This is a genomic window from Bartonella sp. AA1HLJMS (genome assembly GCF_042197445.1).
Lineage (GTDB): Bacteria > Pseudomonadota > Alphaproteobacteria > Rhizobiales > Rhizobiaceae > Bartonella.
The window spans coordinates 52396-110066 of record NZ_JBHIRW010000003.1 but is presented as its reverse complement, the minus strand read 5'-3'; the positions used below and the strand labels follow the sequence as shown (position 1 = coordinate 110066).

At 35.8% G+C, this 57671-nt stretch carries 43 protein-coding genes and 2 pseudogenes; 36 read left to right on the top strand and 9 right to left on the bottom strand.

Going from position 1 to position 57671, the window contains the following annotated elements:
* Positions 1-76 precede the first annotated feature (76 nt).
* From ACFIQE_RS02165 to ACFIQE_RS02065, 21 genes and pseudogenes are all read left to right on the top strand, one after another.
* Positions 77-1267, top strand: coding sequence for an NADH-quinone oxidoreductase subunit D (locus tag ACFIQE_RS02165; RefSeq protein ID WP_375613457.1), 1191 nt, complete (start codon positions 77-79; stop codon positions 1265-1267).
* Positions 1267-1957: pseudogene (gene nuoE / locus ACFIQE_RS02160) on the top strand (NADH-quinone oxidoreductase subunit NuoE). The gene ACFIQE_RS02165 and the pseudogene nuoE overlap by 1 nt, the downstream one beginning before the upstream one ends.
* Positions 1958-2086: 129 nt before the next feature.
* On the top strand, positions 2087-3391 hold the full coding sequence (gene nuoF, locus ACFIQE_RS02155; RefSeq protein WP_375629774.1) for an NADH-quinone oxidoreductase subunit NuoF: 1305 nt from the start codon (positions 2087-2089) through the stop codon (positions 3389-3391).
* 68 nt (positions 3392-3459) lie between these two features.
* The gene (gene nuoG, locus ACFIQE_RS02150) at positions 3460-5529 is read left to right on the top strand and encodes an NADH-quinone oxidoreductase subunit NuoG (RefSeq protein WP_375629777.1); all 2070 of its coding nucleotides are present in this window, start codon (positions 3460-3462) and stop codon (positions 5527-5529) included.
* A gap of 22 nt (positions 5530-5551) precedes the next feature.
* Entirely contained in the window at positions 5552-6598 is a 1047-nt protein-coding gene (gene nuoH, locus ACFIQE_RS02145; protein WP_375629900.1) for an NADH-quinone oxidoreductase subunit NuoH, read from the top strand.
* A 14-nt stretch (positions 6599-6612) separates the two neighbouring features.
* Positions 6613-7104: an NADH-quinone oxidoreductase subunit NuoI gene (nuoI, locus tag ACFIQE_RS02140; RefSeq protein WP_273723184.1), complete on the top strand. Its 492-nt coding sequence runs from the start codon at positions 6613-6615 to the stop codon at positions 7102-7104.
* A 94-nt stretch (positions 7105-7198) separates the two neighbouring features.
* Positions 7199-7819 carry an NADH-quinone oxidoreductase subunit J gene (locus ACFIQE_RS02135; protein WP_375621225.1) on the top strand — a complete coding sequence of 207 codons (621 nt, stop codon included), beginning with the start codon at positions 7199-7201 and terminating at the stop codon, positions 7817-7819.
* A 14-nt stretch (positions 7820-7833) separates the two neighbouring features.
* On the top strand, positions 7834-8142 hold the full coding sequence (nuoK, locus tag ACFIQE_RS02130; protein WP_273791275.1) for an NADH-quinone oxidoreductase subunit NuoK: 309 nt from the start codon (positions 7834-7836) through the stop codon (positions 8140-8142).
* Between the two features lie 6 nt (positions 8143-8148).
* On the top strand, positions 8149-10113 hold the full coding sequence (gene nuoL, locus ACFIQE_RS02125) for an NADH-quinone oxidoreductase subunit L (RefSeq protein ID WP_375707232.1): 1965 nt from the start codon (positions 8149-8151) through the stop codon (positions 10111-10113).
* A complete protein-coding gene (locus ACFIQE_RS02120) occupies positions 10113-11582 on the top strand; it encodes an NADH-quinone oxidoreductase subunit M (RefSeq protein WP_273791287.1) in 1470 nt (489 codons plus the stop codon). The genes nuoL and ACFIQE_RS02120 overlap by 1 nt, the downstream gene beginning before the upstream one ends.
* 17 nt (positions 11583-11599) lie before the next feature.
* On the top strand, positions 11600-13054 hold the full coding sequence (nuoN, locus tag ACFIQE_RS02115) for an NADH-quinone oxidoreductase subunit NuoN (protein WP_375706733.1): 1455 nt from the start codon (positions 11600-11602) through the stop codon (positions 13052-13054).
* Positions 13054-13864: pseudogene (locus tag ACFIQE_RS02110) on the top strand (biotin--[acetyl-CoA-carboxylase] ligase). Before nuoN ends, ACFIQE_RS02110 begins: the two are co-directional and overlap by 1 nt.
* A 45-nt stretch (positions 13865-13909) precedes the next feature.
* Positions 13910-15586: a ribonuclease J gene (locus ACFIQE_RS02105; protein WP_375621228.1), complete on the top strand. Its 1677-nt coding sequence runs from the start codon at positions 13910-13912 to the stop codon at positions 15584-15586.
* A gap of 203 nt (positions 15587-15789) precedes the next feature.
* Positions 15790-17115, top strand: coding sequence for a proline--tRNA ligase (gene proS, locus ACFIQE_RS02100; RefSeq protein ID WP_375707231.1), 1326 nt, complete (start codon positions 15790-15792; stop codon positions 17113-17115).
* A gap of 11 nt (positions 17116-17126) precedes the next feature.
* On the top strand, positions 17127-18395 hold the full coding sequence (locus ACFIQE_RS02095; RefSeq protein ID WP_375640720.1) for a lipoprotein-releasing ABC transporter permease subunit: 1269 nt from the start codon (positions 17127-17129) through the stop codon (positions 18393-18395).
* Positions 18395-19075, top strand: a complete 681-nt coding sequence (locus ACFIQE_RS02090; RefSeq protein WP_375640725.1) for an ABC transporter ATP-binding protein — start codon at positions 18395-18397, stop codon at positions 19073-19075. The genes ACFIQE_RS02095 and ACFIQE_RS02090 overlap by 1 nt, the downstream gene beginning before the upstream one ends.
* Positions 19076-19140: 65 nt before the next feature.
* Positions 19141-19428: a succinate dehydrogenase assembly factor 2 gene (locus ACFIQE_RS02085; RefSeq protein WP_375707230.1), complete on the top strand. Its 288-nt coding sequence runs from the start codon at positions 19141-19143 to the stop codon at positions 19426-19428.
* A 5-nt stretch (positions 19429-19433) separates the two neighbouring features.
* Complete coding sequence (gene mfd, locus ACFIQE_RS02080; protein WP_375707229.1) at positions 19434-22922, top strand: transcription-repair coupling factor; 3489 nt, start codon at positions 19434-19436, stop codon at positions 22920-22922.
* A gap of 242 nt (positions 22923-23164) precedes the next feature.
* Positions 23165-23569 carry a hypothetical protein gene (locus ACFIQE_RS02075; RefSeq protein WP_375707228.1) on the top strand — a complete coding sequence of 135 codons (405 nt, stop codon included), beginning with the start codon at positions 23165-23167 and terminating at the stop codon, positions 23567-23569.
* Positions 23570-23599: 30 nt separating this feature from the next.
* Complete coding sequence (locus ACFIQE_RS02070) at positions 23600-24004, top strand: hypothetical protein (RefSeq protein WP_375685200.1); 405 nt, start codon at positions 23600-23602, stop codon at positions 24002-24004.
* A gap of 1648 nt (positions 24005-25652) precedes the next feature.
* Complete coding sequence (locus tag ACFIQE_RS02065; RefSeq protein ID WP_273791265.1) at positions 25653-26264, top strand: invasion associated locus B family protein; 612 nt, start codon at positions 25653-25655, stop codon at positions 26262-26264.
* 89 nt (positions 26265-26353) lie between these two features.
* Here the strand turns inward: ACFIQE_RS02065 and ACFIQE_RS02060 are convergent, their stop codons facing one another.
* The gene (locus ACFIQE_RS02060; RefSeq protein ID WP_375707227.1) at positions 26354-28975 is read right to left on the bottom strand and encodes a ribonuclease E/G; all 2622 of its coding nucleotides are present in this window, start codon (positions 28973-28975) and stop codon (positions 26354-26356) included.
* A 587-nt stretch (positions 28976-29562) separates the two neighbouring features.
* On the opposite strand from ACFIQE_RS02060, the gene ACFIQE_RS02055 reads away from it, so the two are divergent.
* The 3 genes from ACFIQE_RS02055 (at position 29563) to prfB (ending at position 34724) form a co-directional block, all read left to right on the top strand.
* Positions 29563-30792, top strand: coding sequence for an N-acetylmuramoyl-L-alanine amidase (locus tag ACFIQE_RS02055; protein ID WP_375707226.1), 1230 nt, complete (start codon positions 29563-29565; stop codon positions 30790-30792).
* 168 nt (positions 30793-30960) lie between these two features.
* On the top strand, positions 30961-33426 hold the full coding sequence (locus ACFIQE_RS02050) for a penicillin-binding protein 1A (protein WP_375621237.1): 2466 nt from the start codon (positions 30961-30963) through the stop codon (positions 33424-33426).
* A 169-nt stretch (positions 33427-33595) separates the two neighbouring features.
* Positions 33596-34724 (top strand): peptide chain release factor 2 gene (gene prfB / locus ACFIQE_RS02045; protein WP_375706738.1). Its coding sequence is split into 2 segments (ribosomal slippage): positions 33596-33664 and positions 33666-34724, totalling 1128 coding nucleotides; the frame shifts between segments, so codons are not numbered across the junction.
* Between the two features lie 338 nt (positions 34725-35062).
* Here prfB and ACFIQE_RS02040 read toward each other — a convergent pair.
* The 3 genes from ACFIQE_RS02040 to ACFIQE_RS02030 all read right to left on the bottom strand — a co-directional run bounded on the left by ACFIQE_RS02040 (position 35063) and on the right by ACFIQE_RS02030 (position 37996).
* The gene (locus tag ACFIQE_RS02040; protein ID WP_375621239.1) at positions 35063-35548 is read right to left on the bottom strand and encodes a peroxiredoxin; all 486 of its coding nucleotides are present in this window, start codon (positions 35546-35548) and stop codon (positions 35063-35065) included.
* Between the two features lie 190 nt (positions 35549-35738).
* Complete coding sequence (tyrS, locus tag ACFIQE_RS02035; RefSeq protein WP_375621240.1) at positions 35739-36992, bottom strand: tyrosine--tRNA ligase; 1254 nt, start codon at positions 36990-36992, stop codon at positions 35739-35741.
* Positions 36993-37315: 323 nt separating this feature from the next.
* Positions 37316-37996, bottom strand: coding sequence for an alpha/beta hydrolase (locus ACFIQE_RS02030; RefSeq protein ID WP_375621241.1), 681 nt, complete (start codon positions 37994-37996; stop codon positions 37316-37318).
* A gap of 160 nt (positions 37997-38156) precedes the next feature.
* Here ACFIQE_RS02030 and ACFIQE_RS02025 point away from each other — a divergent pair, with 160 nt between their 5' ends.
* The 9 genes from ACFIQE_RS02025 (at position 38157) to ACFIQE_RS01985 (ending at position 50633) form a co-directional block, all read left to right on the top strand.
* Positions 38157-39332, top strand: a complete 1176-nt coding sequence (locus ACFIQE_RS02025) for a cysteine desulfurase family protein (RefSeq protein WP_375706739.1) — start codon at positions 38157-38159, stop codon at positions 39330-39332.
* 139 nt (positions 39333-39471) lie between these two features.
* Entirely contained in the window at positions 39472-40983 is a 1512-nt protein-coding gene (sufB, locus tag ACFIQE_RS02020) for a Fe-S cluster assembly protein SufB (RefSeq protein ID WP_375613439.1), read from the top strand.
* Positions 40984-41142: 159 nt separating this feature from the next.
* Positions 41143-41898: a Fe-S cluster assembly ATPase SufC gene (sufC, locus tag ACFIQE_RS02015; RefSeq protein WP_375621243.1), complete on the top strand. Its 756-nt coding sequence runs from the start codon at positions 41143-41145 to the stop codon at positions 41896-41898.
* 11 nt (positions 41899-41909) lie between these two features.
* Positions 41910-43172: a Fe-S cluster assembly protein SufD gene (gene sufD / locus ACFIQE_RS02010; protein ID WP_375621244.1), complete on the top strand. Its 1263-nt coding sequence runs from the start codon at positions 41910-41912 to the stop codon at positions 43170-43172.
* Positions 43173-43182: 10 nt separating this feature from the next.
* Entirely contained in the window at positions 43183-44427 is a 1245-nt protein-coding gene (locus ACFIQE_RS02005; RefSeq protein WP_375621245.1) for a cysteine desulfurase, read from the top strand.
* A complete protein-coding gene (locus tag ACFIQE_RS02000; RefSeq protein ID WP_273787976.1) occupies positions 44420-44821 on the top strand; it encodes an SUF system Fe-S cluster assembly protein in 402 nt (133 codons plus the stop codon). The genes ACFIQE_RS02005 and ACFIQE_RS02000 overlap by 8 nt, the downstream gene beginning before the upstream one ends.
* Positions 44822-44904: 83 nt before the next feature.
* Entirely contained in the window at positions 44905-46548 is a 1644-nt protein-coding gene (locus ACFIQE_RS01995; RefSeq protein WP_375640772.1) for a site-specific DNA-methyltransferase, read from the top strand.
* 22 nt (positions 46549-46570) lie between these two features.
* Positions 46571-49324 carry a DEAD/DEAH box helicase gene (locus ACFIQE_RS01990; protein ID WP_375707225.1) on the top strand — a complete coding sequence of 918 codons (2754 nt, stop codon included), beginning with the start codon at positions 46571-46573 and terminating at the stop codon, positions 49322-49324.
* A gap of 370 nt (positions 49325-49694) precedes the next feature.
* Positions 49695-50633 (top strand): COG2958 family protein, encoded by a 939-nt coding sequence (locus ACFIQE_RS01985; RefSeq protein WP_375611904.1) that lies wholly within the window; start codon positions 49695-49697, stop codon positions 50631-50633.
* 546 nt (positions 50634-51179) lie between these two features.
* On the opposite strand, the gene sodC is transcribed toward ACFIQE_RS01985, so the two are convergent.
* From sodC to ACFIQE_RS01965, 4 genes are all read right to left on the bottom strand, one after another.
* Positions 51180-51707: a superoxide dismutase [Cu-Zn] SodC gene (sodC, locus tag ACFIQE_RS01980; RefSeq protein WP_375621248.1), complete on the bottom strand. Its 528-nt coding sequence runs from the start codon at positions 51705-51707 to the stop codon at positions 51180-51182.
* 452 nt (positions 51708-52159) lie between these two features.
* Entirely contained in the window at positions 52160-52483 is a 324-nt protein-coding gene (locus ACFIQE_RS01975; RefSeq protein WP_375707224.1) for a hypothetical protein, read from the bottom strand.
* A complete protein-coding gene (locus ACFIQE_RS01970; protein ID WP_375621250.1) occupies positions 52461-52805 on the bottom strand; it encodes a hypothetical protein in 345 nt (114 codons plus the stop codon). Before ACFIQE_RS01970 ends, ACFIQE_RS01975 begins: the two co-directional genes overlap by 23 nt.
* Positions 52806-53314: 509 nt before the next feature.
* Positions 53315-54541, bottom strand: a complete 1227-nt coding sequence (locus ACFIQE_RS01965) for a UbiH/UbiF family hydroxylase (RefSeq protein ID WP_375707223.1) — start codon at positions 54539-54541, stop codon at positions 53315-53317.
* Between the two features lie 185 nt (positions 54542-54726).
* Between ACFIQE_RS01965 and pcsA the strand changes: the two genes are divergently transcribed.
* From pcsA to ACFIQE_RS01950, 3 genes are read left to right on the top strand one after another with little or no spacing between them, the layout of a single operon-like run.
* Complete coding sequence (pcsA, locus tag ACFIQE_RS01960) at positions 54727-55539, top strand: phosphatidylcholine synthase (RefSeq protein ID WP_375621252.1); 813 nt, start codon at positions 54727-54729, stop codon at positions 55537-55539.
* A 26-nt stretch (positions 55540-55565) separates the two neighbouring features.
* Positions 55566-56612: an enoyl-CoA hydratase/isomerase family protein gene (locus ACFIQE_RS01955; RefSeq protein WP_375640787.1), complete on the top strand. Its 1047-nt coding sequence runs from the start codon at positions 55566-55568 to the stop codon at positions 56610-56612.
* Positions 56609-57022 (top strand): DUF6163 family protein, encoded by a 414-nt coding sequence (locus ACFIQE_RS01950; RefSeq protein ID WP_375613429.1) that lies wholly within the window; start codon positions 56609-56611, stop codon positions 57020-57022. Before ACFIQE_RS01955 ends, ACFIQE_RS01950 begins: the two co-directional genes overlap by 4 nt.
* A gap of 274 nt (positions 57023-57296) precedes the next feature.
* Here the strand turns inward: ACFIQE_RS01950 and ACFIQE_RS01945 are convergent, their stop codons facing one another.
* On the bottom strand, positions 57297-57656 hold the full coding sequence (locus ACFIQE_RS01945; RefSeq protein WP_273791051.1) for a hypothetical protein: 360 nt from the start codon (positions 57654-57656) through the stop codon (positions 57297-57299).
* Positions 57657-57671: the final 15 nt, after the last annotated feature.

Below are 57671 nucleotides of genomic sequence, written 5' to 3'. Positions count from 1 at the left end.
AATAATTAAATATTTTTTAGCGTGATAGATTTTTTGATATTTGATATGAAGTTTTTTAAAAAGCAAGGGGTTGATTGTGGCTGAGGTCAATGTTCGAAACTTTAATATCAATTTTGGTCCGCAGCATCCTGCCGCGCATGGGGTTTTGCGCATGGTTCTGGAGCTGGACGGTGAAGTTGTTGAGCGTGTAGATCCACATATTGGGTTGTTGCATCGCGGTACTGAAAAATTAATGGAAACAAAGACTTATCTCCAAGCTGGTCCTTATCTAGATCGTTTGGATTATGTTGCTCCTATGAATCAGGAACATGCTTTTGTTCTTGCTATTGAAAAGTTATTAGATATAAAAGTTCCTAAAAGAGGGCAATTAATACGTGTTTTGTTTTCTGAAATTGGGCGTATTCTTAATCATTTGCTTAATGTAACGACACAGGCAATGGATGTTGGTGCTTTAACACCACCGCTTTGGGGATTTGAGCAACGTGAAAGATTGATGATTTTTTATGAGCGTGCCTGTGGTGCTCGTCTTCATGCAAATTATTTTCGTCCTGGTGGCGTGCATCAAGATTTACCAGAATCTTTAGTTGAGGATATTGGTGATTTTATTGATCCATTTCTTGTTTCTCTCGGAAAACTTGATGCGCTTGTGACCCCAAATCGGATTTTTAAGCAGCGTAATGTGGATATTGGCGTTGTAAGTATTGATGAAGCTTGGGCACGCGGTTTTTCTGGGGTTATGATTCGTGGAGCTGGTGTTCCATGGGATTTGCGTAAAAGTCAGCCTTATGAATGTTACGATGAAATGGAATTCGATATTCCTATAGGTAAAAATAGCGATTGTTATGATCGCTATCTTATTCGTATGGAAGAAATGCGTCAATCAGCGAAAATTATGCGCCAATGTGTGGAACGTTTACTGAGTACTGAAAAAAATGGACCGGTTTCGAGCTTGGATCGCAAAATTGTACCACCGACGCGGAGTGAAATGAAAAGCTCGATGGAAGCACTGATTCATCACTTTAAACTCTATACGGAAGGTTTTCATACACCTCCTGGAGAAGTATATGTTGCTGTGGAAGCTCCGAAGGGTGAGTTTGGTGTTTATCTTGTTTCTGATGGAACCAATAAGCCTTATCGTGTCAAGTTGCGTGCTCCTGGGTTTGCTCATCTCCAAGCTATGGATTTTTTAACCAGAGGTCATATGTTAGCAGATGCTACAGCTATTTTGGGTTCGATTGATATTGTTTTTGGGGAGGTTGATCGCTAATGTCCGTACGCCGTCTTGCAGATGATGTTTATCAGCCCGCTGAGTTTTCTTTTACAAAAGAAAATCAGATATGGGTAAAAAATACCATAAAAAAATATCCTGCAGGGCGTGAGCAGTCTGCTGTAATTCCATTATTAATGCGTGCTCAAGAGCAAGATGGTTGGGTGACACGTGCAGCGATTGAGCATATTGCTCAGATTCTTTCCATGGCTTATATCCGTGTCTTAGAAGTTGCTACTTTTTATACTCAGTTTCAGCTTAAGCCTGTTGGAACAAAAGCGCATATTCAAGTTTGTGGTACAACGCCTTGTATGTTACGTGGTTCTGACGAATTGATTAAAGTTTGTCAGAAAAAAATTCATCATGAACCTTTTGCGACCAATCAGGATGGAACCTTATCATGGGAAGAGGTGGAGTGTCTTGGTGCTTGTGTGAATGCTCCGATGGTTATGATTTTTAAAGATACTTATGAAGATCTTACAGCTGAACGCCTTGAAGAAATTATTGATGCATTTGAAGCAGGTAAGGGTTCTGAGATAGCGGTTGGTCCGCAAAATAGTCGTAAATCGTCGGAACCGATTAGTGGTTTAACTTCTCTTATTGATGATGAGAAAGAAAAAAAGATCTCTCAAGTCTTCACCAAAAAAGGATAAGGAAAGAATGGGGAACATAATTAAGTATTTTTCTTGAGAAAATATTTTATTATTCTACCCATGACGGCAACATTTAACGAAAAGTAAGAAGTCTTGAAAAGATATTTAAAAACTGCATTTGAGGAAAAGCGGAAAATGCTATGGGTAATAGAAAAAAAGGTGGGGTATGCTAGCTGATAAAGATCGTATCTTCACCAATATTTATGGTTTAAAAGACAAATCATTAAAGGCTGCGATGTTGCGTGGGCATTGGAATGGTCTGAAAGAAATGATTGACAAAGGTCGTGATTGGGTCATTGATGAAGTGAAGGCATCGGGTTTACGCGGTCGTGGTGGTGCTGGTTTTCCTACTGGAATGAAGTGGTCCTTTATGCCAAAGCAGAATGATGGGCGTCCTCATTATTTGGTTGTCAATGCCGATGAATCTGAACCTGGAACTTGTAAAGACCGTGATATTTTACGTCATGACCCCCACACTTTGATTGAAGGATGTGCAATCGCTACTTTTGCTATGGGAGCCAATGTTGCTTTTATTTATATTCGTGGTGAATATATTCGTGAACGTGAAGCGCTTCAAGCTGCCGTTGATGAATGCTATGATGCGGGTTTACTTGGTAAAAAAACGAAATATGGGCATGCTTGTGATATTGTTATTCATCATGGAGCTGGTGCTTATATTTGTGGTGAAGAAACGGCTCTTCTTGAAAGTCTTGAGGGAAAAAAGGGACAACCTCGGCTTAAACCACCATTTCCTGCCAATATGGGGATTTATGGCTGTCCAACAACAGTAAATAATGTAGAGTCTATTGCCGTTGTTCCAACGATTTTGCGGCGAGGTGCTTCGTGGTTTTCATCAATCGGACGAGCAAATAATGTTGGAACGAAATTATTTATGGTTTCAGGGCATGTTAATGCACCTTGTACATTTGAAGACGCTCTTGGTGTTTCATTCCGTGAATTAATTGAAAAACATACGGGTGGTGTTCGTGGTGGATGGAATAATCTTTTAGCAGTTATTCCAGGGGGGGCTTCTTGTCCAGTCGTTCGTGGTGAGGATATGATCGATGCGATCATGGATTTTGATGGGATGCGAGATGTCGGGTCTTCTTTTGGCACAGGGGGAATGATTGTTATGGATAAATCAACCGATATTATCAAGGCAATTTGGCGTATAGCTGCTTTTTTCAAGCACGAGAGTTGTGGTCAGTGTACACCGTGTCGTGAGGGGACGGGATGGATGATGCGTCTTTTAGGGCGTATGGTTGAGGGAAGAGCGCAAAAACGCGAGATTGATCTTTTGTTTGAAGTGTCTAAACAGGTTGAAGGACACACTATTTGTGCGCTTGGTGATGCTGCCGCATGGCCTGTACAGGGGTTGATACGTAATTTTCGTCCGGAAATCGAGCGTAGAATTGATGAATACACGCGAAATGTAGTCCAAAGCAAAAATATTGCTTTAGAAGCGGTTTAATAAAGGATTTTGTTTTAAGAGCAACCGAATGCAAATTTTAAGTGGGTTATCCGCAGGTTGGATGGGTGATGATAAATATCAAAGTTGATGGCAAAGAGATTGAAGTTCCTGATTACTACACTTTGCTTCAGGCTGCTGAGGCGGCTGGGGTAGAAATTCCACGTTTTTGTTTTCATGAATCTTTGTCAATTGCTGGAAATTGTCGTATGTGTTTAGTTGAGGTTAAGGGTGGTCCATCAAAACCTCAGGCTTCTTGTGCTATGGGGGTTCGTGATTTACGATTGGGGCCTAACGGTGAGGCACCTGAGATTTTTACCAATACACCGATGGTAAAAAAAGCACGTGAAGGTGTTATGGAATTTCTTCTCATTAATCATCCTTTGGATTGTCCAGTGTGTGATCAAGGGGGAGAGTGTGATCTTCAAGATCAAGCAATGCTTTATGGACGAGATTGTTCTCGTTATACAGAAAATAAACGTGCTGTAGAAGATAAATATATTGGACCTCTCGTCAAAACTGTTATGACACGGTGTATTCATTGTACACGGTGTGTTCGTTTTACAACGGAAGTTGCAGGTATTTCTGAACTTGGTTTGATCGGTCGTGGTGAAGATGCTGAAATTACGACGTATCTTGAAAAAGCTATGACATCTGAATTACAGGGAAATGTTATTGATCTTTGTCCAGTGGGAGCTCTAACTTCAAAACCTTATGCGTTTCATGCCCGTCCGTGGGAATTGGTAAAAACGGAATCGATTGATGTGATGGATGCGCTTGGTAGTGCTATCCGTATTGATAGCCGCGGCCGTGAAGTTATGCGGATTATGCCGCGTACGAATGAAGATGTAAATGAGGAATGGATCTCTGATAAAACGCGTTTTATTTGGGATGGATTACGGACTCAGCGGCTTGATAAGCCATATGTACGCAAAGATGGAAAGCTTCAACCTGTCAGTTGGACAGAAGCTTTTGCAAAAATTAAAATGGTAATCTCTAAAATTTTTCCAGAAAAAATTGGAGCCATTGCGGGGGATCTTGCTTCTGTTGAAGAAATGTATGCCCTTAAAGCATTATTGAGTTCTTTGGGCTCAACGCTTTTTGATTGTCGTCAAAGAGGGGGAGCTTTATCGCCAGAGTTTGGGCGCTCGAGTTATATTTTTAATCCTACAATTGTAGGTATTGAACAGGCTGATGCACTGCTTATTGTGGGATCTAATCCACGTCATGAAGCAGCTGTTTTAAATGCGCGTATTTTAAAGCGCCAACGGATGGGCAATTTTCCTATTGCATTAATTGGAGAGAAAGTCGATTTACGTTATCCTTATTCTTACCTTGGATCTGGGAGTGATACATTAACGACACTTATTCGTGGAGAGGATGTTTTTTTTAATGTCTTAAAAGAAGCGAAGAGGCCCCTTATTCTTATCGGAGAGGGAGCGGTTTCAGGAAGTGAAGGTTTATCTGTTTTAAAAAGTCTTGCTAAATTAGCTGATAATATAGGTGCTCTTAGTGAGACATGGAATGGGTTTGGGGTTCTTCATAATGCAGCATCGATTGTTGGAGGGTTGGACATAGGCTTTACTTCTAAGCTTGGGGTTGCAAATATACTTAAAACCTGTGAAGTTCTATTTTTGCTTGGTGCTGATGAAGTAGAATTAGCCAATACAAAAGCTTTTACAGTTTATATTGGGAGCCATGGTGATAATGGTGCACATGCTGCTGACGTTATTTTGCCTGCATCTGCTTACACTGAAAAATCAGGGCTTTATGTGAATACAGAAGGACGTGTTCAAATGACAAATCGGGCTGGTTTTGCTCCAGGTGAAGCAAAAGAAGATTGGGCTATTTTGCGTGCTTTATCGGATATTTTAGGACAAAAGCTCCCTTTTGATTCTCTTTCTCAATTAAGGCAATGCTTGTTTAATGATTATCCACACCTTTGTGCTGTTGATGATATAGTGCCTTCTGATATAAGTGGTCTTAAGGCGCTTGGTTCAAAAATGGTTTCTCTCGAGAGTCAAGCATTTACTTCTATGGTTAAAGATTTTTATTTAACAAATCCGATAGCACGTGCTTCTGCTGTTATGGCTGAATGTTCATCTCTTGCAAAAAAACGTGCTACACAAACAGTAAAGTAAGGGCAAAGGAAAAGGAATAATGATGTATGATTTCTTTATGACTTGGCTGTTGCCATTACTCATTATAATCGGAAAAACACTTCTTCTTTTGGTCGTTCTTTTGGTCTTAGTTGCTTATCTTCTTTATGCCGATAGAAAAATTTGGGCAGCGGTACAATTGCGTCGTGGACCAAACGTTGTTGGACCATGGGGTTTGTTACAGTCTTTTGCAGATTTAATTAAATTTGTTGTGAAAGAACCTATTATCCCAGCAGGTGCAAATAAGGGGGTTTTTCTTTTGGCTCCTTTTGTTTCAGCGACACTTGCTTTATCAACTTGGGCTGTTATTCCTGTCAATGAGGGCTGGGAGGTTGCAAAGATTAATGTTGGCTTGCTTTATATTTTAGCCATTTCATCTCTTGAAGTTTATGGTGTTATTATGGGGGGATGGGCATCAAATTCAAAATATCCTTTCTTAGGAGCTCTTCGTTCGGCGGCACAAATGGTTTCTTATGAAGTTTCCATTGGTTTTGTGCTTGTGACTGTCATTTTAATAAGTGGTTCGTTAGATCTCACAACAATTGTTTTTAAACAAACGCACGGGCTTGGTACAACTCTTGGTCTTCCTTTTAACAGTTTTCTCGATTGGAATTGGTTGGTCCTTTTTCCAATGTTTATTATATTTTTTATTTCTGCGCTTGCAGAGACAAACCGTCCTCCATTCGATTTGGTGGAAGCAGAATCTGAACTTGTTGCTGGTCATATGGTAGAATATTCTTCAACGCCTTACATGCTCTTCTTTCTAGGTGAATATGTTGCGATTGTTTTAATGTGCGCATTAACAACCATTCTATTTTTAGGCGGTTGGCTGCCTCCCTTAGATGTTTGGTGGCTTAATTGGGTTCCTGGTATCATTTGGTTTGTTTTAAAAGTCTGTTTTGTATTTTTTTGGTTTGCTATGGTCAAAGCATTTGTTCCACGTTATCGCTATGATCAGCTCATGCGGCTTGGTTGGAAGGTTTTTCTTCCTCTCTCACTAACAATGGTTGTGATAACTGCTGCTTTTTTAAAGTTTACGGATTTCGTTTAAGAGGAGATTTTACGATGTCAGGTTTTATTCAGGCGGCAAAGTCACTTCTTCTATTGGAATTTGTGAGTGCTTTTTTCTTAGCTATGCGTCAATTTTTTTCACCAAAACCCACGATTAATTATCCTTATGAAAAAGGTTTTGTATCTCAGCGTTTTCGTGGTGAGCATGCATTGCGTCGCTATCCAAATGGTGAAGAACGGTGTATTGCTTGTAAATTATGTGAAGCGATTTGTCCTGCTCAAGCGATTACAATTGAAGCTGGGCCACGGCGCAATGATGGTACACGTAGAACTGTCCGTTATGATATAGACATGGTTAAATGTATCTACTGTGGTTTTTGTCAAGAAGCCTGTCCGGTTGAAGCTATTGTCGAAGGTCCAAATTTTGAGTTTGCGACGGAAACACGTGAAGAACTTTATTATGATAAAGAAAAGCTTTTATTGAATGGAGATCGCTGGGAGCGAGAAATTGCTCGAAATATATTGATGGATGCGCCTTATCGTTAAGTGTATCGTTAAATGAGGTGTCGGATATTTTTCCGATAAATTGTAATCTGGTATGAAGTTTATACCAATTGTTTGAATAATTAAGGAGAAGCCTATGCTAACAGATCTAGCGGCGGCATTTTTCTATTTGTTTGCTTTTATTATGCTAACAAGTGCAGTTATTGTTATTACAGCACGCAATCCAGTGCATTCTGTTTTGTTTTTAATCCTCGCATTTTTTAATGCAGCAGCTTTGTTTTTACTTGCAGGAGCAGAGTTTTTGGGGCTTATTCTGCTTGTTGTTTATGTTGGAGCTGTCGCTGTTTTATTTTTATTTGTCGTTATGATGCTTGATGTTGATTTTGCTGAGTTAAAGAGTGGAACTCTTCGGTATGCTCCGATTGGGGCTCTTATTGGCATTATTATCGCTGTAGAATTGATTGTTGTTTTTATGAGTAGCTATTTTTCTCCAGTCTTGAGAACGCATGTTACGCAACCAATGCCAGATTTAGCGCAGCGAACAAATACACAAGCATTAGGTGATATTCTCTATACGGATTATGTTTTCTATTTTCAAATTGCTGGAATGATTTTATTGGTTGCAATGATTGGAGCTATTGTTTTAACACTTCGTCATAAATTAGGAGTAAAGCGGCAATCTATTGCGGAGCAAGTTTCTAGAACGGTAGAAAGTGCCATTGAAATCAAACAAGTTGAATCAGGCAAAGGTATGTAAGGGGGGCTATGTAGATGTATATTGATATTACACATTATCTCACTGTTTCTGCTTTGATGTTTACAATTGGTATTGCTGGAATTTTTCTCAACAGAAAAAATGTGATTATTATCTTGATGTCCATTGAGCTTATATTGCTTTCAGTTAATCTCAATTTTGTTGCATTTTCAGCATTTCTTCATGATCTCGTTGGTCAGGTATTCGCTTTATTTGTCTTAACCGTAGCAGCTGCTGAAGCTGCCATTGGTTTAGCAATTCTGGTCGTTTTTTTCCGTAATCGTGGTTCCATTGCGGTTGAAGATGTTAATGTAATGAAAGGCTAACCAGTGATGTATTATACGATTGTCTTTCTTCCGCTTTTGGGTTTTTTAATTGCTGCACTAGGTGGAAAAACGATAGGAGATCGTGCGAGTGAATTGATAACATGTAGCTTTATGGTTGTTGTTGCCATATTATCGTGGATAGCATTTTTCAGTATTGCACTTGGTCATATTCCAGCGATTGATGTATTGGTATTACATTGGATGACTGTTGGTGACTTAAGCTTTAATTGGGCTTTACATGTTGATACATTAACAACTGTCATGCTTATTGTTGTAAACAGTGTTTCGGCATTGGTGCATATTTATTCAATTGGTTATATGCACCATGACCCTTCAAGGTCTCGTTTTTTTTCTTATCTTTCTTTGTTTACATTTATGATGCTTATGTTGGTCACATCCAATAATTTGATTCAGATGTTTTTTGGATGGGAAGGTGTCGGACTTGCTTCTTATTTACTCATTGGTTTTTGGTTTCAGCGCGATTCTGCTAATAAGGCCGCAATGAAAGCTTTTGTAGTTAACCGTGTTGGAGACTTTGGTTTTCTCTTAGGAATCTTTAGTATTTTTGTTTTGTTTCAATCGGTTGATTTTGCCTCTATTTTTGCAAAAGCTGCCGACAAGAGCTTTATACAAAATATGACATTTTTAGATTGGCAATTTGATGGGCAGACGGCAATTACCATTACATGTCTTTTATTATTTATTGGTGCGATGGGAAAATCCGCACAATTTCTTTTACATACTTGGCTGCCTGATGCAATGGAAGGACCAACCCCTGTATCAGCGCTTATTCATGCCGCTACAATGGTAACGGCTGGTGTTTTTATGGTTGCGCGTATGTCGCCAATTTTTGAACTTTCTTCAACTGCTTTGACCGTGATTATTATTGTTGGTGCAACAACAGCGTTTTTTGCAGCAACTGTGGGGTTGGTGCAGAACGATATTAAGCGTGTTATTGCTTATTCTACATGCTCTCAACTTGGTTATATGTTTGTGGCATTAGGTGTTGGAGCTTATGGCGCTGCTGTCTTTCATCTTTTTACGCATGCTTTTTTTAAAGCCTTATTGTTTCTTGGTGCAGGTTCTGTGATTCATGCTGTATCTGATGAACAAGATATGCGAAAAATGGGTGGGTTACGCAAACATATAAAGGTCACCTATTGGATGATGATGGTCGGGACCATTGCCTTGACCGGTGTTGGAATTCCAGGAACACTTTTCGGGACTGCAGGTTTTTTCTCAAAAGATGCGATTATAGAGTCTGCTTTTGCATCTCATAATATTGCTTCAGGATATGCTTTTTATCTTCTTGTTTTTGCTGCCTTTTTAACAAGTTTCTATTCATGGCGACTTATCTTTATGACATTCCATGGTAAACCACGGGCAACAGTTGATGTGATGCATCATGTTCATGAATCGCCTCCAGTTATGTTGATTCCACTCTTTCTTTTATCTATTGGAGCAATATTTTCTGGTGTCGTTTTCCAATCTTACTTTTTTGGTGACTTGTATAATGCTTTTTGGAAGGGAGCATTATTTACAAGCAGCCATAATCATATTCTTCATGATGCTCACCATGTTTTTAATTGGGTAAAATGGTCGCCTTTTATAGCAATGATTCTTGGGTTTATGTTGGCTTATTTATTTTATATTGTGGCTCCCTCTCTTCCAAAGAAAATGGCGCGTATTATGCCAGGAGTGTATCACTTTCTTTACCAAAAGTGGTATTTCGATCAATTATATAACTTTTTATTTGTTCGTCCTACCTTTAGAATTGGTTCTTTTCTTTGGAAAGTGGGAGACGGTAAGATTATTGATGGTCTAGGTCCCAATGGTATTGCAGCGCGTGTTGTTGATATTACAAATAGAGTTGTTCGAATGCAAACAGGCTATCTTTACCACTATGCATTTGCAATGCTTATCGGCGTTGCATTGCTCATTACATGGATGATGATCGGGGGCGTAAACTAATGACCGATTGGCCTATTCTTTCTACGGTTACATTTTTGCCGCTTGTTGGTGTTCTTCTGATTTTGTTTATCAAAGATGATAGTGAAGTAGCACGCCATAATATACGTAATGTCGCATTTTTTACGACTCTATTTGTTTTTATTATTTCTTTAATTATTTGGATAGGATTTGATTCTAGCAACCAAAATTTTCAAATGGTTGAAAAATCCAGTTGGTTAGGGGGGGGTATTAGCTATCATATGGGGGTCGATGGTATTTCTATTCTTTTTGTTGTTCTCTCGGCTTTTCTTTTGCCTTTCTGTATTTTAGCAAGTTGGGAGAATGTTAAAGAGAGATTAAAAGCCTATATGATTGCGTTTCTTCTTCTAGAAGTTGCGATTATTGGTGTTTTTTGTGCTCTTGATGCAATGCTATTCTATGTTTTTTTTGAAGGCAGCCTCATTCCAATGTTTATCATTATAGGTGTATGGGGAGGAGCACGTCGTGTTTATGCAAGTATAAAGTTTTTCTTATATACTTTACTTGGTTCAGTGCTTATGCTGGTTGCTCTTATGGTTATGTATTGGGAGGCTGGGACACTTGATATACCAACTTTACTCAATTATCAGTTTCCTGCTCATATGCAAATATGGCTATGGCTTGCATTTTTTGCTTCTTTCGCAGTTAAAATGCCAATGTGGCCAGTTCATACATGGCTTCCTGATGCTCACGTAGAAGCACCGACAGCGGGTTCTGTTATTTTAGCTGGTGTCTTACTTAAATTAGGTGGGTATGGTTTTCTTCGTTTTTCTTTGCCTATGTTTCCTATCGCTTCAGCAGATTTTGCGCCTTTTGTTTTCACATTATCGCTTATCGCTATTATTTATACATCACTGGTTGCACTTGTTCAAAGTGACATCAAAAAACTTATTGCATATTCCTCAATAGCGCATATGGGATATGTAACGATGGGTATTTTTGCTGCGAATGAACAGGGGATACAAGGGGCTATTTATCAGATGCTATCCCATGGAATTGTTTCAGCAGCATTGTTTCTTTGTGTTGGGGTTATCTATGATCGCTTGCATACACGTGAAATTTCAGCGTTTGGTGGTTTAGTGAATAATATGCCTAAATATGCTGTTGTTTTCTTAATTTTCACCATGGCAAATGTTGGTTTGCCTGGAAGCTCAGGATTTTTGGGTGAATTTTTAACCTTAATAGGTGTTTTTCAAGTAAATAAATTGGTTGTTGTTTTAGCAACAACAGGTGTTATCTTATCGGCAGCCTATGCCCTTTATCTTTATCGGCGTGTGGTTTTTGGTTCCTTGGATAAAGAGAATTTAAAAGTATTAATAGATCTTTCTTTAAGAGAAAAATTCCTCCTTTATCCAATGGTTATTCTTACAATATTCTTTGGTATCTATCCAACGCCTATTCTTAAGGCAACGGCGTTTTCCGTAGAAACCCTCATCAATAAACTGCACTAGATAAGGGAAGAATGCACATGCAAACTGAAATAATAGCGCAATTAGTCTTAATTCTTCCAGAGCTTTTAATTGCATTAGGAGCTGTCGTGCTGCTTATGATTGGTGTTTATTCCAATACACGTGCTTCTTTAACAGTGACAGGTTTAGCCATAGCAATTCTTGTGGCAACCATTATTATTCTTATAATTTTTCCGAAAAATGGTTCATTTCAAACCAATGCGCTCGTTATCGATTCCTTTAGTCGTTATATGAAAATTTTAATGCTTATTGGTGCACTCTTTTCTCTTATCATGTCTGTTGGTTTTGCCAATGCACAAAAGTTTAATATATTTGAGTTTCCAGTACTTGTTCTTTTAGCAACCCTTGGAATGATGTTTATGATTTCAGCGGGTAATATGCTGTCGCTTTATATGGGGTTAGAGCTGCAATCTTTAGCTTTATATGTTTTAGCAGCGATTAATCGTAATAATGTAAAATCTTCTGAAGCCGGTATAAAATACTTTGTTTTAGGAGCATTATCTTCAGGTTTGCTTCTTTATGGTATTTCTTTGCTTTATGGTTTTACCGGTCAAATTGGTTTTCACGAAATTGCTCTTGCTTTAAAAGGCAAAAATGTACAATTGGGGGTCATTTTTGGAATTGTCTTTATTTTAGCTGGTTTGGCTTTCAAAATTTCTGCTGTTCCGTTTCATATGTGGACACCTGATGTTTATGAAGGAGCGCCCACACCGATTACAGCATTTTTTGCTGGTGCCCCTAAAGTTGCTGCAATGGCTTTAACCATCCGTATTATTGTGGTGACCTTTATTCCCCTAGGGCGTGTTGATAACGTGATGCCTGCATGGCAACAAATTTTGGTGTTCATGGCGATTGCATCAATGATACTGGGTGCTTTTGCTGCAATCGGTCAGAATAATATTAAGCGCTTAATGGCTTATTCGTCGATCAGTCATATGGGTTATGCACTTGTTGGTTTATCTGCTGGAGATATGCTTGGGATAAAAAGTGTTATCCTTTATATGACTATTTATCTTGGAATGACGCTTGGTTCATTTGCCTTTATTCTTGGAATGCGCTCTCAGAATGGAAATGTTGAAAATATTTATGATCTTTCAGGGTTAGCAAAGACGAATCCGTTTATGGCTGTTGTGATGACAATACAGCTTTTCTCTTTAGCCAGTATACCACCTATGGCTGGTTTTTTTGGAAAGTGGTATACCTTTTCTGCTGCTGTCCACGCTGGACTTACGCCACTTGCTGTCGTTGGGATGATAGCGTCTGTCGTTGGGGCTTTTTACTATTTGCGAGTCATTAAAATTATGTGGTTTGATGATGCACAAGCGCATTTTGTTGCTTTATCGAAAGAGCTTCAATTTTGTCTTGGTCTTTCTGTATTCTTTATTTTATTTTACGCGCTTTTTGGAGTTTGGTTCGCTGAGCTAGCAGAAAAAGCAGCAACAGCATTGTTTTAATGAATATGGTTTATACTTTATCAGATTTTGCACAAAAACAGGGATACACTGTTGAAGCGTACGATAGTGTTGATTCAACAAATCTCATTGCGCAACGAAAAGCGCAAACTGGTCATCAAGGTAATCTTTGGATTGTTGCACAAGAACAATCACAGGGAAGAGCAAGAAGAGGGAGGACTTGGTCTAGTCCAAAAGGGAACCTTTATTCTAGTCTTTTATTAATTGATGATATTGTTCATCAAACTGCGGCTCAACTTGGTTTTGTTGCTGGAGTAAGTGTGGCAGAGGCAATAAAACAATTGATAAAAGAGGAAAAGCAGACAAACAATATTGTGAGCTTAAAATGGCCAAACGATATTTTGCTCAGAGGAGAAAAAAGCTCTGGAGTTTTGCTTGAGATTTTAAAATTGTCATCACAACAATATGCCTTGGTTATTGGTATTGGAATAAATGTGAAATATAATTATGAAGATGCGCCCTATTCCACTTCAAGCTTAAAGAATATCGGTTTGCATATTGATGCAGAACAATTATTTACGGTTTTGACGGAGTGTTTTTCTAAAAATTACCTTCTTTGGAAACAACCAAAAGGATGTGAAATAATCCGAAAAAAATGGCTTTTATACTCCGCTCATCTTGGGAAATATGTCAAAGTGGTGAATGATGAAAAAGTCATTGAGGGTATTTTTGATGGTCTTGATAGTGATTTTAACTGCATCATAAAGCAAAAAGACGGTCAGACAGCAATTATAACAGCTGGGGATGTTCATTTTGGTTTGGCTGATTCTGTCTAATGCAGGCCGTTGTTGAAAAATTATTTTATCATCAAATACCTTAATGATTTGGGAGATGTTTATGGTTGCAGCCAATAAGAATGAATTTGTTTTTTTACCTCTGGGAGGTGTAGGTGAGATAGGGATGAATTTAGCTGCTTACGGATTTGGTCCCCAAAGTCTTCGTGAATGGCTGCTGGTTGATATGGGGGTTAGTTTTGCTGGTTCTGAATTACCAGGTGTCGATCTTGTTTTGCCTGATATTCGTTTTCTAGAAAGTGAAAAACACAATATACGGGGTCTTGTTTTAACACATGCACATGAAGATCATTATGGGGCCGTTCTTGATTTATGTCCAAAGTTACAAGTACCAATTTACTGTACGCCTTTTACGGCAGGATTATTGGAAACTAAAAAACAATTAGATTTTGAATCTCAAAAAATTTTACTCAATATTTTTCAAGCTGGTGATTGTTTTCAGGTAGGTTCCTTTGCTGTAGAGGCTATAGCCGTTAACCATTCAATACCAGAATCTGTATCTTTAGCAATTACAACCTCTTTGGGGACTGTGATTCATACTGGTGATTGGAAAATTGATCATACCCCTTCACTCGGGGCTGTAACCGATGAAAAAAGATTTCGTGCTTTAGGCAAAAAAGGTATTTTAGCATTACTTTGTGATTCCACAAATGCATGTCGGGATGGTATCTCTCCTTCAGAACAGCAAGTTCAAGCCAGTCTTTCAGAGATTATTTCTAAAGCTGAAGGGCGCGTTGCGATAGCAACTTTTTCTTCTAATATTGGTCGGATACGTTCTATTGCTCTTGCAGCTGAAGCTGCTGGACGTAAGGTGCTTGTCATTGGGCGTTCCCTTAAGCGAAGTATTATGGTTGCACAAGAGCTTGGTTATATGAATGATTTAGCACCATTTGTAACGGAAGATGATTATGGCTACATCTCGCGAAAAGATCTTGTTTTAATTGTCACAGGGAGCCAAGGTGAGCCATGTGCTGCTTTGGCTAAACTGTCACGTGATGGAATGAAAAATATTGCACTTTCCGCTGGTGATACCGTTATTTATTCATCACGAAGTATTCCAGGAAACGAAAAAGCGATTATTGAGGTACAAAATCGTTTCATTGATTTGGGTATTAAAATTATTACGAATGAAGATGCACTTGTTCATGTTTCAGGTCATCCCCGTCGTTCAGAACTTTTACAGATGTATGATTGGATAAAGCCACAAATACTTGTCCCTGTACATGGGGAAGCAATGCATCTTAAGGCTCAGGCAATTTTAGCACGTCAAGCGGGTATTAAAACTGTTATGGATATCAGAAATGGCTATATGTTACGTCTTGCACCAGAGCCTGTAGAAGTTATTGATCAAGTTCCTGTTGGCCGCATCTATAAGGATGGTTGCTTAATTGGAGATGAAGATGAATTAGGGATTCGTGAACGCCGTAAACTAAGTTATGCTGGTCATGTTACTATTTCTCTCCATATAAATAGTAAGCATGAATTATTAGGGGATATAGGTCTAACAACATTCGGGTTACCTGAAAGTAATGGAAAGGGGGAAAGTTTAAAAGATATTCTTTTAGATATCGTAGAAAACACAGTTTATAATATCCCACGCATGAAACAGAAAAATAATGAACTTATTCGAGAGGCAACACGACGTGCAGTAAGAGCGGCTGTTCATGAAATTTGGCAAAAAAAACCTATCTGTACAGTTTTTTTACATCGGTCAAAATAAAAGAACTTTTCTATTACGTTATTAAAAAAGAGAAGAGCATTTTTATTTTATTGCTAAATAAGAAAAATAGAGAATAAAGCACAATAAATTTTTAAATGATAAGATCGTTATATTTGCAAGTATTCAGAATGCGGCTATAGATGAATAGAGGGTGTGATAAATTGTTCCGATATGATATATCTGATTAGGAGTTAATTATTTCAATGCGTCTTTCTCAATATTTCCTTCCACTTTTAAAAGAGAATCCTAAAGAAGCAGAAATTGTTTCTCATCGCTTCATGTTGCGCGCTGGAATGATTCGACAACAAACATCAGGGATTTATTCTTGGCTTCCTTTGGGAAAAAAAGTGCTTGATAAAGTTTGTAAAATTATTCGTGAAGAGCAAGAACGTGCGGGTGCAATAGAAATATTGATGCCTACAATTCAGTCTGCTGATCTTTGGCGTGAAAGCGGTCGTTATGATGATTATGGTTTGGAAATGCTCCGCATTAAAGATCGTCAAAAGCGTGATTTACTTTACGGTCCAACCAATGAAGAGATGGTAACAGATATTTTTCGCTCTTATGTTCGTTCTTATAAAGATCTTCCGCTTAATTTATATCATATTCAATGGAAATTTCGTGATGAAATTCGTCCACGTTTTGGTGTGATGCGAGCACGAGAATTTTTAATGAAAGATGCTTATTCTTTTGATCTTGATTATGAAGGCTCTGAAACATCTTATAATCGTATGTTTGTTGCTTATTTACGCACTTTTTCTCGCCTTGGCTTAAAAGCAATTCCTATGCGTGCAGATACAGGTCCAATAGGGGGGGAACTCAGTCATGAATTTATCATTTTGGCTGAAACAGGAGAGAGTGTTATCTTCTGTGATAAACAATTTCTTGAACTTACCATTCCTGATAGTTCAATCGATTTTAGTGATAAAGCTGTTTTAGATGATATTGTTAAGCAATGGACATCTTTTTATGCAGCAACGGAAGAAATGCATAATGAAGAGGAGTGGGCTAAAGTTTCTGATCATAATCGTCTTTCAGCGCGTGGTATTGAAGTAGGGCATATTTTCCACTTTGGTACTAAATATTCTACTCCAATGGGAGCAAAAGTTATGGGACAAGATGGAAAAGAGCATGTGGTCTCTATGGGATCTTATGGTATTGGGCCTTCGCGTCTTGTTGCGGCCGCTATTGAGGCTTCTCATGATGAAAATGGTATTATTTGGCCAAAGTCGATGGCACCGTTTGATTTTGGGATTATCAATATGAAGCCCGATGATGAAAAATGCACACAGGCATGTGAGTTTCTCTATCAGGGATTAAAGAAGATTGGTTTTGATCCGTTATTAGATGATAGAAATGAACGCCCTGGATCAAAATTTGCAACAATGGATTTGATTGGTTTGCCAACGCAAATCATTGTTGGTCCTAACAGCATTGCACAAAATGAAGTTGAAATTAAAGATCGAAAAACAGGAATAAAAAAATCTCTAAAGGTTGAAGATGTGCTCAGCCAACTTTCTATAATTTAATAGGAAATATTATGAAGAGGCTGAAAAACAAATGCTTTTCATCTTATGAGTGGATGATCGCTTTTCGTTATATGATTCCCAATAAAAAACATGTCGTTGCATCTGTTATTTCAATTATTTCTCTTATTGGGATTATGTTGGGGGTATTTGCTCTGGTTGTTGTTATGGCGGTGATGAATGGCTTTCGTACAGAACTTCTCAATCGTATTCTTGGTATGAATGGGCATCTTATTATTCAAACAGTTGATTCTGGTTTTTCTGATTATAAGACTCTTATTTCTTCTTTAGAAACTACAAATGGTGTGAAGTTTGCTTTACCTGTTATTGAAGGTCAAGCGCTTGTTCAAGGTGAAGTTCAAGGTGGTTCTGGCGCGTTAGTTCGTGGTATGCGCAAACAAGATCTAGAAAAGCTTAAAACAGTCTCTCAAAACATTAAATTAGGATCGATTTCTCGGTTTGATCAAGAAGAAGGTGTTGCAATTGGAAGTGGCTTAGCAGAAAAATTAGGACTGACAGTTGGAAGAGATATTCGTATTATTACTCCAGATGGTGATGAGACTCCTTTTGGCGTTACCCCACGTGTGAAAGCTTATAAAGTCGTTGCTATTTTTGAAGTTGGTATGTCTGAATATGATTCAATATTTATCTTTATGCCTCTCCATGAAGCACAAATGTTTTTTAATTTGGGAGATAAGGTTCAGTCTTTAGAATTATTTCTAAATGATCCTGATGCTGTTGATCAAATAAAACCTGTTGTAGAAAAAGCAGTTGATCAACAGGTCTATTTAATTGATTGGCGTACACGCAATCAGGCTTTTTTTTCAGCCTTACAGATTGAACGAAATGTTATGTTTTTCATTCTTTCTCTGATCGTTCTTGTTGCTGCTTTAAATATTATTTCAGGGCTGATTATGCTTGTAAAAGATAAAAGTCATGATATTGCAATTTTACGCACGATGGGGGCTCAACAGAGTGCGATTTTGCGTATATTTATCATTACAGGAATGATGATTGGTTTTATTGGAACTATATTGGGGTTAGTTTTAGGTGTTATCGCGACCGCGAATATTAATCATATCCAAGATTTTATATCTTGGTTATTTAATGTCGACGTTTTTAATCCTCAACTTTATTTTTTAACAAAATTGCCTGCACAAATTGAGTGGAAACAGACCATCTTGGTTGCTATGATGGCTTTATTCTTGTCGTTTCTTGCTGCTCTCATTCCGGCATGGCGTGCTGCTAAGCTAGATCCCGTACAAGCTTTGAGGTATGAATAATGACAGCTATTTTAGAGCTTGTAGAGATTGAAAGACACTTTTTCGAGGGTCATAAGCCGCTCATTGTTTTAGATAAAGCGAATTTTACTCTTAATCGTGGAGAGCTTGTTGCCCTTGTTGCACCATCTGGTGCTGGAAAATCAACACTTCTTCATATTGCTGGATTATTAGAAAAACCAACCGCTGGTGATGTGATGTTACGAGGTGTTTCTTGTGCAAAGCGTTCTGATAGTGAGCGAACAGCTATAAGACGAAATGATATTGGTTTTGTTTATCAATTTCATCATTTACTTCCAGAGTTTACGGCGTTAGAAAATGTCATGATACCGCAAATGATAGCAGGATTAAAAAAATCCATAGCAGAAGATCGTGCGTGCAAATTATTAACGTATCTGCGTATTTCTCATCGTGCGAACCATCGTCCCTCAGAGTTATCGGGAGGAGAACAACAACGTGTTGCTATTGCACGTGCAGTAGCAAATGGCCCTTCGGTTCTTTTGGCTGATGAACCTACAGGAAATCTTGATCCAGTAACTTCAGCTTATGTCTTTCAAGCTTTATCTATCCTTGTTCGTCAGTCTGGTCTTTCTGCTCTTATTGCAACACATAATTACGCTTTAGCTAAGCAAATGCATCGTCGAATTACACTTAAAGAACAAAAGATTATAGAACTTCCTTAAAGCAAGGTAAAAACTTTATACGACTAATTGAATAGTTTATATTACTTTATTCAAGGAGATTTTTTATGACAGTTTTTGTCGTTGACAAAAATCAATTAGATGCTCGTCGTCGTCGGTTGATTTTTCGTGCATGGCATCGCGGTATTCGTGAAATGGATCTCATTTTTGGGCATTATGTTGATGCTCATATCACTGAGATGAATGATAAAACGCTCTCTGAGCTTGAGTATATTATGTCTTTTGATGACCGTGATTTACTCACATGGATCACTGGAGAAATTTTGCCCCCCACTGAGGTCGATAGTCCACTTTTTCGTGATATTGTTAATTATCGTTTTTGCTTAAGTTATTGATTCCAATGCCTATATTTAAAAAAATTGTTATTCCCAAAAATAATTCTGTTCGTATGATTTTAGATGGCGTTACTGATGGATTTGAAGCCTTTGCGCTTGCTAAATTAAGTTCAGAAATTGCACAAGATAAACCGCTCATCTATGTTGTCCGTGACGGAACAAAAATTGCGCATTTACAACAAGTTTTAAATTTTATTGAACCCAATTTACCCGTACTTCAATTTCCTGCATGGGATTGTTTGCCTTATGATCGCGTATCACCAGGAATTGCTGTTATGGCACGTCGACTATCAACATTGGCACACATAGCAAATTTACGGAAAGATCCATATTCTGCAATTATATTAACAACAGCAAATGCAATTATGCAAAAGTTGCCTCCTCGTGAAATGATAGAAGCTCAGCTTATTCACGCACGTGTTGGCCAGCGCAATAACATGGGAAATCTTATTCAATTTCTAGAAACCAATGGTTTTGAACGCGTTACGGTTGTCCGTGATATTGGTGAGTTTGCTGTAAGAGGAGGAATACTTGATATCTTTTCTCCGATGGATGTTGAACCTTTACGCCTTGATTTTTTTGGAGATACCCTAGAAAGTATCCGCGTATTTGATCCAGAAAGTCAAAGGACAACAGGCCAAAAAACTGAACTTTTATTACAGGCAATGAGTGAGGTTGTTCTTACACCAGAACGTATCAGTCGTTTTAAAAGCAATTATACCTGTACATTTGGTGTATCACAAAAAAATAACATGCTTTATGAAGCAATTGCTCAAGGTCGGCGTTTTACCGGTATGGAACATTGGCTTCCATTTTTTTATGAAAACCTTGATAGCTTTTTTGATCATTGTGGCAATTTACCGATAGTTTTTGAGCATCTCATAGAAGAAGTTTTCATTGAGCGCTATCGTCTTATTGAAGACTATTATAATGCGCGCAAAGAGCGCGAAAGTGATGAAAAAAATTCTACTTCTTATCATCCAATAGATCCTAGTCTTCTCTATTTAACGCCAGAGCGTGTTTTGGAAGGTGCGCAACAATCTTCACAGCGTATTGATTTTTCTCCTTTTAATGTTCCACAAAGTTTGGAACAAACTGTTATTCACACAAATGTTAAACAAGGATATGATTTTGTAAAAGAGCGTAATGCGCAGGAAAAAAATGTTTTTTCAAGTGTTATTGATCATATCGCATCTTTACGCGCTGCTGGTAAAAAAGTGCTTTTAGCGTGTTGGAGTGAAGGATCTCTCAATCGTTTGTTACAAGTTCTCGATGAGCATGGATTGAAAAAAATAGATGTTGCAAAATCTTTGCAAACAGTCAAAGCAACACCTCGAGATCGCATATTAGCAGCTGTTATCATGATAGAACATGGTTTTGTGGCTGAAGATTTGGCTATTATTGCAGAGCAAGATATCCTTGGCGATCGTTTTATAAGATCGCCAAAGCGGCGTAAGAATAATACAAATTTTATTTCTGAAATTTCTGCTTTAAATTCTGGTGATATTATTGTGCATATCGACCACGGTATTGGCCAATTTGTTGGTCTTAAAACCATCAGAACCACTGGAATTTTACGAGACTGCCTTGAAATTAGATATGCTGGAGGTGATTTACTCTTTTTACCTGTTGAAAATATTGAGCTTCTCTCACGTTATGGCTCAGAAGGAACAGAGGTAACTTTAGATAAATTAGGAGGTGTTGCTTGGCAAGCACGTAAAGCTCGGCTTAAAAAACATTTATTGGAAATGGCAGGGCAATTAATCCGTATAGCTGCAGAGCGTATGACTCGTGCTGCGCCTGCTTTACTTCCACCAATTGGACCATTTGATGAGTTTGTTGCTTGCTTTCCCTATGAAGAAACGGAAGATCAAATGAATGCAATTGATGCTGTTTTGGACGATCTAGCCTCAGGCAAGCCGATGGATCGCTTGATATGCGGTGATGTTGGTTTTGGAAAAACTGAAGTAGCCATTCGAAGTGCTTTTGTTGCAGCATTAAATGGATATCAGGTTGCTGTTGTTGTACCGACAACTTTGCTTTCACGTCAACATTACAAAACATTTATTTCGCGTTTTCAAGGATTACCGGTTAAAATTGGACATGCTTCGAGGCTTGTAAAAGCGAAAGAACTTGCACGAGTAAAAAAAGGTGTTTCAGATGGTACAATCGATATTGTCATTGGAACCCATGCATTATTAAGTGGTGCAGTTAATTTTTTACGGTTAGGCCTTCTTATCATTGATGAGGAACAGCATTTTGGTGTCAAACACAAAGAGCGTTTAAAAGAGCTTAAAAGTGATATTCATGTTCTCACACTTTCAGCAACTCCCATACCACGCACTTTAGGGCTAGCTTTATCGGGTGTACGTGAACTTTCATTGATAACAACCCCCCCCATTGATAGAATGGCGGTTCGTACTTTTATTTCACCCTTTGATGCACTTGTTATACGAGAGACCCTGCTTCGAGAATATTATCGTGGTGGACAAAGTTTCTATGTTTGTCCTCGTATTTCTGATTTAGCTTTTGTAGAAGAATATCTCAAAACACATGTGCCAGAACTGAAATTCGTTGTGGCTCATGGACAAATGCCGGCTGGACAACTTGATGATATCATGAATGCATTTTATGATGGACAATATGATGTGCTGCTCTCAACAACCATTATTGAATCAGGTCTTGATATTCCAACAGCCAATACCCTAATTGTGCATCGTGCTGAGATGTTTGGTCTTTCTGCCCTTTATCAGTTACGTGGTAGGGTAGGACGTTCAAAACAACGTGCTTATGCTCTCTTTACATTTCCTGCTGGTAAAGTTTTAACAACTGCTGCTGATCGCCGTCTTAAAGTGTTACAATCTCTTGACACCTTAGGGGCCGGTTTTCAATTGGCAAGCCATGACATGGATCTCCGCGGTTCAGGCAATTTTTTAGGTGAAGAGCAATCGGGGCATATCAAAGAAGTTGGATTTGAACTCTATCAAAAAATGCTTGAAGAAGCTGTTGCTGAATTAAAAGATGGAGAGATAAATGAAGATAAGCAATGGTCACCTCAAATTTCCCTTGGTACAACAGTGATGATACCAGAAAGTTTCGTGCCTGACTTATCATTACGTATGGGACTTTATCGTCGTTTAACAGAACTTGATGATTTAGAACAAATTGATGAATTTGCAGCGGAGTTAATTGATCGCTTTGGTCCTTTTCCCCTTGAGGTTCAACATCTTCTTAAAGTCTTTCATATTAAAACATTGTGTCGAAAAGCACATGTAGAAAAATTAGATGTTGGACCAAAGGGGATTGTCATACAGTTTCGTAATAACTATTTCGCAAATAGTGTTGCTCTTGTTCAGTGGGTGGGAAAACAAGGTACAATGGCAAAAATTCGACCAGATCAAAGTATTGCTCTTATTCGTGATTGGTCCTCAGCGGATGAAAGGCTTGTTGGAGCAGCGAATATTATGACACAGCTTGTCGAAATGGCAGAATAACATTCTGTTTAAAAAATTTCTTTATTGTTTCAGAACTGTTACTCATTTTTATAAAATCATTCTGAATAAAATTTAAGTTTACAATAAAGAACCTTTTATATATTTATTTGGTTTTTATTATATACGTATTGATATAATGAAGAAAATAGATTAGACGGTTTAACTGCAATAAATAGCACTTTCAATATAATAAGCTAATAAGCTCCTGTAAATTTTTTAGAAAGAATTTAGGTAAAGATAGCATGCTTTCTTCATTACAAAAGTGTCTAACTATCGTTTTTTTGTTACTCACTTTAATATATGGCGTAAAAAACGCTTATGCTGAGTTATCTTCTGATGAACAATACCAACATTTAAAAAACAAAAGAAAGAATATTAAAGAGAGCATACAATTTATTGAAGAAAGTATATCTCATTTGGATATTTGGGAAAAAAATATTTCTAAAGCAGAATACTATGAGCGTTTACAGGAACGGAATAAGTTATATAAAAAACTGAAAACTCTGAAGGATGAATATTATAATCTTGGTTCGAAATTACAGGATCTAGCTGAAAAAAAACAAAAAATTATCTCTAGAATACATATAGCGAGAGAGTATGAAGTAGGGGAGTATGAAGAAAAGTTGATTAAAGCAAAAGATTATTAAAAAAAAACTCAAACGTTTAATGAATGGGGAATGAATGAGAAAAGTGGAGGTGATGATGAGATAATGAAAAATTATCTCATATTTATTATTGCTTGCAATACGTTAGCGGATATATTGCAAAGTGATATAGGTGCTATTTTGCGCAAAGATTTTGATTGGAAAGATAAAGATTTTAGTTGGGCTAAAGGCGCAAATAATTCAATAAGTCCTAGTTTAGTCAGGGATATTAAAGAATTACTAACAGATGGCTCTTATAGTTATGAAAAACAAATATTTGACGATATAAAAAATAGTCTTACAGAAGATAATTGGTTTGTAAAAAGTGCACCTAAGCTTTGTAATACCATTAAAGAAGTACATAATATAATGCTTCCAAACAAGAAAAAGAATATTATAGATCGTATGCGTTTTCATGTTGAAGAATTATTCAATTAAAAATTATTTATTTGATTTATGTTGAATTATATTCAAAATAGAAAAATACTTAATTTTTCGTAACGGTATAGTTTAGAAAATTCATAAAAAATAATGCTATAAGAATAGCCAATTAAAAATTTACTCATATAAATACAGAGAAATTAAGATTATATACTAAATAATAGTTAAAATATATTTTAATTTTTTGTTTTTAATTATTATTTATAATAAAGTAATTTTATGCACATAAGATATTATATATTGTTCTTATCATATAAGATTTAATATATATATTAAATAATAAAATCATATATCTTTTTTATGTTTTCTTTTTATGCATAATTTTTTGTGCTTGTAGTTTTTTATTTTTATCTGTTTAATTATTTTAATGACGATACATCTCATATCATAAATCTTGTTTCATTAATATGATAAGAGAGATATTTTATAGCTCTAAGTTGTGTTATATAGAGAAACAAAATGATATTTTTAATTCATTTTTTTCTTAAAACTTAAATCATTAACGATTTATATCTTTGATATTGTGAAAGATGAAAAGAATTTATCATTTTAGTAGATTCTTTTATTTAAGAAATAACTTAAAAGAAATTGATAAAAGCTATATTTTTTATTCACGTTATAAAACTGAGAGATGATATTCGTACAGAAGTGCAATAATAGATGTTTAATATATGAGCATAAATTTATTATGGCTTTAGGCACGTGAGATGATTCATAGGGAGGGTTTCCTTTGTTCAGTAGTTTTATCTATAAAACTAACTCCGCTTGTGATGTACAAGTGGATAAATTTTATTGATTCAACATAAGAGAGGTTTGCGCTATTAGGATCTTTCATACAATATAGAAAAAAGATAAATTATTATTATAAATTAATATGTTATTATATTTTAAGAAAGTTTATTATAAATAAAATATTTTCAGCAGTTATAGATTTTCTCTCTAAGAAAATGTGTTGTTTAATTAAGAAAAAAGCACTTCTTTAGTAACGTATTTTTAAACTAAACTGTTTAGTTAAACGCTATGGAATATAAAATTTTTATTACAAAAGCGTATCACTATTATTTTGTAAACAAGGGCAGAAAATTGTTCATTAGCAAAAAGCTCTCTTACAATTATGCAGAAATTTTAGACAATCAGTGGTTTTAATTCATTAAATGTTTCAATAATATCGTAGATGATTTTTTTTTGTGTATCACACGAGGCACATAAGGAAAACAGTAAAATTTATCTGATATTTTGGAGCTTCATGCATTGCAACACATGTTGCAAAGGTTCTATAAGCTTAACATGAAGAGTAATAAATGTAAAAATTTTAATTAGTAAGTTTTTTAGAGTAGTATCAGAGTTTATTTTAATTAATATTGCAATATTGATTCGTTTGTGTAATCTTAGTTTAAATGCACAGAGGTGTTTCTATGGGTAGATTGCATCAAATACCAATGTGATGAAGAGGGGAAATGATATGAGTGTATAAAAATTAGAATGGCTCGTCGTATTTTTTCTCTAAATTTGACTTTTTTTTTTATATTGAAGTAAAAATAGTAAAATTAATTGTTATTTCATTATAATTTAATAAATTAAGTTGGAATTATATTTAATATTTTTTGAAGTTACTTAAGAGCGCGTTGAAAGGATTAACTTAATCATGTCGCATAAAAATGTTTATTCTGCTGTTTCAGTATTAGTTGGAGCCGCTGCCCTTTTTCTTATAGCTGGTATTTCTGCAAATGCGCAAACTTTATCACAAGGTTGGTACAAAGTTTGCAGTAAGCAGCATGATGTTGATATTTGTAATACAATGAATACTGTATTATCGAATACGGGACAACCTTTAACGGCTTTTAATCTTGTTGAAATAAAAGGGAAGCAAAATGAGAAACGTATAGGTATTCAAGTGCCTACAGGTCGTTTTTTGCCAGAAGGTGTTCACATTAAAATTGGTGACGAGTTCTCTAAAAAAATTCCTTATATTATTTGTAATGGACCAAGTTGTATTGCTAATGATGTCTTAGATGATAAGCTTATAGCAGCTATGAAAAGTGGTACAAAAATGGTTGTAACCACAGTTAATTTCCGTGGTTCAGCTAATCCTATTGAATTTTCTCTTAATGGGTTTACAGCAGCCTATACCGGTCCTGGTATGGAGGAAAAAGATTTCCAACAAGAACAAATAAAGCTGCAGCAAGCTATTCAATCAAAGCAAAAAGAAATTGAAGAGCGTATGCGGGCTGAGCAAGAAAAAGCGAAACAAAAGTAATAAAACCACACCATAAAAGTTGGTCAAAACGTTTTCTATAATTGTTTATTTGAACCGCCACAGTTTTCTGTGGCGGTTTTTTTTAATCCTTAATTTTTCGAAAGAATTCTGCGTTTCCACCAACCAATACGTTCAGTTTTGGAAGAATCATTAGGCGTTGATGAAATAACAACGGGTTGATTAATTGTTTCTTCAATTTGGGAAGGAGAGGTTTCGATAACTTTCTCCATCTCGATTACAGTTTCTTGCTCTAATATTTTTTGTATTTGCGTTGTCTCTTTAGAAGATGATTTTTTACGTGTTCCACGTGTTGATTTTTTACTCTTTTCAAGAGCTTTATCTTCTACCTCATGAATAGCTTTGTCTGCTTTTTTTGTTTTAGTTTTACGCACCGGACTGGTTGTAGGTTTTTCTTCAAGAGATTTTTGTTCTGCAATATTTTGATCATTATCTAAAGAAAGTTGATTTTGTACTACTTTTGAAGAATGTTTTTTAGGTTTAATACTTGTATCATTTTTTTCAGATTCACTCTGTTGTTGTATATCTAGAGCTTGTGTATTATTTTTTGTTTCTTCAAGTTCAAAAGATTTAGCAGGTGAAACACGACGTTTGCGATGCGCTGCTTTAATTTCTGCTAAAGCTTGCTTAGCAAAATCTCCCACTGGTTCCGCATAAGGAACGCGAATCTGATGAAAACTATTATCTTGATTGCGTCGACCACCACGACGTCCTCGACGACGTCCTCGACGATAAGAATCATCATTCAAGGTATCTTCTTTTTTATGAACGTTGGAGAGAGAATGATCAGTAATTTCACCGTGACGATTTTTGCGCCGACGCTTTTGATTTGTTTCAATGGGAGAAGGATTTTCAATAGATTCACTCTTTATGAAAACAGAATCTTCAATTTCTTGCTTATTGTCATCTTCCAATGAAGATTGAGAAATTCTCTCTGCTATTGAGCCTTTAGAAATAACAAGATGTTGTGTTCCAATACTATCATCTGCTTCAATACTAATATTAAGTTTAAAGCGAGCTTCTAAATTAACAAGAATATTGCGTTTATGATTTAATACATAAAGCGCTGTTGCTACGGGGGTGCGCACGATAATATTATGTTGCGAATTATGAAGAAGATATTCTTCAATTGAGCGCATGACATGTAACGCAATTGATGATTCAGAACGTATATTTCCTGTTCCTGCGCAATGTGGGCAGGGCTGTGTCGTACTTTCTAAAACCGATATGCGAATACGTTGACGACTCATTTCTAAAAGGCCGAAGTGTGAAATATGACCTACTTGAATACGAGCACGATCGTTTTTTAAACAATCTTTTAATTTTTTTTCGACCAGCTTCACATTGCGTTCTTCAAGCATATCAATAAAATCAATCACAATTAAACCAGCAAGGTCACGCAAGCGTAATTGACGCGCTACTTCTTCAGCAGCTTCAAGGTTAGTTTGTAAGGCTGTCTTTTCAACAGAGAATTCTTTCGTAGAGCGGCCAGAATTTACGTCAATAGCAACAAGTGCTTCTGTTTGATTAATAACAAGATAACCACCAGATTTTAAAGAAACCTGTGGCTGCAACATTTTATCAAGTTGAATTTCAATATTATTTCTTGCAAAAATGGGCGTAGGATCACGGTAAGGTTGCACAACTTTTGCATGACTTGGCATGAGCATACGCATAAAGTCTTTCGCTTCACGATATCCTTGGTCTCCAGAGACAAGAATTTCACTAATGTTCTTATTATAAAGATCTCGTATAGAACGCTTGATGAGATTGCTTTCTTCATGGACAAGGCATGGCGCCGTTGACTCGAGTGTCAAAGTGCGAATAGTGTCCCATAACCGCATAAGATATTCATAATCACGTTTAATTTCAGCTTTTGTTCTATTGGCACCAGCGGTTCGTAAGATAACGCCCATACCTTTTGGAACGGCTAATTCTTTTACGATTTCTTTAAGACGCTTACGGTCTTGTACGTTCGTAATTTTTCGTGAAATACCACCACCACGTGCTGTGTTGGGCATTAGAACAGAGTAACGACCAGCTAGAGATAGATATGTTGTAAGGGCAGCACCTTTATTACCACGCTCTTCTTTGATAACTTGTACCAACAAAATTTGACGTCGTTTAATGACTTCTTGAATTTTATACTGACGCCCTTGTTTTCTTTGATAAATCGGGAGCTCTTCACGGATGTCCTCAGCACCGACCATTTCAATCTCATCATAAGAGATATTGGCATTTAATGCTTCTTCTGTATTATCAATCATTATCGCTTCAGATGTGATATCATTTTCAATATCGGCTGCTATAACATTGTTTTTTTCACTTTTTTTTGTTCTTCTGGAGCGTTTTTTATTTTTAGTTGCTTCTTCCGTAAAGGTATCTACAGAATTTTCTCCTACAGCTTCTTTTTCTTCTTCTTCAAGAAGAGCAAGGCGATCAGCAATAGGAATTTGATAATAATCAGGATGAATTTCAGAAAATGTTAAAAAACCATGTCGGTTTCCACCATATTCAACAAAAGCCGCTTGGAGAGACGGTTCTACACGCGTAATACGTGCGAGATAAATATTCCCCTTGAGCTGTTTTCTATGTTCTGATTCAAAATCAAGTTCTTCAATTTTGTTGCCGTGAACAACAACAACACGTGTTTCCTCCGGATGGGAGGCATCTATAAGCATTTTGTTTGACATAAGTTAATATCCTGAAGGCGACATGCACAATTTTATTCAAACGAATGCCATAACTATTCGTAAACATAAAAGGCTGTCTGCCATAAAAGGGAGGTACCAGAAAAACAGGACGAAACACCACGTGCAAAGGCATGACTGCATTTACACCATTTCTCATCATTATTTCCATCTGTTTTTTATGACTCATATTTTCTTAAAAGTCTCCGGTAAAATAATCTTTAAAACAGTTCGGATATCCGAACCAACGAATCTTAAGTAATGCAATCCTAATGTTACAACATAGAAATTTTTCATCCATAAAAAAGTCTCAACGCATAATAGACAAAAAACTTCTAAAGACAACTTAATATGAGTTACAGATAATTTAGATGACTATTATCAGCTAGGAAGCATAAATATTCTTTTATGTTGATATCATGCGTTTGGCAAGTAACAATGTAAATCATGTATAATTATAATATCTTTATGACCTTAATTTCGTTTTGAGGTGTTTATTTAGCTTTTATTGAAAAATAGATAATAAATTGGTGTATCGTTTTATGTAACCAAGATAAATTATTACAAAGGTAATGTAGAGTATTTTGCTTATGATAAGAGTTTTTTTTACCAAAAAGCTGAAAACAGCTTATGGGGATGTTATTGTGCTCGTCACATACTTTTTATTATCTTTTTTGCTACTCCAAACTAGTGTTCAAGCCGCAGATCCTCTGAGACTTATTAATTTTCGAACCATTGGTGATAGTATTCATACGCGTATTATTGCGGTTTTTAATTCAAAACCAAATGTTCGTTTACAGATTTTGGACAGGCCCGCACGTTTGATTATCAATTTACCTACAATTGACTTTTCGATGCAAAATACGCCTTTAAAGAAACGGAATACATTATCCGTTATGCTTTCAGATGTGCGTTATGCTTTCTCTGACATACAGACTTCACGCATTATTTTGACAAGTAAAACGGCTTTTGTGGTTGAAAAAAATGTCGTAAAAAAATTAAATAATGGTTTATGGCAGTTGCTGATTGATATTCGTAAAAGTACACAAGAAAAATTTGATGAGATATTAAAAAAACAGCAAAGAAGCAATTTTGATACAAAAACACAGTTAATGCCAGCATATAATTTCCGTGTTGTTCTTGATCCTGGTCATGGTGGTATTGATGGTGGTGCACGGGGTGTTACTGGAATTTTAGAAAAAGATGTGACTTTAGACTTTGCGCGTGCATTGCGAGACGAATTACAAAAGGATTCTCATATTACCGTTGCTTTAACACGAGATTCCAATATTTTTTTAAGACTAAGTGAAAGAGTTAAAAAAGCGCAAGAGTTTGATGCTGACCTTTTTATATCTATTCACGCAGATACGATTGATCTACATTCTCTTCGCGGTGCCACAGTGTATACCATATCAGATAAAGCCTCTGATGCCATTGCAAAATCTTTGGCTGAAAGTGAAAATAAAGTTGATTTGCTTGATGGTTTGCCTGCAGATGAAACGCTCGAAGTTACAGATATTTTGATGGATCTTACACGACGTGAAACACATACATTTTCGGTTAATTTTGCAAATAGTGTTATTTCAAGTTTATCAAAGAATCATATTAACTTGATTAATAACCCACATCGGTATGCTAATTTTCAAGTTTTAAGAGCTTCAGATATACCCTCAGTCTTGATAGAGATAGGTTATTTATCCAATAAAGAGGATGAAAAGTTATTAAATGATCCTCATTGGAGAAAACAAATGGCAGCCTCTATTGCTCATTCTATTCGTCAATTTGCTGATTATAGGCAGAAAATGATACAGCCTCTTTAAATTTATGAGAAAATAGAGTATCAATATGGGCTTCTAATGTACCCTGGTATAAATAAAAGATAGAAAACAATTTCTCTTGATCTCAATCTTGTGGTGATATCCACTTGGTGTGTTTGAAGTAACGTATTTTTTCTTTAATTAATTCTTAAGAAAGCGATAGCCATTTTTATGATGATTTTTTTAAGATATCTTCTTCGTTTTTTTATTGCTATTGGACTTTATGGTGCAATAACGTGGGGTGTTATGACCAGTGGTCAAGCAAATGCACTCCCTGATTATGAAGTTCTTTCACTTTATGAGCCGCCGGTAATGACCCGTGTCCATGCTTCTGATGGCCGTCTTATGGCAGAGTTTGCAACAAAACATCGCCTCTATTTACCGATTCAATCAATACCAAAGCTTGTTATAAATGCTTTCATTTCGGCTGAAGACAAAAACTTTTATCATCATTTTGGTTTAGATCCTGAAGGACTTTCTCGAGCTTTGATCAATAATATTCGTAATATTGGTTCTGGAAGACGTCCAGAGGGTGCATCAACTATAACGCAACAAGTCGCTAAAAACTTCCTTTTAAGTTCAGAAACAACGTTAGAACGTAAATTTAAGGAAGCTATTTTAGCAATGCGTATTGAGAAAACTTATTCAAAAGATCATATTCTCGAGCTTTATCTCAATGAAATTTATCTGGGTCGTGGCACTTATGGCATAGCTGCTGCTTCTTTGACTTATTTCAATAAATCCGTCAATGACCTGACGCTAGAACAATGTGCTTATTTGGCTGCTCTTCCAAAAGGACCAGCAAATTATGATCCATTTAAGAATACACAACGTGCTATTGATCGGCGTAATTGGGTTATAGACCGGATGATTGCAAATGGATATGTAACGCGTGAACAAGGTGAAAAAGCGAAAGCTAAACCTTTAGGAGCGACAATCCGTGGGAGTGATAGCTATGTTTTTGCAGCTGATTATTTTACTGAAGAAGTACGGCGTCGTTTAATACATCGCTATGGGGCTAAAACACTTTATGAAGGTGGGCTTTCCATTCGTACAACGCTTGATCCGCATTTACAACTTATTGCGCGACGTGCTTTGCACGATGGATTAATTAGATTTGATCATGCGCAAGGATGGCGTGGAGCTTATGCGCATATTGATGAGAAAGGTGATTGGGGGGCAGAACTTGCAGATATCATAGGGCTAAGTGATGTTCCTGAATGGCGTTTAGCTGTTGTTCTTTCTACTAATCCCAACAAAGTAGAGATTGGTTTACAGCCACAGCGCGAAGCTTCAGGTATATTATCAAAAAAACGGGAAATTGCTGTTTTATCTGAAGCTAATTCAAAATGGGCACTCCATGTTGTAAAAGAAAATGGTTATCGAAAAACTGTTCAGAATTTATCTCATGTTCTGCAAGTTGGGGATGTCATTTTTGTTGAAAAACTATCCAATACAAACAACACTTATCGTTTACAACAAATTCCAAAGGTTGAAGGTGCAATTGTTGCTATGGAACCTCATACAGGGCGCGTTCTTGCTATGGTGGGAGGATTTTCTTTTGCCGCATCTGAATTCAATCGTGCAACCCAAGCTTACCGCCAACCGGGGTCTGCTTTTAAGCCTTTTGTTTATGCAGCAGCTCTTGATAACGGATATACACCAGCATCCGTTGTTTTAGATGGCCCCATTGAAGTTCGTCAATATAATGGTGAAGTTTGGCAACCCAAAAATTATGGTGGTACCTTTGCAGGACCTTCAACGTTGCGTTACGGTATTGAGCATTCTCGTAATCTTATGACAATACGGCTTGCCAATGATATGGGAATGCCTCTTGTCGCTGAATATGCAGAACGCTTTGGGGTGGTAGATAAATTGCAGCCTTATCTTCCCATGGCTTTAGGGGCTGGTGAAACAACAGTATTACGGATGGTTACAGCTTATTCCGTTATTGCCAATGGCGGACGCTCTATTAAACCTTCTCTGATAGACAGAATTCAAGATCGTTATGGGAAGACAATTTATCGTCATGATGATCGTATTTGCGAAAATTGTAATACGAATTCATGGAATAATCAAAGTGAGCCCACATTGATTGATGAGCGAGATCAAGTTCTTGACCCTATGACGGCTTATCAAATTACCTCGATGATGGAAGGGGTTGTTCAGCGTGGTACTGCGGCACGTTTACGTTATCTTAATCGACATATTGCCGCTAAAACAGGAACAACCAATGACTCTAAGGATGTCTGGTTTATGGGATTTACTCCTGACATTGTCGTTGGTATTTTTGTCGGTTATGATCAACCAGCTTCGTTAGGATATAATGGAACAGGAAGTTCATTAGCTGCACCTATTTTTGGTGATTTTATGGCAGATGCTCTTAAAGGGAAGCCAGATGTTCCCTTTAAGATGCCAAAAGGTATGATTTTAATGCCAATTAATCGGAAAACAGGAATGCTTGCCGAAAGAGGAGATCAAGATGTCATTATAGAAGCATTTAAACCAGGGACTGGTCCTGCTGATATATATCAAGTTATTGGGAGTACAAATTCTTTTCAAGAAGGTGTTCCTGCAGTAACGACTTCTCCACAAGTCAACAAAGCACTTGAAAGTGGGACAGGTGGCCTGTATTAATCGACAAAATCTCCTTTTGCCATGAGTCATGGTTTTTATCTTTTTTTACAATGTCGGTTCTATAAATAGAGTGATAGAACTGTACCATTTTCTGATAGCAGCTATTAAATTTGTATAAAATGCTAAGAGACACAACCAAAAAGAGTTTTTTAAAATACGGTGTTAAATTATGCGAGCAGAAATAGAAACATTAGTTGATGAAATCCAGAAAGCAATACAATTGCTAAGGGGGCATCTTTGACTGGGATCAATCACTAAAGCGTCTTGAATATCTTAATCAAAAAGCGGAAGATCCATCATTATGGGATGATGCACAACGAGCACAGGATATGATGCGTGAGCGTCAACGTCTTGATAATTCAATCAATGGTCTTTTATCATTTACAAAAACACTTGAAGAATGCATTGAGCTTATTGCGATGGGCGAAGAAGAAAGTGATGTGGAAATTATCGCTGATGCAGAAAGATCAATACGTAATCTTAAAAATGAGATAGATAAAAGGCAAATTGACGTACTTCTTTCAGGAGAGGCAGATCCGAATGATACCTATTTAGAAGTTCATGCTGGAGCAGGGGGAACAGAAAGCCAAGATTGGGCTTCTATGCTCTTACGTATGTATATGCGATGGGCTGAACAGCATGAAATGAAGGTTGAGATTTTAGAAATTCATGATGGAGAAGAGGCAGGAATAAAGTCAGCGACTATTCTTGTAAAAGGGCATAATGCTTATGGAATGTTAAAAACAGAATCAGGTGTTCATCGCTTAGTGCGGATTTCTCCATTTGATTCGAATGCAAAGCGCCATACTTCTTTTGCGAGCATTTGGGTTTATCCAGTTATTGATGACAATATTGAAGTTGATGTTTCAGAGGCAGATGTGCGTATTGATACATATCGTGCATCTGGAGCAGGAGGACAACATGTTAACACGACAGATTCTGCTGTTCGCATCACACATATAAAAACGGGTATTGTTGTTCAATGTCAAACAGAGCGTTCTCAACATAAAAATCGCGCTACGGCTTGGTCGATGTTGCGTGCACGGCTTTATGAAGAAGAGCTTAAAAAAAGAGAAGAAGAAACCAATGCTGCTGAATCTTCTAAAACAGAAATCGGATGGGGACATCAAATTAGATCTTATGTTCTTCAACCCTATCAGCTTGTCAAAGATTTGCGTACAGGAATTGAAAATACGGATCCACAATCCGTACTTAATGGTAATTTAGATGCATTTATAGAGGCAGCACTCGCACGGCGCATTTATGGACAAGACAAAAAAATTGAGGATATTCGTTAATTATATATCCTTCCTTCAAGCCATATAGATTTTTTCTTAAGCTGTTCGTTTCATGGATGCTGTGATGTTATATAGCCTTTGATACTTTAAAGGTTTAAAGGGGGATTTTCTTGTTCCTTTCTTCAACTTTTTCTCACACGCTAATTCTGCTTATGATATTGCAAGTGATAGGAAGAATCTGAAATCAGAAAATTTTGCGATATTCGGGGGACTAATATAAATGTAAAACAATTCATTATCCTTATAAATCAATATATTGTAAAAATTGAATCCGTTGAAAAACTAAAATCAATTAGGGAGAATAACTTTTGCTTTTGAAGGTAAATCAAACACTCAATTTACAAGTTACCATTATGATATAAAAGTGTTGCAGTAGCTAAAACATTTTCAACATGCCCAGATACGCTTACTTTGCGCCATTCTTCTGCTATTATTCCATTTGCATCAATTAAAAAAGTGCTCCGTTCAACTCCCATATATTTGCGTCCATACATGCTTTTCTCAACCCAAACACCATAAGCTTCGAGGGTCGTTTTTTCTTCATCAGAAACCAAGATGACATCAAGTTCATGTTTTATTTTAAATTTATCATGTTTTTTTACATTATCTGGAGAGATTCCAATAACAGAAACACCGATTTCATCAAATTTCATCTTTAATTTTGTGAAATCAAGTGCTTCACTTGTGCAACCACTGGTGTCATCTTTTGGATAAAAATATAAAACAACAGGCTTTCCTTTAAAGTCAGAAAGACACACTGTCTCACCTCCATCGCGCGGCAAAGTAAAATCAGGAGCAAGAGCACCTTTCATTGGTCTTGTCATTGTTTTCATCTTTCTTTTTTGTGTAACAGGTATAAAATATCAGAGTACACAGAAGAAAAGAACTATTCAACTCTCTAGAATTTTATCGTTTTGAAGAGACTTTTATTTCCCTAACAAAATTCGCCCTATCACAACGATTGAATTGAAAGAACAAGCTCGACGTGAACAACATAAACAAAACAGCAAAAGATTATACTGGTTTCATCACAACATGTTTTTTCTTACCAAAAGAAAGTTTAATGGTTCCTTCTGCACTGACATCCCCTTCAATAATAAGATGTGTTTCATCCTCAATAATTTGATCATTTACACGGACACCTCCACCTTGAACGTGTCGGCGTGCCTCACTATTAGATCTAGCGAGTCCTGCTTGTACTAAAAGAGTGAGCAATCCAACACCTTTTTTTAATTCTGAGGCATTAATTTCAACAGTTGGAAGATTTTCTCCCAGAGTTTTTTCTTCAAACGTCTTGCGAGCCGTTTCTGCTGCTGCATCAGCAAAAACACGTCCATGCAACATTGCTGTAATTTCTGTTGCAAGAATTTTTTTTGCTTCGTTAATTTCAGTTCCTTGTAATAGAGAAAGTTTAAGAATCTCATCCATCGGCAATGGAGTATAGAGCTTTAGAAATCGTGTTACATCAGCATCTTCTGTATTGCGCCAGTATTGCCAAAATTGATAAGGTGAAAGTTTATCCGCATTTAGCCATACAGCCCCATTCAATGATTTACCCATTTTGGCACCGGAAGAGGTTGTCAGCAATGGTGATGTTAACGCATATAATTGCGGTGTTCCTAAACGATGTCCTAATTCGATTCCGTTAATAATGTTGCCCCACTGATCAGAGCCCCCCATTTGCATACGCAACCCATAACGTTTATAAAGTTCAACAAAGTCATAAGCTTGCAGAATCATATAATTAAACTCTAAGAATGACAAAGAGTGCTCACGCTCAAGTCTGAGTCTGACAGAATCAAATGACAACATACGGTTGACAGAAAAATGCTTTCCTACATCACGCAAAAATTCTAAGTAGTTTAAATTGCATAACCATTCAGCATTATTCACAATACAAGCATCGGTTTCTCGGTCACCGAATGTCAAATAGTTAGCAAATACCTTTTTAATACCATCAATATTTGCAGCAATATCATCTTGTGTCAGAAGGCGTCGCGCTTCGTCTTTGAAAGAAGGATCACCAATCAATCCGGTTCCTCCACCCATTAAAGCAATGGGGCGATGACCCGTTTTTTGTAACCAATAAAGCATCATAATCTGAAGAAGACTTCCAGCATGTAAACTCGATGCTGTTGGGTCAAATCCAGTATAAGCGCTTACAGTTTCTTTTGAAAAAAGATCATCTAAGCCTTTTTCATCTGAAATTTGGTGGATAAAACCACGTTCGCTCATAATGTGTAAAAAATCAGATTTAAAGGCAAACACAGATTTAATTTCCTAATTTAAGAGTGCATTTATTGTATATAATAGGCGATTATATAACGAATTATTAATGCGGTATCTATCATAACTGACGCACACCTCACAAGAGAAAGAGACATATTGGTAGTATAAAGATAATAATACAAGTATTATTATCTTTATACGCTAAAAAAGAGACTTCTTAGTAATAGAAAAAAGGTATTCTGTTATTCTCATTTCTATCCTGAAATAAAATTTAGAAAAGTTTTAAATGCAGACTAAAAAAATTACTTTGTTATGATCAGAGACGATTTTTGCTAATTTTTTTATAAATCTATCGTATTTTCCTAAGTTAGTGAAAGTATTTCAGGAGGAGGAGCGAGAAGTTCATTGGAGGTATGGTTATCCAAATAGTGGGCACATCGCTCAATAAGTTTTTCATGACATCCACTGAAAAAGTGATTAGCCTCTTCCAATATTTCTTGTGTAATGATGATACCTTTTTGTGTTTTTAATTTATCGACAAGTATTTGAACATCTTTTGGAGGGGAAACTTTATCGATACCGCCATGAATGATAAGTCCAGAAGAGGGACAAGGTGCAAGAAATGAAAAGTCATAAACATTAGGCTGAGGGGCAACTGAGATAAATCCCTCAATTTCTGGTCGGCGCATTAAAAGCTGCATACCAATCCATGCTCCAAATGAGTATCCTGCTACCCAACAATTTTTAGAGTCTGGATGTTGTGTTTGAACCCAATCGAGAGCAGCAGCAGCATCTGAAAGTTCTCCTATTCCATAATCAAATTCACCCTGACTACGACCAATACCACGAAAGTTAAAACGTAAAGTTGTAAAGCCACGTTGTTGGAACATATAAAAGAGGTCATAGATAATTTTATGATTCATAGTTCCACCAAATTGGGGATGAGGATGCAAAATGATCGCAATGGGTGCATTTTTTTGTTGTGAAGGTTGATAACGCCCTTCGAGCCGACCCGCGGGACCGTTAAAAATAATTTCTGGCATAAAATGCTCCTTAATGCAATAAAGGGCTCTCTTTGACCCTAGTCGACTTTTACCATAGAATCTCTTAAATAATTATTAGATATTCTTTTTTTAGTGCACTTTTCAAGAAAAATGCGCTATTTTTTCAATCAATTCATAAGATTAATGATTGCGATGTAAAATGGTTATAAAACGCCGATATTTTGATCATAACGCAACAACACCGCTCAAAAAAGTGGCACGGATGGCGTTACTGGAATCTTTAGAGATATTTGGTAATCCATCATCGGTTCATAAGGAAGGGCGTGCCGCTAAAACTTTGTTGCAAAAGGCCCGTCGGCAAATCGCTGAAAATCTTAAAACAGATCCAGATCACGTGGTATTTACCTCTGGTGCGAGTGAAGCTGCAATGACTTTGTTAACACCCTTTTACAATATGGGGAAAGCAAAAGTTAAATTTTCTCACCTTTACCTTGGAGCGACTGAACATCCCTCTGTTGCAGAGGGAGGACGTTTTTCTAAAGAGTTGATAAGCGTCATTGATGTTGATCAAGATGGGCTCATACAACAAGATAAATTAACATCACTCTTAACGGTTCACGATAAAACAACAGGTTTACCTCTTGTTGCTATTCAAGCTGCAAATAGTGAAACGGGTGTTATTCAACCGTTAACAGAAATCGCCGCTATTGTTCGGGATTTAGGAGGCACTCTTATAGTTGATTTAACACAATATGTAGATAAAAATTTTGTGGATATTCATCAGCTAGGAGGAGACTTTTTTATACTGTCTGCACATAAAGTTGGCGGTCCTAAAGGAATCGGTGCTTTTGTTTCATGTGGTAATCTTCTCATGCCACACCCTCTTATTATTGGGGGAGGACAAGAAAAAGGTCTCCGTGGAGGAACAGAAGCATTGCCCCTTATTGCTGCTTTTGGGGCAGCAATGACTGATTGCTTCACACAGGAGGAAATAAAACAGTTAATATATTTACGCAATAAATTAGAAGCTGGACTACAAAAAATAAGTAAAAATGTTGAGATTTTTGGCAAAAGAGTTCAACGTTTGCCAAATACAACTTACTTTACCGTGAAAAATATAAAAGCTGAAACGATGCAAATTGCTTTTGATTTAGAAGGGTTTTCTTTATCATCCGGCTCTGCCTGCTCTTCAGGAAAAGTAAAACAAAGCAAAGTGTTGGAGGCAATGGGGTATCATGTTCCAAATGGTGCCATTCGCATTTCGCTAGGACGTGGCACAACTTCTGAAGATATTGATGATTTTCTGTCGTTTTTTTCTCAAATTATAAGCAGGAAAAAAGGGGAAGATTTATCATCAGAAAGTTATAAAAATTAGAATTATTTTAAAAATAAAATAAGTTTGATTGAAATTTTTGCGCTTTACCTATAGCCTAGGAGATAACTTGCTTACTTTAATCTTGTAAAAAACAAGACTTTAGTTACCGGTTTTTGACGCCAAAAAATGGAGAAAATTGATGCCGGCAGTACAAGAAACGATACGCCAAGTACGTGAAATAGATGTTGACCAATATAAATATGGTTTTGAAACCAATATTGAAACCGATAAAGCTCCAAAAGGCTTAAATGAGGATATTATCAAATTTATTTCCGCTAAAAAAAATGAGCCTGAATGGATGCTAACATGGCGCTTAAAAGCTTACCGCCGTTGGCTGACGATGCAAGAGCCTCATTGGGCGCGTCTTGAATATCCTAAAATTGATTTTCAGGAGCTTTATTATTATGCTGCTCCCAAAAATCATACAGGACCAAAATCTTTGGATGAAGTGGATCCTGAGTTATTAGCAACGTACGAAAAACTTGGCATTCCCCTTAAAGAACAAGAGATTTTGGCAGGAGTAAGAAAACAGTCTGATCCCTCCACTTTTGATGACAGTATGTCTGTATCGGGGCAGGTGGCTGTTGATGCAGTCTTTGATTCTGTTTCTGTTGTAACAACATTCAAAAAAGAGCTGGCACGCGCCGGTGTGATTTTTTGTTCTATTTCAGAGGCGATTATTGAACATTCTGAGCTTATTAAAGAATATTTAGGAACAGTTGTACCTATAAGTGATAATTATTATGCGGCCTTAAATGCTGCTGTCTTTACAGATGGTTCATTTGTTTATATTCCCAAAGGGGTTCGTTGTCCTATGGAGCTTTCAACTTATTTTAGGATTAATGAACGCAACACTGGCCAATTTGAACGAACATTGATTATCGCCGCTGAAGATTCCTATGTTTCTTATCTTGAAGGGTGTACAGCACCCCAACGTGATGAAAACCAACTTCATGCTGCTGTTGTTGAGCTTATTGCCCTTGAAAATGCAGAGATTAAATATTCTACAGTACAAAACTGGTATCCTGGCGATAAAGATGGCAAGGGTGGTATTTATAATTTTGTGACGAAGCGTGGAGATTGTCGAGGTGATAGCTCTAAAATTTCATGGACACAAGTTGAAACCGGTTCTGCGATTACTTGGAAATATCCATCCTGCTTACTCCGTGGTAATAATGCGCGTGGAGAATTTTATTCTATCGCTGTTGCAAACGGTTATCAACAAATTGATTCTGGTACAAAAATGATTCATTTGGGAAAGAATACATCCAGTCGCATTATTTCCAAAGGTATTTCTGCAGGTTTTTCAAATAACACTTATCGGGGACAAGTCACAGCGCATCGAAAAGCACAAAATGCGCGTAACTTTACGCAATGTGATAGTTTGTTAATCGGAAATGATTGTGGTGCGCATACAGTTCCTTATATTGAAGCAAAAAATGCAACAGCTCAGTTTGAACATGAAGCCACAACATCAAAAATTTCTGATGACCAACTTTTTTATGTTATGCAAAGAGGAATTCCCGAAGAAGAAGCTATCGCATTAATTGTAAATGGTTTTGTAAAAGAGGTCATTCAAAAACTTCCCATGGAATTTGCTGTCGAAGCACAAAAGCTTATTAGTATTAGCCTTGAAGGTAGTGTTGGATAATTTTATTTAATTAGATAAATAGAAGACTTTATGTAAAAAGGCTGTAACGGTAGCACATAATGCTAAAAATGACCTCTATGGTAATTACAAAAGTAGATGGATGCTAAGGTAAAATAATACGCATTGATATCTGAAAAACAGCCAAAACAGGATTAAATTATGTTAGAGATCAAAAATTTGCACGCCCGTATTGCTGAAACCGATACAGAAATTATTCGTGGTTTAAACTTGACAGTTCAAGATGGAGAAGTTGCCGCTATCATGGGACAAAATGGAGCCGGAAAATCAACTTTATCTTATTTGCTTGCTGGTCGTGATGATTATGAAATAACAGAAGGAGCTATTCTCTATAATGGACAATCACTTTTAGAAATGGATCCAGCAGAACGTGCTGCATATGGTGTTTTTCTTGCATTTCAATATCCAATGGAAATACCAGGGGTAGCAACAATGGAATTTTTAAAAGTTGCGATGAATTCTCAACGCAAAGCGCGAGGTGACGAAGAACTTAAAATTCCTGAATTTATAAAATGTGTTAAAGAAGTTTCAGCCAAACTTGAAATAGATATGGATATGCTAAAGCGTCCATTAAATGTAGGTTTTTCAGGTGGAGAAAAAAAACGCGCTGAAATTTTACAAATGGCACTTCTTGAACCTACACTTTGCATTTTAGATGAAACGGATTCTGGTTTAGATATTGATGCACTAAAAATTGTTGCAGATGGTGTTAATAAACTTCGGGATTCAAAACGTTCATTTTTGGTGATTACCCATTATCAACGGCTGCTTAATTATATTATTCCTGATACGGTACATGTTCTTTATAAAGGACAAATTATCAAAAGCGGTGATAAATCCTTAGCGCTTTATTTAGAGCAAAATGGGTATGCTGATCTTATTAGGGAAGCGGTTTGAGGTTATTAAATATGAATGCACAGCAAAACTTGTTAGCGGTTGAAGAAAATATACTCAGTAATTTCAATCAGTATGTAAACCACTTACCTGGTGATAAAGCTGTACAGGAAATCCGCAAGAAAACTATTGAGCAGTTTCAAATGACACGGCTTCCTTCCCGTAAAATCGAAAGTTGGCATTATACCAATCTGCGTACCTTACTGAAGTCTATTAGCAATTTTTCAAAAGTTCAAGACAATCAATTGGTTGATGCATTGCTTTCAGAAAGTGCTGTTTTCTCCATAAACAATGGAAAAACATCGATAGAGTCAAAGGTAGACAACATTGCAGTAAAACGCCTTTCAGACGCATTAGAAGATAATTCTGTACAGATAAATCAAAACATTTCTGATGAAGATTTTATTGGACAGTTAAATACAGCTTTTGTTACAGATGGTTGGCTTTTTCACATCCCTGAAAATACAAAGTTAAATATCCCCATTGAATTACAAAATATACAAATGGGGGGACAATCTCATATTTTTTCGGATATAAAAGTTGATAAAAATAGTCAAGTTATGTTTATTGAACATCAGGTCGGCAATGATAAAGATACCTTTGTCAGTTCAATATTTTCATTAAATGTTGCTGCTGATAGTGATGTTACGTGGATTCTCATTCGCAATCGTGATTTTAATTCTACACAATTTGGTCGATTTTGTGCTGTTCTTGATCAAAGAGCGAAGTTATCACTTTATGTCATTAATATAGGGAGTCAATTAAATCGCCAAGAAATCGATATTGAATTACAGGGAGAAGAATCTGATTTTCAATTACGCGTCATAAATTTATTATCAGGACAAACACATAGTGATCTTACAATGACTGTTCGTCATGTGGAAGAAAAATCAACATCAACCGAAATTATACGCAATGTGGTTACAGATAAGGCTGTTGGTGTTTTCCAAGGAATAATACGTGTTTCTCAAAAAGCGCAAAAAACAGATGCACGCATGGCTTGTAATAGCCTTATTCTTTCAGATGATGCAGAATTTAATGCAAAGCCTGAACTGGAGATTTTTGCTGATGATGTTGCATGTGGTCATGGTGCAACAGTTGCTAATATTAATCATGATTATCTTTTTTATCTTATGACACGTGGTATCCCTTTTAAAACGGCTCGTGCGCTTTTGATTAAAGGATTTATCTCTGAGCTCATTGATGACATCAAGCAAGATAATATTCAAATCGTTTTGGAGAATATCATTAGTAAATGGCTTGAAAAAAATGTTTAAGGTAGAAAAAATGGAAAATAACGTACAAACATTTACTTATAATGTCGAAGAAATTCGGCGTGATTTTCCTATTTTGCACCATCAAGTTTATGGAAAGCGATTAGCATATCTTGATAGTAGTGCTTCTGCCCAAAAACCAATGTCAGTACTCAATGCAATGAATAATTATTATCACTATAGTTATGCTAATGTGCATAGGGGAATGTATTTTTTAGCCAATATAGCAACACAATCATATGAAAATTCTCGTGAAACCGTTCGTGTTTTTCTAAATGCTCAAAAAGCTGAAGAAATTGTTTTTACGAAAAATGCAACAGAAGCTATTAATACTGTTGCTTATGGTTGGGCGATGCCACAACTCAAAGAAGGTGATGAGATTGTTCTAACGATCATGGAACATCATTCAAATATTATTCCTTGGCATTTTCTCCGTGAACAAAAAGGTGTTAAACTTATTTTTGTTCCTGTCGATGAAAATGGTGTTCTGCACATTGAAGATTTCCAAAAGGCTTTAAGCGAAAAAACGCGGCTTGTTGCTATAACGCATATGTCCAATATATTAGGAACTGTGCCTCCTGTTAAAGAGATTATTAAGCTAGCACATCAAAATTCTATTCCGGTTCTTGTTGATGGTTCTCAAGGAGCAGTACATTTAACCGTTGATGTGCAAGATCTCGATTGTGATTGGTATGTCTTTACAGGTCATAAGCTTTATGGACCCACTGGTATTGGTGTTTTGTATGGTAAAGAAGATAGATTAGAAGAAATGCGTCCTTTTCAAGGGGGAGGGGAAATGATCGAGGAGGTAACAACCGATAAGGTTTTTTATAATGCTCCTCCTTACCGTTTTGAAGCAGGCACTCCTCCTATCGTTGAAGCTATTGGATTAACTGCGGCTATTGATTATATACAAGAGAAAGGTCGGAGTAAGATTCATGCCCATGAGAGGTCCCTTTTAGCTTATGCGCAGGAAAAACTTAAAATGGTTGAGTCATTGCGTATTTATGGTCATTCTCCCAATAAAGGAGCTATTATATCATTTACAATTGAAGGGATTCACGCCCATGATATCGCTATGTTTATTGATAGAAAAGGGGTTGCGATACGTGCGGGAACTCATTGTGCACAGCCTTTATTACAGCGCTTTGGTCTAACATCTATTTGCCGCGCATCGTTAGCCATGTATAACACTCAAGAGGATATAGATCAATTAGTAGAAGCATTGCAAGAAACAAGGACATTTTTTAATGGCTGAATCAATTGAAGAGCGTCATTCTACAGAATCCGTTGAAACTGTAAGCGAAAATAAAAAATCTTACATATCAGCAATTCCAGCAGACGAAATTGATCGTATGACAAATGATATTATTGCTGCTCTCAAAACAGTTTATGACCCAGAGATTCCTGCTGATATTTATGAGCTAGGACTGATTTATCGTATTGATATTGAAGATGATCGTTCAGTAAAAATTGAAATGACTCTTACAGCACCGGGATGTCCTGTTGCAGGTGAAATGCCGGGGTGGGTAGAAAATGCAGTCAGTGCAGTTGAAGGGGTTTCGTATGTTGAAGTCACTATGACTTTTGATCCACCATGGACACCTGATTGTATGTCAGAAGAAGCTCAAATTGCTGTCGGATGGTACTAAAAGTATTGTTAAGAGACTCTAATTTAGCCATTCATGAATAAGCTGTTTACTTTTCACAAGCATTTGAATTTAAGGACGATCGCATGAGTTATAATAAACAAAAACTAGAACTCACTTGGATTGGAAAAGAAAAACGCCCAAAACTAGAGCCTCGTATCTTATTAGAAGATCTTGAAAAATCTTATCACGCTCCGCACCAAGTATCTACCCAAGATATTTTTGATAATAAACTCATTTTTGGTGATAATTTACTCGCACTCAAAGCGCTTGAACAAGAATATATGGGGAAGGTAAAATGTATCTATATCGATCCGCCTTATAATACAGGCAATGCCTTTGAACATTATGAAGATGGTTTAGAGCATTCCATATGGCTCAGCCTTATGAGAGACAGGCTAGAATTGTTACATCATTTACTGGCGGATGATGGAAGTATCTGGATTTCCATTGATGATGATGAACAAGCTTATCTTAAAGTGATGATGGATGAAATTTTTGGTCGCCAAAATTTCATCAACAACATTATTTGGCAAAAAAAATTTGCTCCGCAGAATGATGCAAAGTGGCTTTCAGACAATCATGATTTCGTGATAGTTTATGCCAAAGATAAAACGATTTGGCGCCCTCAATTGCTTCCTCGTTCAAGCGATATGGATGCGCGCTATAAAAATCCTGATAATGATCCGCGTGGGTTATGGCAATCTGGAGATTTGTCCGTAAAAAGAGTAACGCCTAAGGATATTTATGAAATCATCACACCTTCTGGACGCAAGGTGATGCCTCCTAATGGTAGAAGTTGGGCTATAAATGAAAAAAAATTCTTTGAATTATTGAAAGATAATCGCATTTGGTTTGGAACAGATAATAATGGAGTGCCACGTATTAAGCGTTTTTTATCAGAAGTAAAAAATGGTATGGTTTCAATGACGATTTGGCCCTACACAGAAGTGGGACACAACCAAGATGCCAAAAGAGAAGTTAAAATTTTTAATTCTGATAGTGTCTTTACAACTCCTAAACCGGAACGTTTAATGGAACGCATTATTCAACTTGCCACTAATCCCGGTGATCTTGTACTGGATTCTTTTGCTGGTTCTGGCACAACCGGTGCTGTTGCCCATAAAATGGGAAGGAAGTGGATTATGATTGAACTTGGTGAGCATTGTCACACCCACATTATCCCTCGTTTAAAACAAGTCATTGATGGAACTGATCAAGGGGGAATTTCCAAAAGTGTCAATTGGCAAGGTGGCGGTGGATTCCGTTATTATCGCCTTGCACCTTCCTTGTTGCAAAAAGATCCATGGGGACAATGGATTATTAGTCGCGAATATAATGCTGCCATGCTATCAGAAGCCATGTGCAAACATATGGGATTTACCTACGCACCTGATGAAAATCATTATTGGATGCAAGGGTATTCAACCGAAACAGATTATATTTATGTCACAACAAGCGCTATGACCCATGAACAACTCCGTATAATGAGTGAAGAGGTAGGCTCTCATCGCACGTTGCTGGTTTGTGGTACAGCCTTTGATACAAAATCAGCATTCTTTGAAAATCTAACACTCACTAAAATCCCCCGTGCAATATTAGAAAAATGCGAATGGGGAAGGGACGATTACAGTTTAAATGTAGCCAATCTTGAACCAGTGATTGTGGTAAAAGAAAACAACAAAAATAAAGATATTATTACGCAAGCAGAATTAGATTTATTTGAATAGTATATAAAAAGCGGAGTTTTTCATGAACACTGTTGAAAAAAGGATTTCTGCTCGCTTATCGTTACGTGATCCTCAACGTGAATCTTTAAATATTTTGGTAAAAATCTTAGAAAATATAGAGCTTTCTAAAAATGCTGATTTGGTTGCAGAGTTAGAAGTGATAAAAAATCTTTATCCTTCTGTACAAGATTTTGAACGAAACTTTCCCTCTTTTTGTTTTGCCTTAGCAACGGGTGTTGGGAAAACGCGACTTATGGGGGCTTTTATCAGCTATCTTTATTTAACAGGTCGTAGTCGCCATTTTTTTGTTTTAGCGCCAAATTTGACTATTTATGAAAAGTTAAAACAGGATTTTAGTCCCCAAAGTCCGAAGTATGTTTTCAGTGGAATGAGTGAATTTATTGCCAATAGACCCGTTATTATTACAGGTGAAGATTATGAAAGTGGTAAAGGTATTCGCGTTGATGAACACCATATTCAAGGACAAAAGCGTTTGTTTGAGAATAGAGATACGGCCTTTATCAATATTTTTAATATTTCTAAAATTAATACAACGGATAATAAAAAAGGCGCACTAAAATCTAGTATTCCGCGAATTAAACGCTTACAAGAAACGATTGGTGAAAGTTATTTTGATTATCTCGCAAATCTTCCTGATTTAGTTTTGTTAATGGATGAAGCACATCGTTATCGAGCTTCTGCTGGTGCGGCAGCAATTAATGAGTTAAAACCTGTTTTAGGAATAGAGCTTACAGCGACACCAAAAACAATAGGTGCAAAACCCGTAGATTTTAAAAATGTTGTCTATAGTTATTCACTTGCAGAGGCTATGAGAGATGGTTTTGTAAAAGAGCCTGCTGTTGCTACACGTAAAGATTTTCAACCTCAAAATTATACATCTGAACAATTAGAACATATCAAATTACAAGATGCAATTCATGCCCATGAAAACGTGAAAGCAGATTTAATTGCCTATGCCAAAGATTATAACAAAAAGTTTGTTAAGCCTTTTATTTTAGTTGTCGCTCAAGATACAAATCATGCACAGAAATTGCGTGATTTATTGGAAACAGATGATTTTTTTGCAGGAGCTTATAAGGGAAAAGTTATAGAGATTCATACAAAACAGTCGAATATAGAAGAAGATCAAAATATTCAAAAGCTGATTGCAATTGAAGATTCTCATGACCCAACAGAAATTGTTATTCACGTTAATAAATTAAAGGAGGGGTGGGATGTTACGAATCTCTATACTATTGTACCGTTGCGTGCATCGGCTTCAGAAATTTTAACAGAGCAAACAATTGGGCGTGGATTGCGTTTGCCTTATGGGTATAGAACAGGCGTGGAAGCTATTGATCGTTTAACAATTATTGCGCATGATCGTTTTCAAGATATTATTGATCGTGCAAACGATCCAAACTCAATTATAAAAAAGCATATTGAGATTGGAACAGGAGGGAATATCCCCTTTGAAAAGACCGATATAGTGACAGTTCCAAGTCAAGTAGAAGCTTTATTGATACAAACGATGGTAATACGTAATTCCGATATAAATGGAGCATCTTCTGATTTACAAGGTATCATATTACGTCATACAGATTCCCCTACATTAACGCCTGAAGAGCAAGATATTGCAGCGATCGCGTGGGATCTTATCAAAGAGAATGATAAATTGCCAAGTTCTCAAATGCTTTGTTCTGCACAGATACAAGAAAAAATTGCTAATAAAGTTATGAATATTAAGCCTTCATCACAAAAGTCTCTTGTATCAAAAGTGGTGACAATTCTGACAAAACAATTAACAGAACTAATAATAGATATTCCAAATATTATACTCATTCCTTCGCGTGATGTTACTTATGGTTTTTATGATTTTGATTTGGAAAATTTAGAAAACTTAAATTTTCAACCTGTTAGTAAAGAACTTTTAATTCGAGAATTGCGTACCCATAAAAGCATTTTTCTCACATCTAAGAATGAATATGTCAAAGAGCCTTATCTTGAAAACTACATCATTCGTGGTTTGATTGATAATGACTTTGTCGATTATGATAACCATACGCTCTTATTACGAAAATTAGCTAGTCAGATAGTAGAACATTTCCGATCTTATTTACCCAATGATACAGCTGTTGAGAACGTATTAATTCACTATCAGCACAAGCTTACTAGTTTTATTGTTGCGCAATTAAGAGAACATCAATGGGAAACGCAAAAAGATTATGCGGTTAAAGTTACACGAGGTTTTACAATTTTACAACCTATCCATTATGTGTTGCCGCAAGGGACGTCTCCTCTTGATTTTCGTAATATTCCTGCCATTAAAAGCGATGTTAAAAAACTTGTATTCAGCGGCTTTAGAAAATGCTGTTATCCTTTACAAAAGTTTGATTCAGTAGAAGGGGAATTACGATTTGCCCAAATATTAGAGGATGATGCAAAAGTATTGAAATGGATGAAACCCGCTCGAGGTTTTTTCAGAATAGAATATGATAAAGGATCAATCTATGAACCAGACTTTGTTGTAGAAACGAAGGATGCCAAATATCTTTGTGAGCCTAAAAAAGCCTCTGAAATGCAAAATCCTATTGTTTTAAAAAAGAGAGAAGCTGCAGTTCAATGGTGTTGTCATGCAACGCGCTATGCGGCAACTTATGGCGATAAAAAATGGTATTATGTTCTTATTCCCCATGATGCTATTAAAGCAAATAGTAGTTTTGAAGGTTTGTGTGCAGAGTTTACCATTTCAGAATCTATACTTGAGAGCTTATAACTTTTTGCTTCAAAAATAAAACACTTAAGTTTTTTAATTGACGGGTGTGAGGTTTAATCAAATGTTTGAATAATTATTTTAACTTTTTTCTAACGACGTTAAAAGAAAAATGTATAGAAAAGTTATACAAGATTATGCTTTTGTATGGGGATTTGTAGCACATTTACAATTTTTTATAAAAGTACAATCTTATTTTCGTTATGTGAAAAGATCTTTGAGTTATAGTTATAAATTAAAAAAAATATTTTAATTTTATTGAGTAATTTGATAAATGTTCTTTTTTTAAAAAACTTAAACAGTTTATTGTTCTTTCATTTAAAACGCCTGAATATAATGAAATACCCAGAGGATAAAAGGGGGAGTTTTTCATATGACTTTAAATTTAACAAACACTGTTTTTAATTTTTTAAAGAAAAACCCGACAAAAAAGTTTACAGCTCGAGAAATTGCTCAATGGATATTTGAAAATTACCCAGAAAAATGCCGTCAAAAACAAAAGAATTCAACGGCAATAATCACTCCCCTTAATAGTGATGCAGCTCTTATTCAGCAAATTGTTGCTGAAATAGGGGCAAAACGCCCTCAGTTACAAAAGCGTTATTCAGAAATTAAAACCACTGAAGGACGACCGCGACAATATTATTTTACTGAACAAACAGATAGTGCTGAAATTGATACAATAGAGGACAATGCAAAGAGTAGAACAGAAGATGGCTCTGTTAAAGAGCATGATCTTTATCCATTATTATCTAAATTTTTATGGTCAGAGCTTGCAGTTTATAGCAAGCGCATTAATGAGAAATGTTCTCGTAATAAACATGGTGCAGGCGGAAATAAATGGCTTTATCCAGATCTCGTAGGGATGCAAGATTTAAGCAAGGAATGGAATCGTGAAATCAAAGACTGTGTTTTGCAATATTTTGATAAAAAGACAAAGCTTTGGTCTTTTGAAGTAAAAATTCTCATCAATCGTTCAAATTTACGAAAAGCATTTTTTCAAACAGTTAGTAATTCTTCATGGGCTAATTTGAGTTATTTAGTTGCTAGTGAAATTGAAGGAGTTGATACATTAAAAGAGCTTCGGATGCTTTCAAGTTTGCATGGAATTGGATTTATAAGACTTAATAAGGAAAACTCTTCCGAGAGTGAAATCTTAATTCCTGCCAAAGAACGTAGTGATATTGATTGGGATACTGCTAATAGATTAGTGGAGGAAAACAAAGATTTTCTCGATTATATTAAGCTCATTCGTCAATTTTATCAAACTGGTGAGATGCGTCCACTAGATTGGGATCGTATGTATCTATGAGGAGTATTTTTAAAAAGACTCTATTATTTAAAAGCCTTTTTTCAGAGTGATGAAAAATTACTCTAATTATTTTGTTTGACTTATTATATTGATATTGTATCAATTAAAATTTTTCTCACGTACCTCATGAGTAGGGTTGAGTAGGGGAAGAGTAAAAATTCTGTTTTAGACCTGTTATATTTTGTGCATTGAGCGTGATTCCATTAGATACTAGACTTAATGATTATAATTTATTATAAATTTTTTATTATAGAGAGTGAAATTCGACTTTTTTGCTTTTTTACATCAAGCATGGAAAATATTACTTCCTCATATTGAAGTCTTCTTACGGAGAATTTACACTACTATTTCTTTAATTTCCATTGCTGTTCGTTTTGATGATTATTAAGCTTTTTGTTATCCGAACTAAACATTCAAAAAAACATTAATTTTATAAAATATTCACACAGTTTACTCAATTTCTTGAAATAGATTTAAAAAATAAATTTCTCTCACACCTTATGGTAAAGGGAGTGTGTACTGTCGCAGTCTGCCACAATACACTCTTTATTTTTCAATAATACCGCACGCTAAACGTGCACCACCTCCGCCAAGCGGTAATGGTTTATCTGATTGATTATCAGCCCCTAAATGAATGACTAAAGAGCGCCCTTTAATTTCAGAGATTTTTTTTAATCGTGGAGCAAGAACGCTCATTATGGCATATCCCTGCTTATCAACATAAAGTGCTGGTAAATCACCAAGATGACCATTGACATTATAAGGTCCTAAATGTTTTCCGGTATGTTCCGGATCATAATGTCCACCTGCGCTTCCACCAATTATACCATCTTTTGTATCACATGAAGGATTTACATGTACATGAAAACCATGTATCCCTTCTGATAAAGTAGATAAATTAGGGATGAAAATCAAACCGTGTATGTTTTCTTCAATTTTAATGCTACCAATAGCCTTTTTGGAATTGTTATCTTCTAATTTATAAATATTTACTTGTTTTGATAGTGCTAATGCAGAATTTTTATGAATTAAAAATGCCATAAAAAACAATAATGATAATAATATTTTTTTCATGAAATACCTTTATCTTATACTTTAATATATTATATCTATAAATAACAATCTATATTAATGATATATTATATAAATGTCTTAAATTTAAATTTAAGAAAAATAATTTACATAGAAATATTCTGTTATTAGAAAGAGCAAATAAATTAAAGTGTGTTTATATATATTTCTGAACATAACTTTTATTTCTTGATCTATAAAAAATACAGCTTTTATGGATGGATAATTATATCTCGCTTACATTTCTTCAAGAGATGCTTTTAAAAAATCTACTTTTTGAGGTATAATAAGAAATTAAATAAGGAATTTTAGTAAGTTAGATGTTATTTCATTTATAATATGATAATCGTTTCATCAAAAAAAGAACATATAATTTGTTGATGATTTAATTGTTTTTCATAGAAAAAATGACGAGAAATTTCTATTCATTATGAAATTTATAAGAGAAAAAATTATTATGATTCATATAAATTTCCCAATAAAATACAGCATATACCGACACTCCCTCCCATTCCTGATCCTATCAGTGCTCCTATTATTATTCCGGCAGAAAGTGCTACTCCTATACCCATTGCGATAACTGGACCAAATCCTGGAAGAGCAATATAACCATAAGCTGCAAGAGTTGCCGCGATAGCTCCTGATATGCTACCATTTAAACCGCCAATGAAAGCAAATTCTTTAATAGAATGGTAGCACTTTTTTAATTTTTTTTTCTTACAGCTGTGAAAAGAAACGTTGCTGTAAGTTTTTAAATCAATCATATTCTTTTCTTTCATTTTGAATGCTAACTGTTCCTGAATAGTCAACGGATACGAAAAAAAGGGACTTTTTAAATTTTACTAAAGCACGCCAGATACCATTGTCATCTAAGCGCAATCGTTTAATATTCCCAAAACCATTTTGCATAAGACAATTTTTAACTTGTGAAGCAGTAAATGAGTTCTGACCTATTTTAGTGACCTTTTGAGTAGAGCTATAGGTAAAGGTTTGACAATAAGGAAGGTGAAAAACTTCACTTATTGAAGTCGTGACTATCAACGAGACACATGCAATCATTATAAAAAAAGTACTTAATTTCAAAAAATTATTTAGTGTCATCTTGTTACCATTTGTTGAAACAACACTTCATTAACCTCTGTGTTACTAACAGGTTCCAAAGATGATTTTATTTTTAATATTATACTTAACAATAAAAATTTTTAAAAATATATTGATTAAATAAAACTGTTTTTTTATTATTTATTTTCTTATTAAAATTAATTTTATAAAATAACTTTTTCAAAACGGTATTATTTTTCATTTTATTTATATTTCTAAATTTAACAGCTATGATTTAGAAGATATCTTTATAATTTAATTTGTAGTATATAATTCAGTTTTCTCTTATTTCATATCAACATACTAAATATATATAATAATTTTTAATAAAAAATAATTTACAGTTATATTAATTACACATGTTATTATTATAAATAAATCAAATAAATATAATTAATTATTTTAATATAATTTGTTACTTCTTATAAAGAACAAAAATATTTTTTATATCAGTAATAGATATGATTGCAAAATGCAATTTATTATTTTACGTTATTATCCATTATTGCTTAGTAGAGCTGTTTTGATGATTTTGTTGGAAATATTTGCATAATTTCCTTAAATCCATAACCGGGATACATTCCTTCGCGCATAAATAAATTACGTAATGGTGGGAAACTATGCAACAAACCAAGCCCAATGCTTCGTATGATATGAACAGGCAACATATGAGAAAGTAGAGCAGAGTTCAGCGCATGAACAGCTCCACTTCGGATTAATATATCTGGTTTGCGGCATTTGTTATAATGTGCAACAATCATTTCAGAGTTAGAATTGGATATTTTATTGGGTAAAATATCAATTAAAGTTTGGACATCACGGAATCCTAAATTCAATCCCTGTGCCCCAATAGGGGGAAAAACATGAGCGGCTTCACCCACTAAAATTGTTCGATTAGCAGCAAAATGATGAGAAAGAAGTCCGAAAAGCGGCCATGCTTGAATTGATGTTTCTAAGCTTAGCTTTCCAAGCATTGATTGCATTTGGTTTTCGATCATTTTTGCAATTGTTTTTGGTTCTATATTTAATAATTCCTCAGCGCGGGAAGGATGAACAACCCATACAAGACTAGATCTTCGTCCTGGTAGTGGAATCTGTGTAAATGGACCGTGTTCTGTATGAAATTCAGTTGATGTATTTTGATGAGAAAACTCATGAGAAAAGTTGAGAACAAGTGCTTTTTGTGGATAATTCCACTGTTTGACACTTATCCCTGCTGCGGCACGTGTAAGAGAGTGACGTCCATCAGCTGCAACAACAAGTGGTGCTTGAATAATTCTATGATCAGCAAGAGTAATGCATACATGGTTTTTTGTGTGATGAACAGATTTGGCTGCAGAAACAAATCTTGTAATATTGGGTGTATGTGTAACAGCGTCGACTAAAGCACTGTTCAATTTTACATTAGGTATATTATAGCCAAAAGCTTTTTCGCCAATTTCAGTAGAAGAAAAATGCACCGTAGGAGCATGCACAATTCTAGAAGTTATATCTATAATTCTCATGGACGATAAAGCAGCTGCATGTTTTTGAAGATTATCCCAAATATTGAGTTTTTGAAGCGTGCGTATCGCGGGCATCATAAGAGCCGTTGTCCGTAACTCATCTGTATGAGCAGGGGGCCCAACAAGAAAAACAGAAAGCCCCTTCTGTGCAAGACTCAGCGCGGCTAACATTCCGACAGGACCTGCACCAATAACAGCAGTATCTTTATACTCTTCCTTTTCAAATATCACAACGATTTGAACCTTTATTCATTGAGAAAATATTTTAACATTTCCAAATGATCTCTCTCTTTTTATTATATGAAGCTCTTCTATTATTATAGTATGTAATAAATAATGCGATATAAAAAAGTAACCTTTTTATGATTTTTTTAAATGCTGAGTTATATCATCGTTAAAAAATGGCGTATTGATAGATGGTTGAAGACTTTAAAAACGAGGATAAGAAAACCTTGAAACGTAAATTAACAAAGAAAATCAAAACAAATGCTAAATTATTACGCCATAAAAAAGTAACAATGCCACAAGCAAAGGCCTTTTCCGTTCATTTACTAACAGCTTCGGGATCATTTTTAGCGTTTCTTTCTCTTATATCAGCCTCTCAAAAAGAATGGACAGCTATGTTCTGTTGGCTTGGGCTTGCTCTTCTCGTTGATGGTATAGATGGACCAATTGCACGCAAACTTGATGTTAAATACGTTCTTCCAACATGGTCTGGAGAGCTGTTAGATAATATTATTGATTACGTGACTTATGTCTTAATTCCTGCCTTTGCACTCTATCAAAGTGGTTTCATGGGGGTAGGGTTATCATTTTCATTGAGTGCAATTATTGTTATTTCATCTGCTATTTATTATGCAGATACTAGTATGAAAACTAAAGAAAACTTTTTTAAAGGATTTCCTGTTGTTTGGAATATGATGATTTTTACGCTTTTTGTCGTCAGACCAGGAGAGTGGATTACTTTTATTATTATTGTTCTATCGGCGATTATATCTTTTTTGCCAATTTATTTTATTCATCCAGTAAGAGTCCTTCGTTTACGTAGAATTAATTTTCCCATTTTTCTCTTATGGTGTTTTTTTGGTGTTTCTGCCTTCTTTTATCAACTAGAGGCTCCCTATTGGGTTAAAATAGGAATTTCGGTAACAGGAATTTATATATATTGTATTGGCGCAATCATGCAAATATTTCCTAAACTTGGGGCAAAAAGTATAAAAAAACAATGAAATAATTGTTTTAAGAAGGGTGTGAGATGCAAATTAATTTTGGAGCAGATGATGATATTTCTTTTACGAAAGAAGGGCGTGCTGGTATTATAAAGCTCACACGTCCTTCAGCATTAAACGCTCTTAATCAACGAATGGTTTCAGCTTTAAAAAAAGCTCTCAGAACATGGGAAACAGATGATAATGTTTCTTGTGTCTTAATTGAAGGGGAAGGGCGTGCTTTTTGTGCTGGTGGAGATGTTGTAGAAATCTATCATATGGGGAAAAGTGCTGCTGCTTGTCAATACTTTAGAAATGAATATAGTTTAAATGCTTATATCAAACATTTTTCAAAGCCCTATATTTCTTTCTTAAACGGTATTTGGATGGGAGGAGGGGTAGGTATTTCTCTCTATGGCTCGCATCGAATTGTTACAGAAAATACAGTTTTTGCTATGCCAGAAGGTGCGATTGGATTTTTCCCAGATGTAGGTGCAAGTTTTTTCTTACCATCTCTTCCCAATCATTTTGGTATCTATCTTGCATTAACGGGTGCACGTATAAAGTGGGGAGATTGCTTAAATTTAGGATTAGCAACACACGCCGTTGCTGAAACTGAATTCGATATGATTAGAAAAGCTGTTATTGAGCAAGGAGATCCTACTTTAGCTTTAAACGAGCGAGCAATTACAAAAGACTATGAAACAAGTCATGAAATACGTTGTATTATTAACACTTGTTTTAGTGCCCATACCTTAGAAGAATGTCTCGAGTTGCTACATAAAAAAAGCAATGCAGATGTTTTATTTGCTAAAGAATGTTATGATATTTTGCAGTCACGTTCTCCGACAAGTTTAAAAGTTATCTGGAAACAAATGAAACAAAGTTCATCTCAAACGTTGGAAGATTGTATGAAAATTGAAAACCGCATAGCGTATCATATGATTCATTCACATGATTTTTATGAAGGTATACGTGCTATGTTAATCGATAAGGATAAAAGACCTCAATGGCAACCAGATAAACTTTCAAATGTGACAGATGAAATGGTAGATTCTTACTTCCAACCTGTTGAACAAGAGTTATTATTGTGAAAAATAATTCTCACAAACAGATTTCAAAAATCAATTTAATCTATAACTGTTACTTACGGTTTTTAGCATTTATTTGCTTAGTTCTAGGTATTTGTTATTGGATACGCCTTGTTGGGGTTTTTCCAGGTATTCTATGGCGTTTTGATCTTATGCCTTGGCAGTGGCAATTTGCATCAGCTATATTGGCTATTCTCTATCCTATTGCCTTAGTTGGACTTTGGATGTATTCACTATGGGGTATCATTGTGTGGTGTATTGCAGCGTTGATTGAAGCAATAACAATATATTATTCCGATTTTATTTATCAGCCATTTGTACCATTATTTCATGGAATATTGTTTTTAGCTTTTATAGTACTACAAATTGTAATTATTTTTTTTAAAAGAGTAAAAAATAAAAAAACATTGTAATTGAAATTTTCGAGCCAGAATAACAGGCTCGATTTTCGATCTTAGCTAACTTAAGTAGCTCATTTTAAAGCTTTACTTTTCTATAAAGTTCCATAATATATATTATGCGATAATATGATGCAGAAGATAAATCCTTTATCCAAAAAGAAAACCCTACTTTAAAACATCATCATAATATTTATATCATACAATTTACTTTTAAAATAAATTTTGGTCTTTAAGGTATATTCCTTAAAGACCAAAAAATGAAATTACATATGATAAATAAGAAAAATTACTGTACTATTTTACAACGTTTCATACGTGCAAGATCACTTAAAACAGCATTACGATTATTTAAAGCCGAAATTTCATTACTTTCACTGGATTTAGTATCCATAAAAAACAAAGCAGGTACAAATACAACACTTGCCGCTGCTAAAGCCACATTTTTATTTCTTGCTTTAGAACGCTCTGCAATTGTATCATTAATCTGACGTTTATTAGCAAAAAACTCCCGTTGAATATCGGCACAACTCATTGATCCGTCATGTAATGTTGTCGTTGCAATATTTTTTTCTAAACGCCCCCCACATGCTGTCAAGGAAACCGCTAAAACCACAATACATACACCCCGCTTAAAATTCTTATACATAAAAGCCTCATTTTT

What these genes read in the sequence shown, in the direction of transcription:
- nuoF (WP_375629774.1), top strand. Translation starts at nt 2,087, where the DNA reads ATGCTAGCTGATAAAGATCGTATCTTCACCAATATTTATGGTTTAAAA.
- nuoG (WP_375629777.1), top strand. Translation starts at nt 3,460, where the DNA reads ATGATAAATATCAAAGTTGATGGCAAAGAGATTGAAGTTCCTGATTAC.
- nuoH (WP_375629900.1), top strand. Translation starts at nt 5,552, where the DNA reads ATGTATGATTTCTTTATGACTTGGCTGTTGCCATTACTCATTATAATC.
- nuoI (WP_273723184.1), top strand. Translation starts at nt 6,613, where the DNA reads ATGTCAGGTTTTATTCAGGCGGCAAAGTCACTTCTTCTATTGGAATTT.
- ACFIQE_RS02135 (WP_375621225.1), top strand. Translation starts at nt 7,199, where the DNA reads ATGCTAACAGATCTAGCGGCGGCATTTTTCTATTTGTTTGCTTTTATT.
- nuoK (WP_273791275.1), top strand. Translation starts at nt 7,834, where the DNA reads ATGTATATTGATATTACACATTATCTCACTGTTTCTGCTTTGATGTTT.
- nuoL (WP_375707232.1), top strand. Translation starts at nt 8,149, where the DNA reads ATGTATTATACGATTGTCTTTCTTCCGCTTTTGGGTTTTTTAATTGCT.
- ACFIQE_RS02120 (WP_273791287.1), top strand. Translation starts at nt 10,113, where the DNA reads ATGACCGATTGGCCTATTCTTTCTACGGTTACATTTTTGCCGCTTGTT.
- nuoN (WP_375706733.1), top strand. Translation starts at nt 11,600, where the DNA reads ATGCAAACTGAAATAATAGCGCAATTAGTCTTAATTCTTCCAGAGCTT.
- ACFIQE_RS02105 (WP_375621228.1), top strand. Translation starts at nt 13,910, where the DNA reads ATGGTTGCAGCCAATAAGAATGAATTTGTTTTTTTACCTCTGGGAGGT.
- proS (WP_375707231.1), top strand. Translation starts at nt 15,790, where the DNA reads ATGCGTCTTTCTCAATATTTCCTTCCACTTTTAAAAGAGAATCCTAAA.
- ACFIQE_RS02095 (WP_375640720.1), top strand. Translation starts at nt 17,127, where the DNA reads ATGAAGAGGCTGAAAAACAAATGCTTTTCATCTTATGAGTGGATGATC.
- ACFIQE_RS02090 (WP_375640725.1), top strand. Translation starts at nt 18,395, where the DNA reads ATGACAGCTATTTTAGAGCTTGTAGAGATTGAAAGACACTTTTTCGAG.
- ACFIQE_RS02085 (WP_375707230.1), top strand. Translation starts at nt 19,141, where the DNA reads ATGACAGTTTTTGTCGTTGACAAAAATCAATTAGATGCTCGTCGTCGT.
- mfd (WP_375707229.1), top strand. Translation starts at nt 19,434, where the DNA reads ATGCCTATATTTAAAAAAATTGTTATTCCCAAAAATAATTCTGTTCGT.
- ACFIQE_RS02075 (WP_375707228.1), top strand. Translation starts at nt 23,165, where the DNA reads ATGCTTTCTTCATTACAAAAGTGTCTAACTATCGTTTTTTTGTTACTC.
- ACFIQE_RS02070 (WP_375685200.1), top strand. Translation starts at nt 23,600, where the DNA reads ATGAATGAGAAAAGTGGAGGTGATGATGAGATAATGAAAAATTATCTC.
- ACFIQE_RS02065 (WP_273791265.1), top strand. Translation starts at nt 25,653, where the DNA reads ATGTCGCATAAAAATGTTTATTCTGCTGTTTCAGTATTAGTTGGAGCC.
- ACFIQE_RS02060 (WP_375707227.1), bottom strand. Translation starts at nt 28,975, where the DNA reads ATGTCAAACAAAATGCTTATAGATGCCTCCCATCCGGAGGAAACACGT.
- ACFIQE_RS02055 (WP_375707226.1), top strand. Translation starts at nt 29,563, where the DNA reads ATGATAAGAGTTTTTTTTACCAAAAAGCTGAAAACAGCTTATGGGGAT.
- ACFIQE_RS02050 (WP_375621237.1), top strand. Translation starts at nt 30,961, where the DNA reads ATGATGATTTTTTTAAGATATCTTCTTCGTTTTTTTATTGCTATTGGA.
- ACFIQE_RS02040 (WP_375621239.1), bottom strand. Translation starts at nt 35,548, where the DNA reads ATGACAAGACCAATGAAAGGTGCTCTTGCTCCTGATTTTACTTTGCCG.
- ACFIQE_RS02030 (WP_375621241.1), bottom strand. Translation starts at nt 37,996, where the DNA reads ATGCCAGAAATTATTTTTAACGGTCCCGCGGGTCGGCTCGAAGGGCGT.
- ACFIQE_RS02025 (WP_375706739.1), top strand. Translation starts at nt 38,157, where the DNA reads ATGGTTATAAAACGCCGATATTTTGATCATAACGCAACAACACCGCTC.
- sufB (WP_375613439.1), top strand. Translation starts at nt 39,472, where the DNA reads ATGCCGGCAGTACAAGAAACGATACGCCAAGTACGTGAAATAGATGTT.
- sufC (WP_375621243.1), top strand. Translation starts at nt 41,143, where the DNA reads ATGTTAGAGATCAAAAATTTGCACGCCCGTATTGCTGAAACCGATACA.
- sufD (WP_375621244.1), top strand. Translation starts at nt 41,910, where the DNA reads ATGAATGCACAGCAAAACTTGTTAGCGGTTGAAGAAAATATACTCAGT.
- ACFIQE_RS02005 (WP_375621245.1), top strand. Translation starts at nt 43,183, where the DNA reads ATGGAAAATAACGTACAAACATTTACTTATAATGTCGAAGAAATTCGG.
- ACFIQE_RS02000 (WP_273787976.1), top strand. Translation starts at nt 44,420, where the DNA reads ATGGCTGAATCAATTGAAGAGCGTCATTCTACAGAATCCGTTGAAACT.
- ACFIQE_RS01995 (WP_375640772.1), top strand. Translation starts at nt 44,905, where the DNA reads ATGAGTTATAATAAACAAAAACTAGAACTCACTTGGATTGGAAAAGAA.
- ACFIQE_RS01990 (WP_375707225.1), top strand. Translation starts at nt 46,571, where the DNA reads ATGAACACTGTTGAAAAAAGGATTTCTGCTCGCTTATCGTTACGTGAT.
- ACFIQE_RS01985 (WP_375611904.1), top strand. Translation starts at nt 49,695, where the DNA reads ATGACTTTAAATTTAACAAACACTGTTTTTAATTTTTTAAAGAAAAAC.
- sodC (WP_375621248.1), bottom strand. Translation starts at nt 51,707, where the DNA reads ATGAAAAAAATATTATTATCATTATTGTTTTTTATGGCATTTTTAATT.
- ACFIQE_RS01975 (WP_375707224.1), bottom strand. Translation starts at nt 52,483, where the DNA reads ATGAAAGAAAAGAATATGATTGATTTAAAAACTTACAGCAACGTTTCT.
- ACFIQE_RS01970 (WP_375621250.1), bottom strand. Translation starts at nt 52,805, where the DNA reads ATGACACTAAATAATTTTTTGAAATTAAGTACTTTTTTTATAATGATT.
- pcsA (WP_375621252.1), top strand. Translation starts at nt 54,727, where the DNA reads ATGGTTGAAGACTTTAAAAACGAGGATAAGAAAACCTTGAAACGTAAA.
- ACFIQE_RS01955 (WP_375640787.1), top strand. Translation starts at nt 55,566, where the DNA reads ATGCAAATTAATTTTGGAGCAGATGATGATATTTCTTTTACGAAAGAA.
- ACFIQE_RS01945 (WP_273791051.1), bottom strand. Translation starts at nt 57,656, where the DNA reads ATGTATAAGAATTTTAAGCGGGGTGTATGTATTGTGGTTTTAGCGGTT.